This is a genomic window from Lysinibacillus sp. NPDC095746 (assembly GCF_044763535.1).
GTDB lineage: Bacteria > Bacillota > Bacilli > Bacillales_A > Planococcaceae > Lysinibacillus.
The window spans coordinates 1-57,671 of record NZ_JBIWGL010000025.1; the positions used below are offsets into that span (position 1 = coordinate 1).

The window sequence follows — 57,671 nt, forward strand, 5'->3', positions numbered from 1 at the left end:
ATCACAAACTCAAGCAGCATAATTTTTAAAAACGTAAATTTTCTTAATAGGAGCAGTCTAAGCTCTTGAAAAAAGTGATTTATGAAATTGATTCAGATAAAAAATATAGTTATTGGACTGAAATTTTTTCTTTATAGGAACTTTGTATAGATACGAACCGACTTCTTACATAATTTAGTAACATCGATAACATAAAGTATTGTAAAATCAACGGGTCAATCATTCGTTAACTACTATATTTTCGTCTGAGTTGCCTCTCAAATTTTTAACTTCTTTCAACAAATGTTTTGGCAACGAAAGCGAAGCATCAGTTACAAAAGTCAATGCGGAATTAAGTTACTTTTCAGCGGTTGTACAAACATCTGCTATTATGCCAAGGTATAATTGATTAATCATCCCGGTGTTTTAATAAGCAAAAATGGGGTAATATAGATATTTGATAAAAGTAACGAATTGTATTAAAAAAGGAGAAACTATCCGTGGAATTCATAAGCAGTTTTATAAGTCAATATGGATATATTGCTATATTTTTACTTTTATCTTTAGGGATAATTGGCTTACCTGTCCCAGATGAAATCTTGATGACGTTTGTGGGATATATGTGTCAAGAGGGGCATTTAAACTATCTATTGAGTATACTTTTAAGTTTTCTAGGCTCAGCTACTGGTATGATCATTAGCTATTTAATTGGTAATAAATTAGGGAAACCTATAATATTAAAATATGGGAAATGGATTGGTCTCAATAATAAACGGTTTGTTAAAGTTGAACGATGGTTTCATCGTTTTGGACCATGGACAATAATTATCGGATATTATGTTCCAGGTATTAGACATGTTACAAGTTACATGTCTGGAATAACTCAGATGAAATTTAGGACTTATCTTGCTTTCGCTTGTTTTGGCGCTTTGACATGGGTCATTATTTTTATTTCTATAGGTTATTTTCTTGGTATAACTTTATAAAAATGCATAAGAGGTACAAAAACAGCTCGCGTTTTCGAAATGCGAGCTACTTTTGTGTTCTTTGTACGCGAGTGCTTACTAAATGTCACTTCCTTCTGATCCAAACACTACTTGAATAAAAATTTCATCTACCTCATATACTCCACTGATGTAATTGATTACAGAAGGGAGGATACAATGTTCACTCAATTTAAATATTGGAAGCCTTATATTAGCCCATTCGATCCATGTCCACCTATAAGGGTTAAAAGTTTTTCTACACCACCCCAATTGTATATAGGTTTTCAACCACCTGGGCTACCACAATTTCAAACCCCTCAAGAAGCTCTTAGATCCGGCACATTATGGCCTCAATTATTTAGCCCCTATCCAAATCCCCAAAAAGGAGGGATGAAGAATGAGTAAAGAAATGCCACCAGAATTTTATAAGCTACTTGAAGAAATACAAGCAATTGATTTTGTAATAGTGGAATTAAATCTTTATTTAGATACTCATCCTTACGATTATGATGCTATCCAGCAATTTAATGAAAACACTGAAATAAGCATGCGACTTAAGGTTGAATTTGAGCAAAAATTCGGTCCGCTTATGAATTTTGGGAGAAGTTATTCAAATTATCCTTTTAATTGGATAGATACACCTTGGCCATGGCAAGTTTAACTTTATTAGCAAATGTTTGGGTAGCGAAAGCAAGCTATAAATGTTTTGATATTATGCCTAGGTATAATTGATTATGAGTAACTAGGAGGAATTTTTTTGTGGTATTACGAAAAGAAGCTCCAGTATCCAGTAAGGGTGAGTACATGTAACCCAATGTTAGCTAAGTATTTAATTGAGCAGTATGGTGGTGCGGATGGAGAATTAGCAGCGGCACTTCGATATATGAATCAGCGCTATACTATTCCAGATAAAGTGGTTGGTTTGTTGACAGATATAGCTACAGAGGAATTTTCTCATTTGGAAATGATTGCCACGATGGTTTATAAACTTACAAAGGATGCCACTCCAGAGATGCTGAAAGAGGCAGGTCTTGGAGAACATTATGTCAATCATGACAGAGCATTATTTTATCAGAATGCAGCTGGATCACCGTTTACGGCAACTTATATTCAGGCTAAAGGGGATCCGATTGCTGATTTGTACGAGGATATTGCGGCTGAAGAAAAGGCACGAGCGACATATCAGTGGATTATTGATTTATCAGATGACACAGACTTGAATGATAGCTTGAAATTTTTACGCGAACGAGAAATCGTCCATTCTCTACGTTTCAGAGAGGCGGTAGAGATTTTAAAAGACGATAGGGATAGCAAGAAAGTCTTTTAATTGCCTCCATCATTATTTTTTGTAAACGACAGCAAATCGATAGGTACAAGTGTTAGTTTCTTTTCAATGGAAGTTCAAACCGCTACTGACATAGGAGAACTCAGGCCACGTCCTGTGGAAAAAATTGTACAAGGCAAAGCACAATGTCCACTATAGAGGCATTGTTTAACTAGGTGACAATGACAAATGTTTACTGTCCGAAAGCAAGGCGACAGCGGCGATTATGCCGAAGCATAATTGATAAAATATAGCAGGCTGTTTCAGGGGGGAATTACCTTTTGGCGCAGCCTTTTTTCATTTATGCTTTTTCTATTCAATATTTGAAAATACAGTGAGATCCTTTCTATGCCCAATCATAACTAATATATCTTTTTCCTCAATAATCTCATCTGGAGAGGGTAAAATGGTAATATTACCGTCTCGAACTATGGCGATAACACTGACATTATATTTAGCTCGAATGTCTAAATTCCGTAAATTATGGCCAGCCATTTTAGAAGGAATCATAATTTCCTCTATACTGTATTCTTTTGATAATTCAATGTAATTTAGCATATTCGGTGAAAGTAGCTGATTGGCTACACGTTCCCCCATATCCCTCTCAGGGTAAATAACCCATTCAGCACCCACCTTATCTAAAACTTGTCCATGTCTTTTTCCAAGAGCCTTTGCAATTATTTTTTTGATACCTAGCTCCTTTAATAAGGAAACAGTTAAAATACTAGATTGCATATCAATACCTATAGCAACAATGACACAATCGAAATTTCTTATCCCAATGGAGTTAAGAGCTTTTTCTTCTGTCGTATCGGCAACTACTGCATGTGTAACATATTGTTCGGCATCTTCAACTCTTTCCTCGTTAATATCGATTCCTAAAACTTCGTGGCCAGCTTCATACAACTTGCGTGCTACACTAACGCCAAACCTACCAAGACCTATAACAGCATATTGTTTGATAGACATTGTACACATCGCTCCTTTATCATCGTTATCCAATCATAATATTTCCTTTTGGATGACGGAAAGCCTCTTTTTTCCGTCGATTTGTAATGGCAAAAGCAATTGTTAAAGGGCCTAATCTTCCGATAAACATCGTTAATATGATAAGAAGACGGCCACCAATTGATAGCTCGGGCGTTAGCCCCATTGAAAGTCCAGCTGTTCCAAATGCAGAAGTAGCCTCAAATAAATACATCATAAAACTATGACGTTGTTCAATGATACTTAAGACAATGGTAACAAGTACGACAATCATCATCCCACACATTGTGACTGTTAAAGCTTTTAAAATTGTTTCATGAACGATTCTACGTCTAAAAAGCACAACATCTTCTTGCCCTTTTAATTGAGACCACATCGTAGCAACTAAAACAGCAAAAGTCGTTATTTTAATACCACCAGCTGTTGATCCAGAACCGCCTCCGATAAACATTAGCCAAATGATTAAAAATAATGTTGAATGTGTTAAATCACCAATAGGAAGGGTATTAGAGCCAGCAGTTCTTGGTGTAACCGCTTGGTATAATGAACCAAGAATTTTGCCCCATCCAGATAGTTGCCCAAGGGTTTTACTATTTCCGTATTCAAATAAGAAAATTAAAAGTGTCGAGCCGACTGTTAAAATAAGCGTTGTCGTTAATACAATTTTTGTGTGCACTGAAAGTCGTTTCGTTTCACGGTATTCATAAAGTTCATTTATAACAATAAACCCTAAGCCTCCAATCGTAATAAGTGCACAAATAGTTATTACTACGAAAGGATCATCTACGTACTCTGTTAAGCTCTTAAACCCACCCATTAAATCAAATCCTGCATTATTAAAATTCGATATGGCATGGAAAAATCCGAAATAAATGGCCTTACCTACTGGCATATCGAATGAAAAACGAATAGATAAAATGACACCACCTATAAATTCAATCAGTGCGGTAAATAACAGTATCCTTTTAACTAATTTAACTAGACCAGCAATTGTAATGTTATTAAATGCTTCCTTTAACAAAAGCCTTTCTTTTAAAGAGATTTTTTTCCCTAATAGCAAAAATAATAACGTCGCGAACGTCATAAAGCCCAATCCACCAATTTGGATAAGAAACAGAATAACTAATTCCCCAAATATCGAAAATGTATCACCGGTATCTACAACAACGAGTCCTGTTACACAGGTAGCAGAGGTCGCAGTAAATAAAGCCTCTAAAAATGAAAGACCTTTACTATCGACAGTTGCAACGGGGAGCATTAACAAAAATGTTCCGATTGAAATGATGACGGCGAAGCCTAGCACAAGTATTTTTGGAGGATTTAATTTATTTTTAAATGTTTTCATTTTTTCTCCTCATTAAACCTTTCATTTAAATTCTTTCAGTAGGTGTCTAAACATCCGCTGAAAAAGAACGCCACGCCCTGGGCATTTATCTACAAGTTATAGCTTCTGCTCAAAAACATCTGTAGCTGTCGCTTTGCTTTCGCTACAAAAAACATCTGTAGCTGTCGCTTTGCTTTCGCTACAAAAAACATCTGTAGCTGTCGCTTTGCTTTCGCGCACAACTACAAGTCTAAGCTCAAAGCTAATTCTGGGCGCAATTATGCCGAGATATAATGGATCACTTTGTATGTTTATGGTGTCCAAAAGCAAGCTGAAAATTCTTAAGGTAATAAAACCAAAAATTCATCGGATTAATTCGTACACTTTCTATTGACCATTTTTAGACAATACGTTATAATTCTTTAGTACACAGCAAATGGTTATTTGCCTATTTGTGTATTGACGTGTGTTCGGAGGGAGGGAAAGAGAGATGTCAAAAACTGTCGTTCGCAAAAACGAATCGCTTGAAGATGCTCTTCGCCGCTTCAAACGTACTGTATCAAAAAGTGGTACAATTCAAGAAGTTAGAAAGCGCGAGTTCTACGAAAAACCTAGCGTAAAACGTAAAAAGAAATCAGAAGCTGCACGTAAACGTAAGTGGTAATTTAATTTCCCATTAAAAATCCCTACGTTCATAACACGCAATTGTATGATTCACTGAGCAGACAAAGATATACCTGAAATTAATCGCATGTCGGTTAATTTCAGGTATTTTACTTTAAGCACTCAAATTTACGTACATATTGAAGAAGCCGAATGTGATCCCTGAGATTCATTCGGCTTTTATGTTATATTCTGATTGTATAAACGTAAATTAATAATTTACGGTATAATAAAATTATTAGGATTTTTGAAACTTTTCGGTTAGTCAGTCGTATATACAGGAGAGAAGCATGTTAGAAGGGAGGGAAAAAGATGCGGAGACGAAGAATCCTCAGTTATTTAATAGTTATTTGGATGACATTTTTGTTAGCGTTTCCATTAACGTCGGCTTTTGCAAGTAGTAAGGTGTACCACATACCTATTCATAATGAAGTAGAACGAGGACTTCACGCATTTTTAGAACGAGCTTTTAAAGAGGCGGAAGAAAACTATGCAGAGGCGATTATTTTAGACATTCATACGCCCGGCGGTTTCGTGAATGCGGCAGGTGATATTGCTATGCTTATGGATGCAACGGATATACGTACGATTGCGTATATTAACAAAGACGCGCATTCTGCAGGTGCCTTTTTAGCCTTACATGCGGATGAAATCTATATGGTGCCAAATGGAACGATCGGGGCGGCTGCAGTGATTGATTCAGCAGGAAATGCAGCAGACTTAAAGGCTCATAGTGCATGGGTTGCTCAAATGGAGGCAGCTGCAGAATCGAAAAATAATCGTAAGCCGATTTATGCACGAGCGATGGCTGATGCATCTGTTGATTTACCAGATTTTCGAGCAGGAAAAGGGAAATTATTAACTTTATCTGCTTCGGAGGCAGAAAAAGTTGGTTATTCTAATGGAACGGTTTCGAATTTCCAGGATCTTTTAAAAGCTACCCAACTAAATGGTAGTGATATCATTCCAGTTGAACCTACTTTTGCTGAAAAACTTGCTCGATTTATTACGAATCCGATTATAGTTCCGATTTTATTGTCGATTGCAAGCTTGGGACTTGTAGTTGAGCTTTATTCGCCAGGTTTTGGTGTTCCAGGTATAATGGGATTGTCAGCACTTGGATTATTTTTCTTCGGTCATATGGTGGCGGGTTTAGCAGGTTATGAGACATTACTTTTGTTTATTGTAGGCTTAGCGCTTATTATAGCCGAGTTTTTTGTTCCCGGAGGTATTGTTGGTATTTTAGGTGGTGTGTTAATCTTACTAAGTCTAATACTGGCAGGTGCAAACGTGATGCAAATGCTTGTAGCGATTTTCATTGCGCTTGTTGTAGCGATAATAGGAATGGTGATCCTGATGAAATTTTTTGGTAAAAAATTGCATGTTTTAAACAAGCTAGTCTTGACGGATGCGACAACAACGGAAGAGGGCTATGTATCTAACGTGAATCGCACAGAGTTGCTCGGAAAAGTAGGTACAACGGTTACACCGCTTCGTCCGGCAGGTACAATGCTATTTGGTAGTGAACGTATTGACGTAGTATCGGAAGGTGGCTATGTTGATGCTGGGAAACATGTAGAAGTTATTAAAGTAGAGGGCTCACGTATTGTTGTGAGACAAACAGAAAAAGAGATGGAGGAATAGCAAATGGGATTTGATTTAGCTTTAATAGGTCCAATTGCAGGGCTCGTCATATTATTTATTGTTGTCGCGGTATTCTTTACCTTTGTACCAGTGGCTCTGTGGATTTCTGCACTTGCTGCAGGTGTCCGCGTTAGTATTTTCACATTAATCGGTATGCGATTACGTCGTGTAATCCCATCACGAATTGTGAACCCATTAATTAAAGCGCATAAAGCAGGTTTACCTGTGACTATTAATCAATTAGAAAGCCACTATCTAGCAGGTGGTAATGTTGACCGAGTTGTCAATGCGTTAATCGCAGCTCATCGTGCAAATATCGAGTTAACATTTGAACGTTGTGCGGCAATTGATTTAGCGGGGCGTGATGTATTAGAAGCTGTACAAATGTCTGTTAACCCGAAAGTTATTGAAACACCATTTATTGCAGGTGTTGCGATGAACGGGATTGAAGTAAAAGCGAAGGCACGTATTACAGTGCGCGCAAACATTGAACGTTTAGTCGGTGGTGCTGGTGAAGAAACGGTTATTGCCCGTGTAGGTGAGGGGATTGTTTCTACAATTGGTAGCGCCTCTAGTCATACGACAGTTCTTGAAAATCCTGATATGATTTCTCAAACTGTATTAGCAAAAGGCTTAGATTCTGGAACAGCATTTGAAATCTTATCGATCGATATTGCAGACGTTGATATCGGCAAAAACATTGGTGCTGAATTACAAATTGAACAAGCTCAGGCTGATAAAAACATCGCCCAAGCGAAAGCTGAAGAACGTCGTGCAATGGCTGTAGCGAACGAGCAAGAAATGATTGCACGCGTACAAGAGATGAAGGCAAAAGTAGTAGAAGCAGAAGCTGAAGTACCGCAGGCGATGGCCGAAGCTTTACGTTCGGGTAATCTTGGTATTATGGATTATATGAACTACCGCAACATTCAAGCAGATACAGCTATGCGAGACTCTATTTCTAAAGTAAGCTCAGATAAATCAGAAAAAAATGAACCTAACGAATAAAAAACGGAAAGGAGCGGTACTAATAAGTGGAACAATTAATTATATTTGTGATAATTGCCATAGTCAGCTCTATTTTCGGTAAAGCAAGAAAGAAAGAACAAACACCAATGCCTCCTTTTAATAAGGATTCACATGTTGATCCTCCTGTTATAAAAAAAGCAGAGATGACTTCAGAGCAACCTGCTTCTAAGTCCCAGAGCTTTGAGGACTTTGCACGTGAATTTTTAGGTGAATGGAAAAATGAACAACCTAAAGTGGAAGAGCCGAAAAAAATTGTCGAAGAAACAGGGAATAAGGACATTCCTAGCTATGCAGCTCCACCGTTAATCCCAACTGACAAAGTGAGTCGTACTTCGAATCGAGAAAGTATCGGTCGTTTAGCGGCTGGGAAAAAAGCTGCGGGAATAGCTGAATCGCAATCTGCTTTTCAATTACCAACATCAAAAAAATCATTAATGCAGGCTGTTGTAATGGCAGAAGTTTTAGGTCCTCCTAAAGCAAAAAGAAAATAACTAGCATGTCCTCCTTATTCGATGCATATATTGCCGAAGAAGGAGGCATTTTTTATGAGAAAACTATTTCAATTAACGCCACTACTTGAATTATTACAATATGATACATTAAAAATCATTGGCCCATATCGTTTTCTACATGCTGATGCTTCATCATGCTCTTTTATTTATGCAGACTATCATATTACTGTGCGTGGGAAATCAGTGGAAATTAATGCTCTTAAAGAAGAAATGCTTCATCTTTCTGTAGAGGATTTGCAGGAGCTTCATCTGAAAATGACAAAGGATATGGGTGTGAGCGATAATGTGGAATAATCGGCCAATTATCATACGTATAAAGCGCCATGAAAATGTTCATCCTTTTATTCAAGCATTGCATGCACAACATGTGCCATTGAAGCGGATTGTCTTTCGTGAGCAAGAGGTTACTTTTGAAACAACGATGCATTATCTACCAAAGATACGCCGAGTACGTAGTCGATACCGACTGAAAATGGCTATCTATTATGCAGATGAGCTTCAAGTTTTTCGAGCGCAGCTTTGGACTTTACTTGGTCTAGCGTTGATGATAGTAATACCATTGCTATGTGCACAGGTTATTTGGCGTATTGATATTAAAGCGGCAACGCCAGAGTTAGAGGAACGTCTAGGAAAGACCTTTCAAGATACATTTCAACTAGAAACACCCATTTCTAAAAAAGACTTACCCTCAGATGCTGTTATTCGTCAGAAGCTATTAGAAGGGCATCGAGATCTTTCATGGGTGCATATTGAAAAGTATGGTGGACGTGTAACTTTACGGCCTCAGGAATCTCCGAAACAAACTAAACAAACGAATGAGAAACTAGCAACGCATTTAGTAGCAACAAAAAGTGGTGTTATTACGAATTTTAATATTCAAAATGGTGAACGAAAAATTTCAGTCAACGATACTGCTTACGAAGGTGATGTTCTTGTAAGTGGCGTAATTGAAAGTGGCGAAGATCAAGTTTTTGTTGGGGCAAAGGGAGAGGTCTACGCTGATTATTGGCTCGAATGTTCATTTAAAATTCCAACAAAGCTAACGATGGAAACGCTACAACAGAAGCAGTGGCGTGTATTAGTGAAAGGCATTCATCAAGAAAAAGAAAAAGTTGACTATGTGCAAAAGAAAGATATACCAAGCTGGCTCGATCAGTATGTATCAATTGTTGAAGAGCAGTACACTAAAAAAGTGCAAGTGGAGCTTGATGAATCCAAAAAAGATTCACTGCTCTTACCATTACTTCATGAAAAGGTAATACGTTCATTACCTGCGAAAACGGTTATCAAAAAAGAAAACCTTTTACAGGTAAAGTGGGGGAATGGTACAGTTGAAGGGAAAGTTCTATTTTTAGTCAATGAAAACATTGCCAGTCCAATACAAGGCCCACAAGGAGAATGATTATGTCAGAACATTTAACTGTATTACAAGTGGATAATCCAAACGAAGCGGTTATGCTACTCGGAATTTCCGATGCAAATATGAAGTTAATCGAAGAGGCACTACAAGTCCACATTATTACACGTGGTGAACAAATTCAGCTTGCTGGTGAAGAGGATGCAAAGGAACATGCGACTTTCCTTTTACATGCTCTTCTAAAGGTCATTCGTAAAGGAATTAATATTGATCAGCGTGATGTTGCAACTGCTATTGAAATGACACAAAAAGGAACGATTGAATATTTTGCAGAACTTTATGATGAAGAAATTGCACGCACGACGAAAGGAAAGCCTATTCGTGCAAAAACAATCGGTCAACGTGAATACATACAAGCAATCCGCCATAAAGACGTTGTTTTTGGTATCGGTCCTGCTGGTACTGGGAAAACGTATTTAGCGGTAGTCATGGCAACGCAGGCGCTAAAAAATGGGCACGTTAAGCGTATTATTTTAACACGCCCTGCAGTAGAAGCAGGAGAGTCTCTAGGCTTTCTTCCGGGGGATTTGAAGGAAAAGGTAGATCCTTATTTACGACCTCTCTATGACGCTTTAAACGATATTTACGGGACAGAACAAACTCAAAGACTTATTGAACGAGGTACAATCGAAATTGCACCTTTAGCGTATATGCGAGGCCGTACATTAGACGATGCCTTTGTTATTTTAGATGAAGCTCAAAATACGACACATCAGCAAATGAAGATGTTTTTAACGCGACTAGGCTTTGGCTCAAAAATGGTCATTACCGGCGACAAAACACAAATTGACCTCCCGAAAAACACGGAATCTGGGTTAATCGTAGCAGAACGTACACTAAAGTATGTAAAATCAATACATTTCCAAATTTTAGAACAGGGCGATGTTGTACGCCACCCAATCGTAGCAAAAATCATCAAAGCCTACGAAGAACAGCAACTTTAATAGGACCGCTAGTGGTCCTATTAAAGTTTGCACCGAAAGTGGAGTGAAACGGAACGACAGGTGCAACTGAGTTTAGAAAATGTGCAGTGAAAGTAGCGACTGTGTAAAATTTAACAAACATGAAAACACTTGGAAAATGGAAAAATTTGTGACAGCTATACAAATTGTATAGCTGTTTTTTTGCTTTCTTATACATTTTTCGGGAAAAATGTTTTTTGAATTGGTATGATAGTAGATAGATAGAGGAGGTGCCGGATGGAGAAACAATTAAAAAAATTTACAGAACTTATTGGCTTCCGCTACTTTTTAATTGTCGTTCTCATCTTAACAGGAGCCCTACAATTTGCTTTTATGTATGGCAATGTTAAAGGTGTTACATATGATTTTAAACCATTACAATTAGCGCCTGAAACAGTACGGTCTACTAAAACGATAGAAGATACTTATAAAACACAGCAGGAACGAGAAAAAGCAGCAAATGCGGTTGCGCCAGTCTATCAATTTTCTGCTGATGTTGCTAAGCAGCGAGCTGCGATTGTAACGTCTTTATTTGACTATGTTCTTGACGTAAAGGCGGATGTTGAGAGTAGCAAAGAACCTATTCCAATTGCCGACCAAGTATCGAAGCTACGCAAAAAGTTTGAATCCATAGATTCAGAGCAAATGCCGATTATCTTTACCGATTCACAGCTAGAAGGATTGTTAGTACAAAGTGAAGCAGATTTAAAAAGAACAAGTACGCAACTTTCAAAATCTGTGCAGGAATATTTGCAAAAATCTATTCGATCAGAAACTGTATTTGCGGGTCAAAATGATTTTGAGACAAAAATTCGTGGACAACGTGGCTATCCAGATAAAATATTTAATACGGTAGTTTTAATTGGACGGACGAGTATTATCGAAAACGAAACTGTAAACGAAGAACAAACGAAAATTCGAAAGGATCAAGCGAAGGAATCGGTTGAACCAACTCGAATTCTTCAAGGGCAAATCATCGTACAGGAAGGTCAAATTATTGATAATGAGGCATTTCGTCAATTAGAACTTTTAGGTATGGTGAGTAATAAGGCATCGATGAAACCGATTGCAGGGCTGATTATTTTAATACTTTTGGAAATGACGTTTATGTTTGTTTTATTTGAACGTTCGGATACAGATGAGCACAAGAAACGTAATGCCTTGTTGGTGACAGTAATTGTTTATGGTTTATCCATCTTGCTGATGAAATTTATAAGCCTAGTATCTGGTGGCTTCGATGTTACGGTTGCCTTCCTTTTCCCAACAGCTTTGGCAACAATGCTTGTACGGCTCTTAGTGAATGATCGTGCTGCGGTTCTCATTACGGTTATGACAGCAGCATCTGCAGGTGTTATTTTTCAAGAGGGTTATTCATCTGTTATGCAGATGGAAATTACACTGTATATAATTTTTGGAGGCTTTGCGAGTTTATTCTTTTTAGGTAGTATGGAAAAGCGTTCGCATATTCTACATGCTGTAGGTGTTATAGGACTAGTAAATATGTCGTTTATCGCATTTTATTTACTGATGACACAATCTACTTACGGCTTATCAGAGTTATTGTATTACTTTATAGCGGCATTGATATCGGCGCTATTATCAGGTGCTCTTACAATGGGTCTGTTACCATTCTTTGAATCAGCATTTAGTTTATTGTCGTCGTTGCGTTTAATTGAATTATCAAACCCAAACCATCCGTTGCTGAAAAAATTACTAATGGAGGCTCCAGGAACATATCATCATAGTGTAATGGTGGCGAACTTAGCGGAGGCAGCATGTGAGGAAATTGGAGCAGATGGATTACTGGCTCGTGTAGGATGCTATTATCATGATATTGGTAAAACGAAGCGTCCTGCCTTTTTCATCGAGAATCAAATGTCTGGTATTAACCCACATGATTCATTGCCCCCAGAAAAAAGCGCGGAAATTATAATTGCACATACAACTGACGGAGCTGAAATGCTAAAACGTTATAAGATGCCACAGGAAATTATCGATATTGCCTTGCAGCATCACGGATCTAGTCTGTTAAAGTTCTTCTACTTTAAAGCGAAGGAAGAAGGAAAATGTTTAGATGATACAAAGTACAGATATCCAGGTCCGAAGCCACAAACGAAGGAAGCGGCAGTGATTAGCGTTGCAGATAGTGTTGAGGCAGCGGTGCGATCGATGAAGGAACCGAATGCAGAGAAAATTCAAAAGTTGGTACGCGCAATAATTGATGATCGAGTACAAGACAATCAATTTGATGAATGCGATATTTCAATAAAAGAGTTAAAATGTATAGAGCGAGTACTTTGTGAAACGTTGAATGGAATTTTCCACTCACGAATTGAATATCCAAAGGCAGATAAGTAGGAGGATCTATGATTTTAACAATTGATTTTACAGATGAAACAAATGAAGTGGCTGCTGAGCATATGGAGCTTGTTGAAAAGCTTTTGCAGCATGCTGCGAAAATAGAGAATATGGAGCCGGAAACAGAAGTGTCAGTAACGTTTGTTACAAATGATGCGATTCAAGAAATCAACCGAGAATATCGTGACAAGGATCAACCGACAGATGTTATTTCTTTTGCCTTGGAGGAGTTAGGTGAGGGAGAAATAGAAGTAACATTTGAAGGGATGCCCCGTGTGTTAGGAGATATTATTATTTCAACAGATCGTACGAAAGAACAAGCAGAAGAATACGGGCATACTTTTGAGCGGGAATTAGGCTTTTTAGCGGTTCACGGTTTCTTACATCTACTTGGCTATGATCATATGGTGCCAGAAGATGAAAAGGTGATGTTCGGTAAGCAGGATGAGATTTTACAAACTTTCGGCTTAGGACGAGAATAAATGAATGTTCGCAAATTCGTACGCTCATTTGGGTATGCCTTTAAAGGTATCATTACAGCCTGTACCGAGCAAAATTTTAAGTCCCACTTGCTAAGTGCAGGAATAGTTTTGATTGCTGGCTATTTTACGGATTTATCACATATTGAATGGTATATAGTGTTGCTATTAATAGCACTAATGTTAGTACTTGAAATGATTAATACTGCAATAGAACGAGTAGTGGATTTAGCTTCACCTAACATCCATCCGCTTGCAAAGCAGGCTAAAGATCTTGCAGCAGGCGCAGTACTTGTATTTGCGATATTCAGTGCTATAATCGGATTACTCATATTTATACCAAAATGGTTTTGATAGTACAAAAAATCATTAATCGGTCATGAAGTAGTAACAGTTGTGCTGAAGAAATATGATTCATTCAATTACGCCAAGGCGAAATGGATTTGTAGAGGAGAACATAATGACAATTGATATGCATGCATTACTAGAAGAATCAAAAAAAGCGCGTGAAAAGGCTTATGTACCTTATTCAAAATTTAAAGTTGGCGCGGCGATTTTAACGAAAAATGGAGAGGTTATTCATGGTTGCAATATTGAAAATGCTGGCTATAGTATGACCAATTGTGCTGAACGTACAGCCTTTTTCAAAGCTGTGTCAGAAGGTATTTATGATTTTGAGGCGATCGCTATAGTAGCTGATACGGATGGGCCATGTGCGCCATGCGGGGCTTGTCGTCAAGTGATGATGGAATTTTGCAAACCATCTATGCCTGTATATTTAACAAACTTAAAAGGTGATGTCACGGTAACGTCTGTAGGCGAATTACTACCGTTTGCATTCACAACGGAGGATTTAGAGAATGCTGGAAAATAATAATGGCTATAAGTCAGGTTTTATCTCCATAATCGGTCGACCAAATGTAGGGAAATCAACATTTTTAAACCGTGTTATAGGTCAAAAAATTGCGATTATGAGTGATAAACCACAAACAACACGAAATAAAGTACAAGGTGTACTAACAACAAATGATAGCCAAATGATTTTTATAGATACACCAGGAATCCACAAGCCAAAACATAAGCTAGGGGATTTTATGCTTAAGGTTTCTAAAAATACTTTGCGTGAAGTGGATGTTATTATGTTCATGGTAAATGCAGAGCAGAAACTTGGAAAAGGTGACGAATTTATCCTTGAAATGTTGGCGGGTAATCCAACGCCTGTCTTCCTAGTGATTAATAAAATCGATCAAATTCATCCTGATGAATTAATGGGGATTATTGAAAGTTACAAAGAGCGTTATGACTTTGCTGAAATAGTTCCGATTTCTGCATTACAAGGGAATAATGTTGAAAATTTATTAGCAACATTAGCGAAGTATTTACCAGAAGGCCCACAATATTACCCAGCTGATCAAGTAACAGATCATCCTGAGCGTTTTATTATTTCAGAGTTAATTCGTGAAAAAGTGTTACATTTAACGCGTGAAGAAATACCCCATTCCATTGCTGTTGTTATTGATAAAATTCGCCGTGATGAAGAAAATGAAGATAAAATTCGTGTAGCAGCAACAATTATCGTGGAAAGGGATTCTCAAAAAGGGATTGTCATTGGTAAACGTGGAGCGCTATTAAAAGAAGTAGGGATACGTGCAAGAAAAGATATTGAAATGCTTCTTGGTTCAAAAGTGTATTTAGAGCTTTGGGTAAAGGTACAAAAGGATTGGCGAAATAAATCAACACATTTACGTGACTTCGGTTTCCGTGATGATGAATATTAGTAGGAAAAGCTGTTAAGTTCCAAAGCAACTTACCAACATTCCTGTTTATCGCTGTAGTTTTAAATGGAGCTGTCCAATAATTATTGGAGAGCTCTATTTTCACTTCTTTCAGCAAGTGTTTTTTGTAGCGAAAGCAAAGCGACAGCTACAAGTGTTTTTTGTAGCGAAAGCAGAGCTACAGATATTTGGACACCGCTGAAATAGAGGAACGCAGTTTAAGGATGCCATATCTTGTAGCAATATAGCTGTGCGAAAGCGAACGACTGTGCAACACATGACTGAGTGACCAACATCGTGTTGCTGTCGCTACGTTAGCACTAAAGCCTCCGGACGCAATAATGCCGAGGCATAATTGATTGCGAAGCTTGTAGAAAGGAGGAGGATCGATGCTTCATAAATGGGAAGGAATTGTCCTAAAGGTGCGTGCCTATGGGGAATCAAATAAAATTGTAACATTACTAACAAGAGAAGCGGGAAAAGTTGCAACAATGGCTCGTGGAGCGAAGAAGCCTTCCAGTAGACTAGCATCTGTGACACAGCCATTTACGTATGGCATGTTTATGGTACAGCATCATACCGGTATGGGGACATTGCAACAAGGAGAGCATCTAAACTCAATGCGTCATATTCGTGAGGATATAATGGCAACGGCCTATGCAAGTTATATAATGGAGCTTGTCGAACGTGTAGTGGAAGAGGGGAAAACAGAGCCACTTGCATTTGATGTGCTCCTTCAAGCATTACAAGCAATTGAGGAAGGTTACGACCCGGAGGCCATTACATTGTTCGTTGAATGGAAAATGCTACCCTATACAGGTGTACAGCCTATATTACATGCTTGTGCTGCTTGTGGGGCAGTAGACGGTGAATTTGCATTTTCTTTTGTGCAGGGAGGTTTTTTGTGTCATCGTTGTTATCATCATGATCCTTATATCATTCGATTAACACCGACTCAGCTTAAGCTTATCCGAATGTTCTATACTGTACCAATTGACCAAATTGGGAAATTAGAATTAAAAAAGGAAACCAAATATTTTATTAAAAAAATAATTACAACAATTTACGAAGAACAAACAGGAATTCGTTTTAAGACTAAAAAATTTATTGAACAGCTTGAAAGAACGCCTGAATTTCAGTTAAGAACGAGTACCGATCAAGAAAAAAAGCCAGAAGACCATTAATTATGATCTTCTGGCATTTTACCTTTTATATTACAATATATTAATATTCTTCTGGATCTTCCAAGAACTCGTAAGAAGCAGCCCATTTATTAGCGATTTTTAGAAAATCAATATATAGATAAGCAGTTTCACCATTTTTACCTGTTATATGTAAAATAGATGTACCTTCTGCTAATGGTGTAACATTTACTTTCTTATCCTTTATTGTCGCTTTCACAGCAGCTGGCTCAGAATTAAATTTTTCTAAGGCAACATGTGTTGGCTCGAACGATAGATCGCTACTTGAAAACGTTAACTCATCTGTAACTTGATACAAATCAATACTACGCACGAAATCATATGTATTGACATCAGCAGCCATTGTTTGTTGTTGAGTACCGTTAGTGAAAGTAAGCATATATTGACCATTTTTAAAGATAGAAAGTGTAGCAGAATTATTCGTTGATTTAAAATTATATAATTCAGGAGATAAAGCTTGACCATCTGCAGTTTGAATACTTACCTTAGTAGGAACAAATTTTAAATTACTTTCCATCAAGTCTAGCGGTAAGTTTTCTGCATAATCCTCTTCTTTCACTTTTTGAAGCGTTGTTTGTAGCCTTCCGTTTACTTTCTTCACATTTACTAAGTAATAGACCTCGGTAAATTCTTCCGTATCCTCTTTAAAGCCCGTAATAACTAATTTTCCTGTGCCTTCTTTTAGCGGTTTAATTGTAATGGACTCTGTCATATAATCTTCTTCATCTTCAACCCATGTAAAGATGTCCTCTGCAGGGTTAATGCCGCCATAAGAAGCAAAGATATAGTCTTGCTTAAATTGGCTAGCAAAAATTGTGACGTTGCCTTGAGCTTTTTCAGCACGTACAACAAAAAGTGCTAACTGGGAGCGCTTTACATTAGTTTGTGGTCCGAAGGTAGTAGGCGTTGTACCTTTTGTAATGCTATTGGCAAAAAGTGTTTTTATATATGGTTCGTATTCGCTACCTTCGTCGACATCATCGAAAGGAATGTAAATGCCGTTTGTAATTGGTAATTTAAAACCTTTTACAATCATTTTTGACATTTGTCCACGTGTAATATTTTTAGTTGGGTTGAAATAGCCATTAGTTCCGCTAATAATACCTGCATTTGCTAAAGCAGCAATCGCGCCATAATTTGGATCGCCGGGTTTTATATCCTTAAAATTTGGATTTTTTACATGAACGGTATCTAGCTTTAAAATACCAGCTAAAATTTTCGCAGCTTGTGTACGAGTAATTGAATTCTCAGGTTTAAAAGTGCCATCGGGGTAGCCTGATATAATGCCACGTTGAGCTAAGTTAATAATAGCTTGACCTTCTTCAGATGACACATTTTTCACATCGGAGAATACCGATGCAGCATGTGCTGGGGGTGCAATGACAATAGCGCTTGTTGCTAGTGCTGATGCCATTGCGATGTGATAAAAACGATTGCTTTTCAAAAAAATTCCTCCAAAGTACATAAAAAATTTTTATAGCTAGGACCATCCTGTTAAATAGGTTGGAATCTCCATGGATTGTTAAATTATTGTTATTTAACATTTAAGATTAACTATAATACTTTATTTATATCAAAAAGATGAAGATGAGAATAGAGGGAATTATATGATGTTAAAAATTAACATGGATAAAATGCTTGTTCATCAACAAATATTAGATATCATTTCCTTATCGATTGGGACGTATTTTAGGTGAGATAAATCCTAATGTAAAATCATGGAGGGAAGTGTTTGTGGGATTTTTACTAGTAGTATTAGGACGAAATGAGTGATTTTTTTGCAATTTACAGAAAATATTATTTGTGATATAAAATATGCTTTTAGTTCTATTGTGTAGGATTTTATATCTTTTTCATGGTTGTTAATAGCTGTTGTTAAAAGAATAAATTAGATATAAATTACTGAATTTTGAATAGTTTTTAACATAAACATAGTAGTAACGATTCATTTGTATACCATAAACTAGTTGAAAAGGCATTTTAATCTATGATATTGTAAAAATAGATGATCTTTAACTTCTTTCAGCGTATGTCCAAACATCCGTTGAAAGAAGTTAAAGCCTCCAAAACGCAATTGTGCCGAGGCATAATTGATGAACAACGCAGTCTATCGAAGAAGGAGGGAGTCACATAATGCTTAGATATTGCATATGTGGCAGAAAATATGCTAAGAAAAGTGACGTTAAGTATTGATGAAGTTGAAGCCAATGATATTTTAGCTGAAGATATTTTTTCTGATTATCGTTTACTCGCTAAAAAAGATTTAGTTTTAACGGAACGAATTATTGCTTTACTTAAGCTTAGAAAAGTAGACGAACTATCTGTATATTTACCAACTAATTCAGTCCGAATTGTTCATGATTTAAGTATGCAGCGTACAAAGGATTGCTGGGATATATTTGCACCACTTCTCGATAAGAAGGATGACGTAGAGGAGTATAAAGATAAGGTGAATAACCTTTTTATGACTACATTAGAGAATGTTGTGCATGAATTGCGCTATGGTCAAATTTTAAAAAGTACCCAAGATACTACTTATGTACAAAGTGTTTTTGCGCAAATTTTAGAAAAAAAACATCGCTATGAATTACTTATGCGCTTAAAGGAATGGGATGAGTATTCCTTTGTTCATTCATTTGATGTTTTCGTTTTAGGTACTATCTTTGCACGTTATTTAGGTTTAACGGATATTGTAACGCTAGCAAGGGGCTATTTGTTCCATGATATTGGGAAGGTGTTTATCCCGCAAGAAATATTAAATTTAAAACGAAAATTATCAGAAGATGAGTTTGATATTGTTAAAACTCATACGACTAAAGGTTATGAGTTGCTCATAGAAAATGGGGAAGAGGATATTGCCTATTTAGCACGTGATCATCATGAACGCTTTGCCGGTAAAGGTTATCCGAATCAGCTTTGTGAGGACGATATGCGTGAGGGAGTTCAATTACTGCAAATTATAGATGTTTATTCAGCTATGACATCAAAGCGTGTATATCATTCGGGATATGCTGCAACAGATGCATTAGCTGTTTTATATCGTGATCGACATTTATATAACGAGAAATTTATGCACAAATTTGTAGAGTGCTTAGGGATTTATCCTGTTAACTCGGTCGTTCAATTATCTGATAATCGAAGTGCACAAGTAGAACTTGTCTATGATTTATTCCCAACGTTGCCTAAAGTTAAGTTGTTGGATGAACAAAAGTCAATGATTTTACCTTTAAATTATAATGTGAAAATTGCGAAAATGATTGATTATCGTGCGAACAGCTTTGAAGAAATTTTTAATTTATTTATAGAACAATTAATTCGTTGTGACGAAAATGGCTTAAGAGTCTACTTTAATAAATTAATAGATCATTTACATCCTAAAGAAATTATTTTAAAAATATTTTTACCTGCCTATCGAATTCTACGTTTATTAACAAGGGAAATTCAAACAGATGTGAAAAAATACAGGAACTCTATTACTATATTAAAGAAACTGTTAGAAGAGCAATTACATATATTGTATATGGATTATCAGCATGAGAAAACAACAATATTAGTTGTGGAAACTTCACTACGTGAAAATTTCTTTATTAAACTTGTGCAAAGTATTTTGTATATTGATAAAATTGTGCCGTTCTTTATTAATCCAGATGATGACCTGAGCATTACGCAATTAATGGAACATTGTAACGTAAATGTAGCGTACTTTATTGGGGAAGAATTGACAGTTGATAAGAGAGTTCGCACGATGCGAGAAGGAACATTCCTTTTTTATTCGCTTGTAGATATTGAGGAACTACTTATTAGCTTAGTAGGCATGAATATGAAAAGGTTTTCATTTGAGGAGAAGATGCAAGAGCGCTTGTTTTCATTATTAAAGACATAAGGAAAAGGGAGTCGCTTAAAAAATGCGACTCCCTCTTTATACTGATGAATTTTAGAATTGAAGATGTTTTTCGATGTATGCTTTCACATCTGTAATTGGCATACGAACTTGATCCATTGAATCGCGATGACGCACTGTAACTTGACCATCCTCTTTTGAGTCAAAATCGTAAGTGATACAGAATGGTGTACCAATTTCATCTTGACGACGGTAACGTTTACCGATTGATTGTGACTCGTCAAAGTCAACTGGGAACGATTTACGAAGCTCTGCCCAAACATCTGTAGCTTCATCCGAAAGCTTTTTAGAAAGTGGTAGAACTGCAGCTTTAAATGGTGCTAGAGCAGGGTGGAAGCGTAAAACTGTACGCTTATCATCGCCTTCAAGCTCTTCCTCGTCATAAGCATCGCAAAGGAATGCTAATGTTACACGGTCTGCACCTAAAGAAGGCTCGATACAATATGGAACATAACGTTCGTTTGATACTGGGTCAATGTAAGTGAAATCTTCACCAGAATGCTCCATATGCTGTTTTAAATCGAAATCTGTGCGATCCGCTACGCCCCATAGTTCGCCCCAACCGAATGGGAATTTAAATTCAATGTCAGTTGTAGCATTTGAGTAGTGAGACAATTCGTCTTCTTCATGATCACGAAGACGCATAGAATCTTCCTTCATGCCTAAATTTAATAACCAATTTTTACAAAATTCTTTCCAATATGCGTGCCATTCAAGGTCCTCGCCAGGCTTACAGAAAAATTCAAGTTCCATTTGTTCAAATTCACGTGTGCGGAAAGTGAAGTTACCTGGTGTAATTTCGTTACGGAATGATTTACCGATTTGTGCAATACCGAATGGTGTACGTTTACGCATTGAACGTTGTACGTTTTTAAAGTTCACGAAAATACCTTGTGCTGTTTCTGGGCGTAAATAAATTTCATTAGTAGAAGATTCTGTTACACCTTGGAATGTTTTAAACATTAAATTAAATTGACGAATATCTGTAAAATCAGCTTTACCACAATCCGGGCACACTACGTCATACTTCATCATCGTTTCTTTCATTTGATCAAATGTCATACCATCGACAATGATTTCATCGCCTTTTGCTAGCGCAGCGTCCTCGATGATTTTGTCAGCACGATGGCGCGCTTTACATGCTTTACAATCAATCATTGGGTCATTAAAGTTGCCAACGTGACCAGAAGCAACCCAAGCTTTTGGGTTCATTAAAATTGCAGCATCTATTCCAACATTGTGCTCTGATTCTTGGACAAACTTTTGCCACCACGCTTTTTTAACATTGTTTTTTAATTCAACACCTAGTGGACCGTAATCCCAAGTGTTTGCTAAGCCTCCGTAGATTTCAGAACCAGGGAAGACAAAGCCGCGATGCTTCGCTAAAGATACGATTGTTTCCATTGATTTGTTTGCCATAAAAAATAGCCTCCTTCATAGTTTTCACAGAGTGAACATTGATTTTGTTTTAGCGAATTTATGCAATTCGCTAGAGATTTTTTTAATTTAGGTAGGACTAAATTAAAAATAGCACCCGTCTCCGGGCACAATGAATGCCCAGGGACGAGTGCTAAAACCCGCGGTTCCACCCTGATTGTTTTAAACGCGTTGTTTAAAACCTCTTTTCAAAAAAGTTAGCTCAAGGAGTGCCTTTTCTCTGTTACTATGTAGACTTTCACCATCTTCTACTCGCTTTAAAGTGGAACAGATACTTTTTTCCTATCATCGCCTATAAAACGCAAATCGCTCGAAAATACATTTAGAGCAAGCGTATGTGTCAATATTGTAGCATGTAGTTCTTTTCTTCGCAATAATTATTAAAATAGTATATAATAATTAGAGCATAAGTATAACACTATTAGATTTGAGGCGGTGAGTCCAATCGAACTCAATAAACGTCAGGAAGACATTTTACAAATTGTGAAAGAAAACGGCCCAATCACAGGCGAACATATTGCAGAACGTCTCAATCTGACAAGAGCAACTTTAAGACCAGATTTAGCAATACTCACAATGGCGGGCTTTTTAGATGCTAGACCTCGTGTTGGCTATTTCTATTCAGGTAAAAAAGCATCCGTTACATTAACGGATAGTATTAACAATTTAAAAGTGAAAGATTTCCATTCAGGGCCAGTTGTTGTACCGGAAACAATGACTGTTTACGATGCGATTTGCTTCATGTTTTCAGAGGATGTTGGCACACTCTTTGTCGTAGATAAAAATGAGTTTTTAACAGGGGTACTTTCTCGAAAAGATTTACTACGAACAAGTATAGGCACGCAGGATTTAAACAAAATTCCTGTACATATAATTATGACACGAATGCCAAATATTTCGTACTGTGAGAGAGCAGATTCTTTAGTTGTTGCAGCGAATAAACTAATAGAACGAGAAGTTGATTCGCTACCAGTAGTAGAGCCACAAGAAGGTGGTTTGAAAATCGTTGGTCGTCTTACAAAAACAACGATTACACGAGCTTTCTTATCACTGGCACAGAATGACTAAATAGTTGAAGGAGAGCAACATGAAAAGACTACGGGTTTTTGTTGTATCTGATTCAGTCGGTGAAACTGGTGATCAAGTAGCGAAAGCGGTTATTAGCCAGTTTCGTCCTAGTTTGGAAAACACAGTAATTCGCCGTTTTCCTCATATACAATCAGAGGAGCTCATTCGGAAAATTGTATGCCTTGCAGCGAAACAGAATGCATTTATTGTATACACGCTTGTTCGCCAGGAGATGCGATCGTTATTACATGAACTGTGTGAGCATGAAAATGTCTATGCTGTCGACATCTTAGGGCCTGCTTTAAAAACAATGACAACATTTGTGGAAGAATTCCCATTAGAAGCACCAGGAATTGTTCACCAGCTAGATGATGATTATTTTAAAAAAATAGAGGCTATTGAATTTGCAGTAAAATATGATGATGGTAGAGATCCACGTGGTCTTTTACAGGCTGATATTGTGTTAGTCGGTGTTTCACGTACCTCTAAAACACCGTTATCACAATATTTAGCACATAAACGCTATAAGGTGGCGAACGTACCTTTAGTACCAGAAGTGGAGCCACCAGAAGAACTATTACAAATTGATCCGAAAAAATGTTTTGGTTTAATTATTTCTCCTGATAAATTAAACTCAATTAGAAAAGAGAGACTAATGTCTCTTGGATTGAATGATGATGCTATCTATGCGCAGCATAATCGAATATTAGAAGAAATCCAACATTTTGAAAAAATTGTCGCTACAATCGGTTGTAAGGTTATTGATGTGACAAATAAAGCTGTTGAGGAAACAGCGAACGTCATTATTGAGCATATCTCGAACTGTAAATAAGAAACGTATGATATAAACCACCTCATGTATAGAGGCGGTTTTTTTGAGTCGGTTTTGAAAATAGTATAGATAAAAACTAATTTTTGTTTTATAATAATAAAATTGTGGTAAAAATATTTATTAAGAGAAAAATCCTATTTTTTTGTCGAGAAATAAAGGATTTTTAAATCGGATAGCGAATTGTGTTTTAGAACGTAATTTAAAAGATGGTGATAAGATTTGGCAGGGAAGATTCCTGAAGAAGTGATTGAACAGATTCGCTCACAATCGGAGATTGTTGATGTCATAAGCGAATACATGCAGCTTACAAAGCGTGGGCGCAATTGGTTTGGGCTCTGTCCATTTCATGGAGAACAAACGCCATCTTTTTCTGTGTCATCAGACAAACAAATTTTCCATTGCTTTGGTTGTGGTGCAGGCGGTAATGCTATTACTTTTGTTATGGATATAGAAGGTATTTCTTTTCCTGACGCTGTCGTGAAACTTGGTGAACGTGTTGGCATACAGTTAGATATTGGGCCAAGTTTACCTGAAGTAACGAAAAAGGTATCTAAAGCGGAAGAAAGGATGAAAGAAGCTCACGCTTTTGCAGCAGATTTTTTTCATCATTTACTGTTAAATACTGAAGATGGTGAAGAACCTTTAAATTATTTGCTAGAAAGAGGATTTACAAGGGAACTTATAGAATCTAATAGCATTGGATGGTCTCTCCCAAGCTTTGATGCATTAACGATATTGCTTGAAAGAAAAGGTTATAACTTACAAGAAATCGCGGAAAGCGGTTTAGTAATCAAGCGTGAAGGGGAAGAACGCTATTTTGATCGTTTTAGAGGGCGTATTATGTTTCCCATTCGTGATGAGAACGGAAAGATTATAGCATTCTCAGGGCGAATCCTTTCATCTACTGGTGAAGAGGCAAAATATTTAAATAGTCCAGAATCACCAATTTTTCAAAAGAGTGAAGTGCTATATAACCTAGATAAAGCACGAACCTCGATTAGAAAAAATCGTCAAGTAGTATTGATGGAAGGGTTTATGGATGTTTTAGCAGCAACCTCTGTGGGTGTAACGAATGCTGTAGCAACAATGGGCACTTCGCTTACGAATCAGCATATCACAAAGCTAAAGCGCTTAGTAGAGCAGATTACGATTTGCTATGACGGTGATAATGCTGGGTTTGATGCGGCGAAAAGAGCAGCACAGTTACTTCAAACGGAACGTATGAAAGTCAATATTGCGGTGTTACCAGATAAGCTAGATCCCGATGAATACATTCGTAGTTTAGGTGGACAAGCCTTTAAAGAACAAATTTTGGAAAACCCTCATGCGTATATTGCTTTTATGATGATGCATGCTAGACGAAATAAGAACTTTCAGTTTGAAAATGATACGCTTCAATATATTCAAGAAGTTCTTGAACAACTGGTAGGTAGATCATCACCAGTTGAACGAGATTTGTATATAAGACAGCTATCGAAAGAAACAAACATCTCGGAAGAAGCGATTTATGCTCAATTCCGAAAGCTAGAGGCCAATCAGGTTCGTTCTGCAAAAGTAGAAATGCCTGTTCAAACGCCTTCGATGCCGGTCACTCAGCAACATAAGCCTATGGACGCAGCTGAACGTGCCGAACGTTTATTACTGGCTCATATGCTTCATAATATAGATGTAGTGGACAGGGTATTACGTAGTGAGCAAAAAGATCCATTTGTACGAGATGCTTATATGGCAGTTTTTGTTCGCTTAGTAGGATTTTATGAGGAATATGGTCATCCAGATTATCAGCGTTTTGTTGAGATATTAGATGACGCTGAATTACGCAAGATTGTAATGGAAGCGGCATTAGCGGAAAGAGATCCCGACCAAGCAGATGCAGAGGTCACAGACTCCATACGTCAGCTGCAAAAATATAGAATTGAGCAAGAAATTCAACAAAAGATGCATGAGTCAAAGGAAGCGGAGAAGATGCATGAGTATGCGCGTGCACTTGAAATCGCCCAACAGATTATTCATTTAAGAAAATCGTTATCGGCGATTTAACCCGATTCGGTTGTTTAGAAGGAGGAAGGTTTATGGCGGACAAGTCAGAACGTTCAAAAGAGGTAGAAGTAGAAATTACATTAGATGAAGCAAAAAAAATACTACAAGAAAAAGCAAAAACAGAAGGTGAAATTTCTATGAAGGAAATTTCAGAGAAATTAGCGCCTTATGAATTGGAGAACGAAGAGATTTTCCACTTTGCTGAGGATCTTGAAAAGGCTAAAGACATTCAAATCATTGGAAAAGAAGAGTTTGAAGAAGAGAGCTTAATGAAAGAAGAAGCAAACGAAGAGACTTTTGATTTAAATGATTTGAGTGTACCACCAGGTGTTAAAATAAATGACCCTGTACGTATGTATTTAAAAGAAATTGGTCGAGTTGATTTACTTTCTGCCGAGCAAGAAATTGCCTTAGCTGAGCGTATTGAGCAAGGTGACGAAGAAGCACGTAAACGCCTAGCTGAAGCGAACTTACGTCTTGTTGTATCGATTGCAAAGCGTTATGTCGGCCGTGGAATGCTATTCCTTGATTTAATTCAAGAGGGGAATATGGGTCTTATCAAAGCTGTTGAGAAATTTGACTACCGTAAAGGTTTTAAATTCTCTACTTATGCAACATGGTGGATTCGCCAAGCGATTACACGTGCAATTGCGGACCAAGCACGTACAATTCGAATTCCAGTGCATATGGTAGAAACCATTAATAAATTAATTCGTGTACAACGCCAATTACTACAAGACTTAGGTCGCGAGCCATCTCCAGAAGAAATTGGTGAGGAGATGGATTTAACACCTGAAAAAGTACGTGAAATTTTAAAAATTGCACAGGAACCAGTATCTCTTGAAACACCAATTGGAGAAGAAGATGATTCACATTTAGGAGACTTTATTGAGGATTCAGAAGCTCAATCTCCATCTGACCATGCAGCTTATGAATTGTTAAAAGAGCAATTAGAGGATGTGCTAGATACATTAACTGACCGTGAAGAAAATGTCCTTCGCTTACGTTTCGGTTTAGATGATGGTCGCACACGTACATTAGAAGAGGTAGGGAAGGTATTTGGTGTAACACGTGAACGTATTCGCCAAATTGAAGCGAAGGCTCTTAGAAAGCTACGTCACCCTTCTCGCAGCAAACGTTTAAAAGACTTCTTAGAATAAAGATAAAAAGTTGGGCTATCTAATTAGTAATGACTAATTGGATTGCCCTTTTTTTAGGCTACTATTATATTCGCATGAAATAGGAGAATACGTGTGAACGTGAAGTAAATACCCGCGCAAAATTTTCATCATTTTCCCTAGAACCTACTAAACATAGTAAATATTTTTTCGATAAATGTTATAGCGAGTAATTAGAATGAGTCAATCCTGATTATTTTTGCTACTTTATACAGATGTGTTATTAACAGTTTTAAGATAAAATTGGAATAACAACCATTATTAAGCAATGTTTGGAGTAAACACTATGACAAATCCTCGAAAAAAAATAATTTTGAATGAGATTTTGTTTTGGAAGCAAAATAAGCTATTACCAGAGCATTACTGTGATTTTTTAGCGGCTCTATATGCAGAGGGGTCAGATATAGAGGAGTTAGAACCAGTACATCATAAACAGGCTATATTCCCTTCAGAAAAGAGAAGGCTGCTACTTATAATTGCAGGTATATGTATTGCAATGATTACGTTGCTGTCTATTTATTTTACAATATCGTCCTTAATGATAATTTTAACGGTTGTCGTTGGCATAGCTGCAGTGATATTATTTTTGACGGCATTTCGAATGGCAAGAAAAAATGATCTTCTAGCCCCTGTTTTTCATTTGTTAGGTGCTATTTTATTATTTAGTATGTCTATTCGAATTTACACTACATATTTTAATGGCAATAATAGTGCATTGTTTTGCTTGATTGCAGCAAACTGTGGGGTTTGGCTTTGGTCAGGTTTAAAAATGAAGCTACTTTATTTTACGGTCTCAGGTGTCCTAGGTTTACTGGCATTGATTAGCTACTATATCATAAACGTATGATAGGAACTCATTTTGTAAAATAGTTTCGCTGACAAAGACAAGAATCTGTTTGCTTTCCAATAGCTAACGGATTCTTTTTTGTTTTAAAATTGTGTCTGTAATTGAGCTTACACTATGTTGATGAAGACTATAATCGTATAGCTTATTTAGCGAATGGATGATTACATAAAGAAATTTTGATTTTCTTAGTATATGACAGTGCAAAGAGAGGAAAGATAACAACGTGGAAGGAAGTCGTTCAGAAGATAATGGATAGTCCAAATATTGGGGATTTCAAGACATATTTTATCCAATAGTTACAGAAATGTCGAAATTGTTACAAACAAAGGAAAACTTAGCGAATAGGCTTTTCGTTTTATGGTTAATGAAGTACAATATTAGATGTTGACTGATTCTATATTATCATAGAAGTAGATTTACAATGAGGAGGGGAAACATATGAAAAACAATCCAGTCGTTCCTTACATCTTAATTTTAGCATTTGGTATTGGTCTTATTTTCTTTATGTCTTTAATGGGCGCAGAGAACAAAAAGGAAATCACTGCTGAAAAAGAGGGTGGTGGCGAAAAAACAGAAGCTACTGATGACTCTGCATTAGTACAATCTTGTGTTAGTTGTCATGGTACTGACTTAACTGGTGGTATGGGTCCAAATCTACACGGCAAAGATGAAGCTCGTATCGTAGATGTTTTAACAAACGGAATCCCAGGAACTCCAATGACGCCTGGTATGAAAAACGAAGCGGAAGCGAAAGCAATCGCTAAGTACATTTCAACTCTAAAATAGTCTAAAAAAGTAGCTGTACTGAAAGCGTTTAATCGTAATCAGTACAGCTACAATTTATTTATTTCCATTTCAGTTAATGAAAAATGGAGTTGCTCAAAATTTGAGTCAACTCCATTTGTTTTTTTTCACGACATCATACATACTAAGAAAGAACACTATTTAAGACAGGCGGTAAAAATAAATGAACGCACAAAAATTATCAAAGCGATTAGAAACAGTAGCAAAATATGTACCCTCTGGTGCAGTTGTAGCCGATATTGGTAGCGACCATGCATATTTGCCATGCTACTTAATTCATAAAGGTATTGCTTCTTACGCAATAGCAGGGGAAGTTGTGAAAGGACCATTTGAATCAGCAGTTGGACAAGTGCAAAAAGAAGGCTTAACAGAAAAAATTACAGTACGGCTCGCGAATGGCTTAGCGGCTGTCGAAGAAGCTGACCATGTAGATACAGTTACGATTGCCGGAATGGGTGGACCTCTTATTGTTTCCATTTTGGAGAAGCATCCTGAAAAATTGCAAGGGGTAACAAGGCTTATTTTGCAACCAAATATTCATGCTAAAGTGATTCGCGAATGGGCATTAGCAAATAATTGGGCAATCCAGGACGAAGAAATTTTAGAGGAAGACGAAAAAATTTATGAAATTCTTGTTTTGCAAAGAAGCACAATGACGTTATCGGAACCGGAAATTTTATTTGGTCCGAAATTAATGCAACGAAAATCACCATCATTTATAAAAAAATGGTCACGTGAAAAAGAAAATTGGCAGCGTGTATTAAAGTCCATTGAAGGGGCAGATCAAACACCTGAAATTGAAGAAAAACGTGCAGAGTTAGTAGCTCTACTCAATTTAGTGGAAGGGGTTCTATGAGATGAAAACAGTTAACGGTCAGGAAATTATACAATTGTTCGAATCATGGTCACCTAAAAAACTAGCATGTATGGAAAATGACCCAATTGGTCTTGCGATCGGTACATTAAATAAACCTGTTAGTAAAGTATTGGTCACATTAGATGTTAATGAAGCAGTAGCTGAGGAAGCTATTGCACAAGGATGTGAGCTAATAATAGCGCATCATCCACCGATTTTTAGACGACTTTCAAATATTCGTACGGACAATCCAGCTGGGCGTTTATATGAAAAGCTACTAAAAAATGATATTGCCGTTTATGCTGCACATACGAATTTAGATGTAGCTGAAGGCGGTGTTAACGATTTACTAGCGGATGCTTTACAGCTTGAAAACCGTTCTATTTTAGAAGAAACATATGCGGAAAATATGTTGAAGCTAGCAGTTTTTATACCGACTACAAATGCCAATGATTTACGTGAGGCATTAGCAAAAGCAGGAGCAGGTCGTATTGGAGATTATGAAGCGTGTAGCTATACTACATTAGGAGAAGGGCGTTTCCGTGCACTAGAAGGTGCAAATCCACATGTAGGTTCTATTGGTGAATTACATGTTGAAGAAGAAGTGAAAGTAGAAGTTGTATTTCCGGAATCTATAAAAAATCGTGTATTAAAGGCAATGTTAGACGCACATCCATATGAAGAACCAGCTTATGATATCATTCGCTTAGACCAGCAAACGAATGTAATGGGCTTAGGACGAGTTGGTTATTTACCACAAGAAATGACCCTTCAAGCATTTACGCAATTCGTCAAACAGCAGCTAGACGTACCCGCTGTCCGCGTTGTTGGTGATTTGCAGTCGAAGGTGAAAAAAGTTGCGCTTGTCGGTGGCGACGGCAATAAATATATCTATTCTGCGAAGCGTGCTGGGGCAGATGTATTTTTAACAGGAGATATGTATTTCCATACTGCACAGGATGCTCAAGCAATTGGTCTACAAATCGTAGACCCAGGACATCATGTGGAGAAAGTGATGATTGCAGGAGTAGCTAACAAGATGGCAAGAATGTGTGAGGATAAAAAATACTCTGTTGAATTTGTACAATCTACTATTCATACAGAACCTTTTTTATTCGTGTAAGAGAGGGGAATATCTATGGCGAATGAAAGACCTGCCGGCAATAAGGCCGGCAAGTTATGGATGATGGTTGGTTTGCTGATTGCTGTGTTTGGGGTAGGATTGACATTGATGACGAATACGATGAATGCCAAAAAAATTGATACTATGACAGAGCAATGTGAAAAAGGCGGGGGAGAAGCCATCGTCTCAAAGGAAAAGAATTTTCTATCAACAAACTATTCATTTAAATGTAAACAGTAAGAATAACAAGGCTGAATTATTGTATTTAATATAATTCAGTCTTTTTGTGTTGTTGCAAAACTATTGTGTCAAAAAATTAAGGTGTCTTATTAAATAAAGTATGATTTCCGTTCCAGCTGGGCGCGGGCGTCCAATGAGCCGCTTCACCCGCGTTGCTCGTGCTAGGGTCTCATCTGTGACGCTGAATCCCAAGGGTCGCCCAGAGTTCACTCCAATCAGCCACTTCACATAGTGTGTATTTTCAAGCGTGACACTCTAATTTATAGGAATAAAAAATGGGTGAAATTTATAAAAGTTCTACGCTTGTTGGAGTAGCCGGGAAAGTAAGTCCTCCTTATTTACACATTTTTCACCGAAGTTTCCTTGACTAATTTATTTTTCAACACTATTTAAAGGCCATAGTTAATAAAATTCAGTCTTTTTGTGTATGCATAGATTAATTTCTGAGTGTTATGATAGGTGAGTATATTGGAATGAGAGGAGAGCTTTGAATTGTTTATTCGTTTAACAAAAGAACAACAGGAAACAATAATCGCTGATATTCAACGTTTTTTCTATAATAATCGAGATGAGGACATTACAGAATTTGAAGCAGAAAGAATATTAGACTTTATAAAGGAAAATATTGCTCCCCATATTTATAATGCGGCTATCTCGGATGCAAAATATGTTATAGAAAGACAATATGCATCGATTGAGGATGAACTTGCAGCATTAGAAAGACCGATTAAAATAAAATAAATTAATCCGAATTAAATAACTGGAAATTTTCATAAATATATGATATTTTTACCTTGGATTAAAGATAATTCAATTCGAAGTAAAAAAAATGGTTCATTAACCTTGTACAACATGGCTAAGAGAACCGTTTTTAGAAAATGAATCGATTCGGTCACAATTAGAGGGATGAATGAAGGAGGAACAACATGTTGAAAATAGGGGTAATTTTAGGGAGTACGCGTGAAGGTCGTTTAAGTCCACAAGTGGGCGAATGGGTAAAGGAAGTCGCTGGAAAACGCGGTGATGCGGAATATGAAATTATTGATATTGCGGATTATAAACTACCACTTCTAGGCGAACCAGGTGGAGATGCTTCAGGAGCAGCTACATGGTCACAAAAAGTTGCTGCATGTGATGGCTTTGTTTTTATAGTTGGAGAGTATAACCATTCTATTACTGGGGCCTTAAAAAATGCATTAGACTACTTACGCGTGGAATGGAATAATAAGGCTGCAGGTATTGTTTCTTACGGTTCTGTTGGTGGAGCAAGAGCTGCTGAACATTTACGTGGAATTCTTGGTGAATTATTAGTCGCAGATGTCCGCGTCCATCCTGCTTTATCTTTATTTACAGATTTCGAAAACGGCACAGTATTTAAACCAAAGGATGTGCAAGCAGATTCAGTAAATCAAATGCTAGATCAACTTATCCAGTGGGCAACAGCTTTAAAAACAATTCGATAGGGCTTAGATAGATTAAGGCAGTATGTACAGTAAAAAGTGCATATTGCTTTTTTTATGCTTTATGGGCCACAATCTATTGGACTAACAGAGGAAGCGATACATCCTGAATTACCGATAGTCTATGGAAGTACAGGAATTTGGACATTGCTAGTACCTATAAAAAATTTATCTTACTTAGAAAAAATGACTCCGCAAACTACAGATTTTCCGGATGTCCTTGAAGAAATGCCAAAAGCATCCGTGCATTCTTTTTGCTTAGAGGTATTTGATAAGTATGCAGATATGCACGCACGACATTTTTCATCACCTTATTCTGGAACAATTGAAGATATAACTACAGGTACAGCCTCTGGTGTTATGGGAGCATATTTTGCAACGTATATGGATCGACAAGCACAATTGCCGAAAACACTAATTATTGAACAAGGGCAGGAACTCGGGAAGGATGGCCGTGTGCATGTACATGTAAAAAATGATGAGGGCAAATTGGCTATTTCTATTTCAGGAACCGCTGTATATGTGAAGGAGCTAAATGTGCAAATATAAAAAAGAGGCCGCTTAAAAACTTTTACTTAAGAAGCGGCCCCTTTTTGAATGCCATCCATTCGATTAATGTTTTATTTCTTCAATGACTTTTTCTTTTAAATCTGCATCCATAGAGGAAAGTTTAACGTTATTAGTGAGACGTTCTTGTAACTCTCTTTCTGTCATAATACCGCGTTCCTCTAGAATTTGAACAAGTAAATCTAGCGTCATTAAATTTTTAATGTCTGCTGCTTTTGTATTCATGTTAAATGCCTCCAAATGTATAGTATTTCTACCTCTTTAGTGTACTCCTTTTATAGAAGAGCTGCGTAAAATGGTCAAAACAAAGCGAATTTATTTCGTGTCCCGGAAGATATTGATTGATTCTAGCAGTAGTAAAAGGCATAAAAGAGCTAGCTTTTATGGGAAATCCCCGACAAGTGAAAAAAAACTCCTAATATTAGGAGTTTTTTTGTTCATCATCTATTTAAACCGTATGTATAATAGTCACCTAATTACTCATAGAGAATAATGCCTGATACAGAGTTGCTAGCAAAGCAACAAAGAGAGTATCGTCAGAGTTAAACAGTTTAAAAGCTATACCAGTACGCACAAGCTCAGTTTCTATATTACTAGCGCTTGCTATTTTTTCATCATTACAATATAAATAGGCGGTTGAAGTAAAATCCTTTTCAAAGCGAAAAGCGAGTCCATCCATTGTAAAAGAGTAGGAAGATTCAAGTAATTGAACCGTCTTCCGTTGTATCGGTAAAATGGATCCATCTGGCATAATAAGCTGATGGCTAACACCCTTTGTTAATAGTGTAGATTGCACTTGAAAAAGTGGTGCCCCTAACGTAGTGCGTGATTCATAGCGATGTGGTAATGACTGTTGTGCAGCAACTAGCATAACAGCATTGATTACTTTTCCAACGGATGAACGTTCCACCTTTTGTAGCACACAAACAGTCTCATGTTGTTCATTCACAATAGGAATATTTGAAAAGCTTTCGAAAGCTTTTGGGTAGGTAAGGGTAAATGTAGTCATAAAAAAGCCTCCAATCTACTTACTATACGGAGAAGCTTTACTCTAGGTTTCATCTTCAATAAAAATTTTGATAGTTAAAGAGGTCCATTCAGACGGTTTAAAGGTCCATCATTTTTATTAACTACATGGTAATTAAAAGATACTAATTTTGCAAATAGCAGTAAATGATCAAAAGTTTATAAATCAGGTCGGTTAGATTACAGCGGAATGGAATAAGTTCACGTATAAGTACGACACTAATAACAATATCAAATACATTGAACAAAAAGACTATAATACTTTAAATCAATTAACACAAGAAACGTATGATGATATGCAAATGGATTACACATATGATCAGGTTGGTAATCGTCTTTCAAAAACGGTGAGTAAAGCAGGTACTTACCAATATAATGGAGCCAATTAATTAGTTTATGTGAATAATCAACAGTCGTATAAGCTGATGATGATGGAAATTTAATAAGTGATGGTGTATATTCGTATGAATGGAATGCGTTTGATCAGCTAACGAAAGTAAAAAATAATGCTGGCATTGTCATCACGGAATATCTCTATAAAAAGGTTTATTTTAATATAAGGGGGATTAAGACAATGATAGAAGACCTACTATCAGGATTAGTGCCACAAGGAAGTAATGCATTAGATACCCAGAAAATTGATAAACATATTAATTATTTATTAAGTGAAAATTGGTTTAAAGAACTATATGAAAACGAAAAGTATAGACATTTATTATATACGAATCGAAAAGTTAGATCCTATTTAGAAAGTAAAAGAAGAGTAGACAAACTAATAGTGAATGATAAAAAAAGAAAAAAATTAATAGAATTAATGGCGAATCAATTGAAAAATTAGAATAATAGAGGTATCGAAAAGTTAGATTGACTTTTTATGCAAGCAACAAATGGTGTACATTTGATTTTAAAAATGAAATATGGAGTTTAACACTGAAAAGGCTGGCCGATAATGTGAATTTCTTCACTACCGGACAGCCTTTCATTTTAATGTTGAGTTGTGACTTCTCCTGCAAGTGCACGTTTTTCTTGCTCTGGATCGAATTCTTTTTCCATTTTTGAAACGACAACTGTTGCTACACCATTACCAATTAAGTTTGTAACGGCGCGAGCCTCTGACATAAAGCGGTCGACCCCGATTAAAAGGGCAATTCCTTCTACTGGAATCATTGGGAAGGCTGCTAATGTTGCTGCGAGTGTAATAAAGCCAGAGCCTGTTACACCGGCTGCACCTTTAGATGTTAGCATTAAAATAGCTAGTAATGTAATTTGATGCCAAACATCTAAATCCACTCCATAAGCTTGTGCGATAAAAATAGCCGCCATAGATAAGTAGATGGACGTACCATCTAAGTTAAAGGAGTACCCCGTTGGAATAACAAGCCCAACGACTTGTTTAGAGCAACCATAGTTTTCTAATTTACGCATCATCGAAGGTAGGGCAGATTCTGATGATGATGTTCCAATAACGATAAAAATTTCATCTTTAATATATTTAATAAACTTAAAGATACTGAATCCAAAGTAACGTGTAATAAGACCAATGATGACTACGATAAAGATAAACATTGTAATATAAACGGAAAGCATTAAAAATCCTAAGTTTCCTAGTGATTTAAGACCGAAGTTTCCGATTGTGTAGCTCATAGCGCCAAATGCACCAATCGGGGAAACTTTCATGACCATATTAACAATTTTAAAGAATATATCTGCAACTTGTTCGAAAAATTTAATAACTGGTTTAGCGGGTTCACCAATAGCTGCAGCAGCTATGCCGAATAAAACAGCGGAGAATAAAACAGGTAATAACTCGCCATTTGCAAGTGCACCGACAACATTATCAGGTATAATTTGCATGATAAATGCACCAATACCATGCTCTGTAGCGGCTGCTGCCTCTGTATATTGGGAAACATCTGCACCGTTCGCAGCAGCTGTATTAAAGCCTTTACCAGGTTTTACGATATTGACAACGATTAAACCGATCGCTAATGCGAAAGTAGAGACAATTTCAAAATAAATTAATGCCTTCCCGCCAATTTTACCAACCTTTTTTACATCGCCCATACTACCAATTCCAATAACAACTGTTAAGAAAATGATAGGAGCTATTAACATCTTAATTAATTTAATAAAAATATCTGCTAATATTTTCAACTTCGCTCCGAATTCAGGGAACGTAGCACCTACAATAATACCTAGCACAATAGCAATCAGGACTTGTACTGTTAAGTTTTTAAAATTTATACGCATAAAGTTCTCCCCTAACACTGTTTATGAATATTATGTGAACGCTTTCATGAGGTTATCTTAGCTGAAATTTTCCGACAATAGTTTTTATGACCGTAAAGTTTCTATTGTTCATTTTGTTCAATTTTAGTTGGGAGATCAGTAAAACTAGTGATATCAAGGGTTTTAAGCTGTTTTATAGTAGTTTTGCAGTTTTAGAAACTATTATAATACACAAGAAAAAATCCCCACGCTAGTGAGGATTTTATCATTAATGAACAAAAGTATGAATCGCACAGTAATACTTTAAGGAGAAACAATTTTTTCAATTTCTGATAAAACATCATTTTCTTGTACATTGTTTCTATAAAAATCATAAACAGGCGCTAGTTTGTCCTTAAAGCGTTGGCGTTCCTTATTACTCATCGTATAGATTTCAAAGTTTTCCTGCTGCTTAAGTTTTTGCAAATCTTCTTCGTTCATTTCTACTGCTTGTTCAAATTGCCAGTCTGTTGTTTCTTTCATAGCCTCCATTATCTGTTGTTGGATATCTGAAGGTAAGGATCTCCAAAATTTGTCATTCATTAAAACAGCGTATCCTAAAATGCCGTGCTTAGTTAATGTCATATGTTTCTGCACTTTATAGAAACCTTTAGAATAAATATTTGACGCTGTATTTTCCTGAGCATTAATCGTATTCGATTCTAAATCAGTAAAAACCTCGCTAAAAGAAGTCGGGATTGGTGTAGCCCCAACTACCTCGAATTGCTTTTCAAGGGTTTTACTTGGCATTGTACGGACACGTAAGCCTTTTAAATCCTCAAATGTATGGATAGGGTGATCGACAGAGGTTAAATGTTTAAAGCCATTATGCCAAAAGCCCAGTCCTTTAATATGAAAAGGCTTAAGCTCATTTAACAATTGTTCACCGATCGAACCTGTCAGTACCTCATGTACTTCATCATCCGTATTAAAAAGGTATGGTAAATCAAGAACCTGCCAAATTGGTATATAGGATGTCATCTTTGAGAAAGTAGGGATAATCATTTCTACTTGTCCATTTTGCAAAGCCTGAAACTCGTTTTCATCATTAAACAAGGAGGAGTTTGGGTAAACGTGTACCTTCACCTTGCCATTTGTTTTTTTCTCAACAAGCTCGGCGAATTTACTTGCCGCCTGTCCTTTTGGTGTATTCTCAGCAACAACATGACTTAAATGAATCGTAATTTGCGTATTCAAACCTTTTTGCTCATCGTCATAGGGAAGAGGCTTGGCGAATAGTAAGCCTTGTTGAACACCAAACGCTATCGTTAACAATAAAACGGTTGCAATTGTACCAATAATAAATTTTTTCATCTATTACACCTAATTTATTCGTATTTTCTGATGTTTTTGTTATTCTAACATATGGAGTAAGTTAAAATATAGTAAGAGGGAGGCGTACATCTTGAAATTTCAAAAAATATCGATGAAGAGAAAAATTATGTCTCTGACTTTTTTTATTCTCATGCTCTCCTTTAGTATAGGTGGAACATTTTTGCTAGGGTTCGTCATGACTGTGCAAAAGGATAAGCTTGGAGATCAGGCTTTACTCGTGGCAAAAACAGTATCACAGCTTCCCGAGCTAAAAACTTACATATCAAATAAAAATTTTAACGAGGCTACGCAACACATAAATCCTGTAGTGGAGGAAATACGTGATATAAATGGCGCACAATATATTGTTGTACTAGATATGCAAAGGCGTAAGTACTCACATCCAAATATAGAGGAGATTGGGCAAATCTCGGAGTCAGGAGATCTAAACGCTGCGTTTTCTGAGCATTATTATACATCCATTGCACATGGTGAACATGGAGATATGGTACGAGCATTTGTCCCAATCATGAGTAAAGAAGGTAAACAAATAGGCGTAGTAGTAGTAGGCTATAGTGTTTTAACTGTGGCAGAGTTGCTACAATCTATTCAAACAGAATTAATGATTACTATTTTATTATCTCTGTTCTTTAGTGCATGGGGGGCTCATACATTAGGGCTTCATATGAAAAAGCAAATGTTTGGGTTAGAGCCTCACGAAATTGCTAAAATGTATGTAGAAAGAACCGAAACATTTAACGCGATGCATGAAGGGATCATTGCTATTGATAATGATTTGACAATTACAATATTTAATGAAAAAGCATGTGATATTTTGGGGGTTCACAAAAAACCTTCAACATTAATAGGGAAGAAAATTTTTGACGTGTTACCTGATACACGATTACCGGAAATATTGGAGTTAGATCAACCCATTTTTAATCGAGAGCTTTATATTAATGAAAACAATATTATGAGTAATCGTATACCAATACAAGTTAATGGAAAAACGGTTGGGGCTGTAGCCATGTTTAAGGATCGTACAGAAGTGAAAAAACTTGCAGAGGAACTAACGGGTGTTAAGGCATTTGTACAAGCATTACGCGTACAAACACATGAGCATAAAAATAAATTGCACACAATTGCTGGTCTATTACAACTTGGACATCATGAACAAGCACTTTCTTACTTAACACAAGTAAAAGAAGAACACGATGAAATTACAAACTTTTTAAATGAACGGATTAAAAATGAAAATATTTCCGGGCTATTGCTTAGTAAAATTTCCTATGCAAAAGAACAGGGAATTCTACTGGAGATTGATAGGGAAAGCCGTTTGACAACATTTCCTAATAATTTAGATCATCATGATTTCGTTATTTTATTTGGTAACTTAATCGAAAATGCTTTTGATGCATTAAGGGATGTACAAATTGAAGAAAAAATAATTCATGTTTCTGTTGATGAAGATGAGGACGTGCTGGCAATATTAGTAACGGATAATGGTATAGGCATGACGAATGAAGTCAAGGCACATATTTTTGATAATGGCTATTCGACAAAAGAGAATAAAGGTCGAGGCATTGGACTTTTTTTAATACAAGAAATTGTACAAAAAGGAAAGGGAGAAATCGAAGTCATAAGTGAACCGAATAAAGGAACAAGCTTTTTAATAACTTTTTACCATACTTAATAGGCTCATTGACAAATGCTGGACGTCTCATGATGTCCCTAAGAAAGCGCTTGGTTGTATGGAAGGTCAATTCTATGAGTAATGAGTTGAAATAGCAGTGAGAATTTCTATGGGAACAGTGTGGCGCTCTCATAGATAGCTTCCTTAAGTAAAAATTTGCACATATAGAGATAGAACAAAGTGTATGGAGGACTAACAGTGACGCAAACAAAGGTTTTATTAATAGAGGACGATCCAATGGTGCGAGAGGTTAATCGCCAATTTATTGAAAAGATAGTTGGATTTGAAGTAATTGGACAAGCCTCAAATGGAGTTGAAGGAATTGCGCAAATTCAAAAACTTAAACCAGAATTAGTATTTATGGATATTTTCATGCCAGAGCAAGATGGCGTGACAAGTTTACGAAAAATTCGTGAACTCAAGTTACCGGTAGATGTAATTACGGTAACAGCTGCTAATGATATGGAAACTGTAAAACAGGTCCTACATCTTGGCGTCTTTGATTATATTATGAAACCTTTTTCATTTGAACGAGTGCAAGGAACGCTTGAAAATTATTTGCGCTTCAAAAAGCAAATGCAATCGGAGCGTGAAATAACACAAGGAGAGCTGGATGAGTTATTCCATTATCACGGGGGACATAATGAAGCTCAGCAATCAAACGTCTTACGGTCAGAAAAAAGTTTACCTAAAGGTTTTAATCGCGCAACGCTAGAGAAAGTGGTGCACTATTTGCACTCTGTAGAAGGAGCATCAGCAGAAGAAGTAGCCAGTGGTGTAGGTATTGCGCGTGTAACTGCAAGAAGATACTTAGATTATTTAGAGAAGCAAGAGGAAATTACGATGGATGTGCATTATGGTGGTATTGGTCGTCCAGTCAATTATTATTTTAGTAAATAATGAGAAATCCTGATTGTCAACATAGACAATCAGGATTTTTTTCTACTATAGATCGTCTAGACTAAAGCGCTACTTCCTCGAGGTCGTTTCGATTGTCGTGCAAACTGGTGAGCGTTTACTGTTGCTTCTGGCTCTCCAGTGCTTGTCGGATGTAAACGAGCGCTTTAGCGCATTGTTCTTAGTAAGGCATAATTTTATCAACAGGCTTTGGCGATTTAATTTTAGGTAAAATTTTATTTAATGTAACTGTACGCTCAATGATATGTGTTGATTCATCATTTTCATCGAAATGCTCAAGGAATGAAATAACCTCTTTTACAATGGGTGTTGGCGTAGAAGCACCTGCTGTAACAGCGACAGAATTAATTCCTTTTAACCATTCAACTTTTAGCTCAGAAACGTCAGCAATTCGATAAGATGGCGTCCCTGCTATTTCAACTGAAACTTGCGTTAAACGATTCGAGTTATTGGATTTTGGGTCACCAACAACAATAAGTAAATCTGCCTCCCCAGCTTGCTGAGCAACTGCCTCTTGGCGGACCTGGGTTGCCAAACAAATTTCCTTATGCACTTCAATATGTGGGAATTTCTCTTTTAAACTATCCATTAAATGAGCGACATCCCATTGACTCATCGTCGTTTGATTTGTTACTAGTAATTTATCATTCGTTAAATTTAATGCATCAATATCAGTAGATGATTGCACTAAATGTACATGATCAGGTGCAACCCCAATTGCTCCCTCCGGCTCGGGATGGCCTTTTTTACCGATATAGATAATATCATAGCCATTTGCTGATTTTTCACGAATTAAATCATGTGTAACCGTTACGTCAGGACATGTAGCATCAATGGATACTAAGCCTTTTCGCTTTGCAATTTCACGAATTTCAGGTGAAACACCATGAGCTGTGAAAATTACAGTGCCAGTTTCAACTTGTTCAATAATTTCTAAACGATTCTCGCCATCTAATGTGATGATGCCATCTGCTTCAAAGGCATCCGTGACATGTTTATTATGCACAATCATACCTAAAATGTAGATAGGTCTTGGTAATGTTTTATCGAGTGCGGCGTTTCGAGCGATGACCATCGCATCAACAACACCGTAGCAATAGCCACGTGGATTAATTTTTAATACTTGCATGGTTGTGACTCCTTTCAAGCTTACCTATCTACATTATAACGGACAGGGACGGCGAATACAAAGAAACCTTATCTACATAGGCGGCTGGAATATACGGGGCTTTGATGGAATTGGTTCAGCAGGAGTAAATGATCCATTTTGTCGAGACGCTTTTCGACTTTTAGTAGAACCTGATCCGCTAGCCGCTGCTTCAGCTGCTACTGCTCCAGCCCCTGCGGCAGCTCCTGCAGCAGGAAGACCTTGAAATCCTTTATACAATTTTAAAAGTGACGGAATATTTTTTACCATTGGCATTGCTTGCTGAATGTAAGGTGTATATGTTTTCGCGGAGTTAAATAAATTATTCGCCTGCTGCAAAAATGAACCGATTTTTGAAGGTTCCTGCATTGGCATTTGTCCTCCAAATGAACCTATTCCACTGGACATAGGAAAGCCACCGGGAATTCGTGGCTGATTTGGGAAGCCTCCAGGCGGGAAAAAGGACTGCGGTGGCATTTGTGGAGGTGTTGGCATTTGCATTGGCATTTGCATCGGCATTTGCATTGGCATTTGCATGGGCATTCTCATGCCACCAGGATACATCGGGAACTGTGGTCTAAATACCATAACGATCTCCTTTCGATAGTGATTTAACATTGATGACATACTTGATTATAAATATGATATGCAGATGGGTAAGCTAGCGTTCGACACGCACAAATAAATAACTAGATCCGTTGTAAATGTATTCACTGTATCCTGTAATGTTTACTTATTTCATCTGTTGTAATAAATGGTGAAAAATTCTTGAAAACTACACATTTTTTCATTTTTCCGGTCGATAAGAAAGGTATAATGTTTTGTTGGTAAATATTACGTTACAAAAATAATGATTTTGAAGTTAGTTTGGTAAATATGTTACATTAATGTAAATAAATTGTTAAAATATTTTCTATCAGACTAAACTATTAGAGGTTAAAAATAGGAGGTATTTTGTGTCAATTAAAGTAAGAAGTATGGTGTCGTTTGGCCTTATCGTAGTATTAGTTTTAATTATGGGGGTATTTCAGCAACAAAATGCTAAATCTCAACTGGAACAAGTACATTTGATGAAAGAAAAAACACTTCAAACGACGTTATTAGCAGATGAGATGAAGCTAGCAGTTGTACAGGTTCAGCAGTATTTGACTGATATTAGTGCCACAAGAGCACTCGATAATTTAGATGATGGATTTGAGCAAGCAGAAAAATATAGCAAAATCTTTTATAAAGATTTGGAACAAGTGAAAAAAATGCATCAGGAAGACCAGGAAAGATTAGATGCGATTAAAATAGCGTTTGATGAGTATTATAGTACGGGTCAGAAAATGGCTCATCGTTACATTCAAGACGGGCCTGAGCAAGGGAATAAAATGATGCTTGAATTTGATACTACTTCAGTTGAGATTAATGACAAAGTAGATTTGTTTCAACAAGAAAACATTACAGACATGCAAAATTCTTTAGCACATGTGGATAAGCTTATTAATAATAATAAACAGTGGTTCTTATGGATGTTCTGCATTATTTTATTGATTTGTGTAGTAGTTGGGATTATATTTGTACGTTCCATCGTTGTCCCTGTAAATAAGCTAACTTCTGCAGCAAGGGTCATTGCTAAAGGTGATTTATGTCAAAAGGATATCGAAGTTAAAACGAAGGATGAAATTAAAGATTTGGCTGATTCTTTTAATTTGATGAAGTCTAATTTACATTCACTAATACATAGCATGACGGCAAATGTTGAGCATACATCATCAGCGGCTGAAGAACTAGCAGCAAGTACAGAAGAAATTTCAAATTCCTCACATGATATTGCAAACCTTGTAGAGAGAATGGCGATTAGTGATACCCAAGCGGCTGTTACAGGTCGTGAAAGTTCGATAGCAATGGATGAAACCGCTCAAGGTGTTCAACGTATTGCTGAGGCTACTCAAATGCTTCATTCTAAAGCAGTAGACACACAATCTATTGCAAATGATGGTGAAAAAACGTTGCATATTGCAGAAAACCAAATGTCAATTATCCAACAATCTTCAAATACAACAAATGAACGTATTAAGAAGCTAAGTACGCAATCAGCTGAAATTGTTAATATTACGAAAGTAATTACTGACATTACTGAGCAAACAAATCTTTTAGCATTAAATGCTGCGATTGAGGCGGCTCGTGCAGGAGAACATGGTAAAGGCTTCGCGGTCGTAGCAGATGAAGTGCGTAAATTAGCAGAGCAATCCAAAGCTTCTGCCAATCAAATAGTAGATGTAATAGCACTTATTCAGCAAGAAACAATAGAAGTAGAAAATGCCGTAAATGTAACAGTATTGAATGTAGACGAAGGTGTCACATTTATTCAGAATGCCCAAAATGCCTTCGATGGGATTTTAAAGGCGATTAGTGATATGACATCTCAAATCGAGGATGTATCTGCTTCTACGCAACAAATTTCTGCGAGTACTGAAGAAGTGGCAGCATCGGTCAATGAAATGTCCTCTTCTTCCAAGCATGCTGCACAACAGTCTGAAACAATAGCAGCGACAATAGAAGAGCAAACTGCGACTATTCAAGAAATTAACGCTGTTGCTAAGGCATTAAGTGAAGAAGCGGTGTCCGTGAAGGAAGAAATCAATAAATTTAAAATATAAGGATCATTACCAAAATGTGTAGTTTATTTCCGTTCAACTGAACGCTTTGCTTTCGCGCAGAGCAAAGCTTCCTGAGGGTGTCCAATGAGCCGCTATCACTTGCGTTGGACGTACTAGGTTCTCGAGTCAACAGATGTTGAAAGCTTAGCGGCAGCAGTAACAACACGATGTTGGTCGCGAAGGCGTTATCACAAGATGTGATAACGCCTTCGTACTGATCCTCAAGGAGTTCAGCCCAGCCTTCACTATACACTGTAACAAATGTCATCACTAACTTTTGGTGATGAAACATTTAAAGTACGTTTCTAATACTTAAGCTTTAGAAGAAAGCACTTCATGTCTAAAAGCTCACAAAAAAGCGAGGTAGTTCCCAATGGAATTTTCCATTTGGAATTACCTCGCTATATTTTATTTATTTAGTACTAAAATCTTCCAGTTTGGTAGGAGGGACACAAACGTTAGAGGAACAACTCTTCTGTAATGAGCATGATGCGCATTTGCCCTTTTTCTGCTTCTTAATGCTCTTATATAAAGTAATACCAGCATAGCCAAATATAATACTACCGATTAAGATATTAATTAATAAAGTCATCTTCTACACCTCACATCAATAAATTCCCAATACCATAAATCATAAGCGCAATGAGATAAGCTACAACAAATGGATAAATGGTTGCAAATAAAGTCCATTTCACAGACTGTGTTTCCCTTTTTATTGCGCCTACTGTTGCTAAACAAGGCATATAAAGTAAAACAAAGGCCAAGAATGTATAAGCACTTAAAGCAGTAAAATGAGTTGTCATTGTAGCGGATAATACACCTTCACTTACGCCATAAATAATCGCCATTGTCGAAACAATTACTTCTTTTGCCAGGAATCCAGCAATAAGGGATGCACCGGCTTGCCATGTTCCAAAGCCAAGAGGGATAAACAGCACACCAAAAGCGCCCCCAATAATTGCTAAAAAGCTGTCATCCATATTGACATTAGCACCATGTGGTCCAAGATAAGAAAGGAGCCAAATAATAACGGAGCCAGCAAAGATAATAGTACCAGCTTTGCGGAAAAAGCCTTTCCCTTTTTCCCAAGTGGAACGCCAAAGTGTTTTAAGTTGTGGTACATGGTAGGCTGGTAACTCAACGAAAAATACGGAAGTTTCATTTTTTAAAATCGTCATTGATAATATTTTTGTTACAATAAGCGCTATGACAATACCCATAACATATAGCGAGAATACTACTAATGATTGATGTGCAGAAAAGAATGCAGCACCGAACAAAGCATACACAGGTAGCCTTGCTGAGCAGCTCATAAACGGCGCAACAAGAATTGTTAATAGTCGTTCTCTCGGCTGTTCAATTGTTCTTGCAGCCATTACACCTGGAACATTGCATCCAAAGCTTACAATCATCGGAATGAAGGCTTTCCCGTTTAAACCGAAAAATTCCATAAGGCGATCCATTACAACAGCAATTCTCGCCATATACCCTGAATCTTCTAATAGTGAAATAAAGAAAAATAGGACAAAGATTTGCGGAATGAAAACTAAAACACCGCCAACACCTGCAATGATACCATCACATATTAAATGAACAATAAAAGGAGCTGCACCAATAGCTTCTAAGCCATAAGTAACAGCATCTGAAAGAGGGCCACTTACAAAGCCATCCAGGAAATCCGAAAGAGGGGTACCAATCCATGCAAACGTTGCTTGAAACATTAAAAACATAAGCGCTAGGAAAATCGGAACACCTAAAATTGGATGTGTTAGAATTTTATCAACTTTCTCTGACCATTGAGTTTCACTTTTCTCTTGTATAATTACTTCGCTATTGATGGTAGAAATATATAAATCCCGTTTTTTAGCAATCGCTTTATTTACTGGTTCTCCTATTTGCTTCTCTAAAGCATCTCGCATAGTAGCTAGCTTTTCAAAGTATTCCTTGTCTTGCAAATAAGCGTCAACAGCGTCATTTCCCATTAAAAATTGAATCGTACACCATCTTCTTTGTTCTTCAGGAACATGCTGTAACAATGCTTCAATTTTTGAGATGCCTTTTTCAATTACGTCATCATAGGCTAATGTAAAACGTTGTTGAGTACGATCAGAGGCTTGAATAGCAGCATAAATACCTTCGACACCTTTACCTGTACGAGCACTTATTGGAACAACAGGTACTCCTAAAGAACTTTGTAATTTCTCGACATCAATTGAGATGCCTTTCTTTTTCGCTACGTCTATCATATTTAAACAGATGAAAACAGGCTTTCTAAGTTCAAGTATATCTACTGTTAATTGCATATTTCGTTCGAAATTTGAGGCATCGATAATATTTAAAATTCCATCTACCTGATCCTCCAGTAAAAAGGAAGTAACAACACTTTCATCCTTTGAAATAGGGTTAAGCGTATAGACACCAGGTAAATCAATTATTTCTTTTTGTAATTTTTTTACTTGTCCTACTTTTTTTTCAACGGTTACGCCACTCCAATTGCCAACATATTCATATGAATTTGTCAACGTATTGAACAATGATGTTTTACCGATATTCGGGTTTCCTATTAAAGCTAATCTACTCATACTTGTTCGACCTTTATATCCATTAAATCTTTTTTTCTAAGCCCGATTTTCTGTCCTTGACATTCTAATATACAAGCTCCAGAAAACCATCCTTTTTGGATCATACAAACCTGACAGCCTTCTTTAATACCAAAAGCGTTTAATCGTTTACATAAAAGAGTGTCAATTTGCTGTAGATCTTTCACTTTAACTTTTTCACCCAATTGAACAGCGTGAAGGTTCATAAGATCTACCTACTTTCTTGTCAGTGATAATCATTATCAAATAAATAGTATCATTTTTTATCCAGTCAATCAATAATAAGTTTGCCGTCTAAAGTAATATTGGAATAGCTATACCTTATGTTTCATCGTGACAACGAAGCATTCTGTACCCAACGCGGACATGTGTTTGGATGAACTTTGGATTAGCTGGATTATCCTCTATTTTCTTTCGAAGAGTAGCCATAAAAACTCTTAAACTTGGAACATCCGATTGAAGTGCGTTATGCCAAACTTCCTTTAAAATAAAATTATGGGTTAAAACTTTGCCGACATGCTTTGATAAAATAACTAAGAGCTTATATTCAATAGGCGTCAAATGTACTTCTTTGTCATGTACAAACACTGTATTTGCCGCGTAGTTTATTTGTAAATGGCCATTTACAAAGATAGAGGGTTCATTTTCTAGCTGATGCTCAAATGACATTCTTCTCAACGCTACTCGAATTCGGGCTAATAGCTCTTCAACACTGAAAGGCTTTGTAACATAATCGTCTGCACCGGCATCTAAAGCATTGATTTTATCGTGCTCTTCGCCGCGTGCACTAACTACGATAATAGGTGTTTGAGTCCAGCTTCTTATTTTCGTAATAAGCTCTACACCGTCTATGTCTGGTAGTCCTAAATCCAAAATAATAACGTCTGGATTCATGGCAAGAGCCTTTTGTAAAGCACTATTACCATCTCTAGCAATGTCAAATTCATATTGCTGAGTAGTTAATGTCATTTTAATTAAATTGCCAATGGCTATATCATCTTCTACTACTAGAATTCGTTTATTCATCGAAATTCATTACTCCTTTTTAGTTCATCACCATAAACGTGTCGTTGATTTCAATGCCGACTCGTGCTTTTTGGGGCATTCGCTTTAGGATAGCCTTTTGGCACTATGTTCTACTCCAATCAACTTATACAAACGCTTAATAAATATTATCGCTAACCTTTGGTAAAGGGCTTTTTTTCAGTGAAAAATTAAAAATTGTTCCTTTTGGTTCATTATCCGAAACTGTTATTTCACTTCCGTGTAATTTTAATATAGTTTGACATAGCGCTAGGCCTAAACCTAAGCCTCTTCGACTATCGCTCCGCTGTACTTTTCCGGTAGTAAATGGCTCAAAAAGGTTGTTTTTTATAGAATCGTCAATGCCAGGGCCATTATCTGCAATGCTAAAGTGTACGAAACGTTCAGATTCTTTGACCTTTAAAGTAATAACACTGCCTGAAGGTGTATAGGTCAATGCATTATCAATAATATTAATTAGAACTTGAATAATCAGTCGTGCATCCATTACAGCAAATGAAAATTCTGGTTCAATTTGATAGGATATTTCATGTGTATTGTTTAGACGAACGACATGCGTTAGTGCTTCTTGAATAATATCTTCTACAAGTTCCAATTGCATCTCCATTGCAAATTGTCCATCTTCTAACTTAGACACAGCAAGTAAGTTTTCAACCATTTGTACTAGCCATTTCGAATTTTTATAAATATCCTCATATATTTTGCTTTTTTCATCCTCTCGAATTTGAGATGCACTAGATAGTAATATATCTGCATTACCGGAAATAGCAGTTAACGGTGTTCTTAAATCATGAGAAACTGCGCGCAAAAGGTTTGCTCGCATTTGCTCCATTTCAGCTTCTCTAGCTACTTCTGCATTGAGTTTTTGTAAATACCATTTATCAAGTGCGAATGAAAAATCATTCATAATGGCATGCAAAATATTACGCTCAAATGCAGGTAATGGTGATTGCTTTGACAGTGCAATACCGATAACGCCTTTAACGCTCCCGTTTGAAATAACCGGTAAATAGTAGGCATTCACTTCAGGAAATATGTCAGTGGAGACGCCTGCGACATGCTTATTATTGATAACCCAGCTTACTACACCATGCTCATTCGGATTGCCAAAGAGGGATGCTATCTTCTTATTTTCAATACTAGATATGCTCTCGGTACGGAAAAAAATAGAGTTCACAATTAAGTTATTTTCTATCTCAAAAAATTGTACTGGTTTTTCTACTAATTTAACGATTTGTGACATGCCTTCAATAATAATTTCTTCTATTGACTTAGCATGTTGAAGTCTACGATTTGTATCAAGGAGCACCTCCATTCGATAAGATTTACGAACAGCTACAATGGTTTGCTCCTTTATTTTTTTCGTTAAGCTACTCGTAATCACTCCTGAAAGGAACATGATTACAAAGGTCATCGGATAGTCACGATGATAGGCGTTAAATGAAAATCGTGGTTCTGTAAAAAAATAATTAAAAAGTAGTACTGCTAGGATGGAGCTAATAATGCTCATCATCCATCCCGATGACCAAATGGCAAGAATTAAAACACCTAAAATGTAGATAGTGATAATGTTTGAGTCGCTAACACCAATTGTGTAAAAATATAGCCCAACAACTGATACTATGCCAAATACTACAGCCATTTTTAATAAGTCATGCCATTCAAATGACAGCTTATTTTTTACAGTAGGGAAGTAGAATTGTTCGTTTTCCTGATCAGGGACTATATGTATGGCTAAATTCGGCACAAATTCGTTGAGTCGATCGCTAATTTTGGTGTTTGGTCGCCACCATTTTTTTCTCATGCTAGTTCTACCAATGACTAATTTCGTAACACCACTAATTTGTGCATAGTTAGCAAGGGCGACAGCTACATCATCTTCCTGAACAATTACGACATGGCCACCAAGCTGTTCAACAAGCTTTATATGCTGCTGAAGTCGTTCAGAATTTACGTTACTCCTGTCGTGCTCCTGTACGTTTTGAACGTAAAGAGCTGTAAATTTCCCATGTAATGCCTGTGCTAATCGGGCAGTAGTTCGAATAACTTTGGCATTCGTAGGAGAACTACTAATACCCACAAGTAAATGTTCTTCGATTTGTACAGGATGCTTTATAGATTCGTCGCTGTTTACTTGCTTATAGTTAATCGTATCTGCAGCTCTCCGTAATGCAATTTCTCGAAGTGCTACTAAATTTTGTTTGCGAAAAAAAGATTGCAACGCTTTTTCAGCTTGTTGTTTTACATAAATTTTGCCTTCTTGTAGGCGTTGAATTAACTCATCTGGTTCAATATCGACAATTTTTATTTGTGCAGCATGATCAATTAAATAATCGGGAATACGCTCTTGAACCTTTATTCCGGTTATTTCTTCTACTAAATCATGTAGGCTTTCTATATGTTGAATATTTACGGTTGTATAGACATGAATGCCCTTTGCCAGTAATTCCTCCACATCCCCAAAACGTTTCTTATGACGCATCGTTAGAACATTGCTATGTGCCAATTCATCAATAATGACAATTTCCGGTTTGCGCTTTAGTACTTCATCAATATCTAATTCCTGAAAAGGTTTCCCTTTATAAATTATTTTTTTCGTAGGAATTTGCTCAAGTCCTTCGAGTAAAGCTAACGTATCTGGACGAGGATGTGGTTCTACATAGCCAACTACCACATCTTTACCAAGTTTTTTTGCTTGATGTGCTGCATCTAGCATTGCATAAGTTTTACCTACTCCAGCAGCATAACCGAGAAAGATCTTTAACTTCCCTATAAATTGTTCTTCCTGTTGAAGCCTCGCTAAAAACGTCTCTGGAGTTGGACGTGTATTTTCCATCCTCTTTCACCTCAATTGTATTATAGCGTTATCTTCCATTAAGAAAGTATTAAGATTTTCCCTCTTTATAGTTTCTTAATAGAAAAAGAGATTTCCTAACACTACATTAATTTGAAAGTCAGTATGATGAGAGCATCCAAATAAAGGAGGGTGCACGATTGATGGACTTTTATATGATTGGCTTACTCATCATAAGCTTTGCGAGTCTATATGCATTAACAGCTTGGTGCTTCAGGTTAGTCGGTGAAAAGTAAGGAGGAATAAAAAATGTGGATTGTTATGGGGATTGTACTTGTATTCCTTTTCGGTTATCTAGGGCATGCATTACTTTATCCTGAAAATTATTAATAGGCTTGTAGGAGGTATTGCGGTATGTGGCAAATCGCCATCGTATTAATTATTTCTTTACCAATCGTTATTTTAACCGGTCATTATTTATTTCGGGTGACGATGCAACAAAAAACATGGCTTGATCCAATAATGGACAAATTTGATGGATTTATTTATAAAATATGTGGCATTAAGCAAGTTGATATGACTGGTAAACAGTATGTACTTTCATTAATTTTGTCGAACGCCTTTATGGTGTTTATTGGATACTTTCTTTTACGAATTCAAGCTATGTTGTTTTTAAACCCAAATGATATTGACAATATGGAAGCAACACTGTCATTTAATACCATAATTTCATTTATGACGAATACCAACCTTCAGCACTATAGTGGCGAATCAGGATTAAGTTATTTATCACAAATGCTAATCATTATTTTTATGATGTTTACATCTGCAGCTACTGGTTATGCAGCATGTATGGCGTTCTGCCGTCGTCTTGTTGCTAAAACCGACACGATTGGTAATTTCTTTGTCGATTTTGTGCGTATTATCACACGTGTGTTAATGCCTATAGCTATTGTTGTGGCCATTATTTTAGTCTCTCAAGGTACACCACAAACCTTGAGTGCGAATAAAACTGTACAAACAATAGAAGGTAAATTACAAGATATTGCACTTGGACCTGTAGCTTCTCTTGAATCTATCAAGCATGTTGGAACAAATGGTGGTGGCTTCAATGGGGCGAATTCAACAACACCTTTTGAAAATCCAACGGTCATTTCTAATATTGTGGAGATGCTTTCTATGATGCTATTACCAGGTGCTTGTGTAGTTGCCTTTAGTTTAATGGTTGCAAATGGAAAAAGGAAAACGATCTTTGGAAAGCAAGGGCTCGCCATTTTTGTGGCAATGAGTGCGCTGTTCCTAGTTGGATTGGTGACAGTGTATGTTGCGGAGAGAGCGGGTAATCCAATCATTCATGAGCTCGGAATGGCACAGGACCTCGGAAGTATGGAAGGAAAAGAGATGCGCTTTGGGGTAGCACAATCTGCGTTATTTACGACAGTGACCACTGCTTTTACAACGGGATCTGTCAACAATATGCATGATACATTAACGCCGCTTGGTGGTCTTGTACCGATGTTTAATATGATGCTAAATGTTGTGTTTGGAGGCAAGGGAGTCGGCCTGATGAACATGATGATGTATGTGTTATTAACAATTTTTATCGCCTGTTTGATGATTGGTCGAACACCTCAGTTTTTAGGTAAGAAAATTACAGAGAAGGAAATGAAGCTAATCGCACTTTGTATTCTCATCCATCCTGCTATTATTTTGCTATTTTCAGCGCTTGCAGTACTAACACCGTCAGGAGTAGCAGCCATAACGAATCCTGGTGCACATGGGTTATCTCAAGTTCTTTATGAATTTGCATCTGCCTCAGCAAATAATGGCTCAGGTTTTGAAGGGTTAGCTGATAACTCAACATTTTGGAATGTGACGACAGGGCTTGCTATGTTCTTCGGACGTTATTTGACGATCATTATTCAACTAGCTATAGCGTCCCTACTAGCGAAAAAAATGATTCACAGTGACTCGGTAGGGACATTGAGAACAGATAATACTATTTTCACATTTTTACTTGTTGCTATCGTTTTAATGATTGGTGCTCTTACATTTTTACCGGCATTAGCACTTGGGCCAATTACGGAGCACTTACAACTTTATCTTCATTCAGCTTAAGACTCCGCCTCTGAATGTGGTGAGATGAATGCGGATGTGGTTCCTTTTAAATTACTACTGAAATAGAGGAACGCAGTCTAAGAACGCCACGTCCTGTGGCAATTTATCTGTGCGAAAGCGAAGCGACAGCAACACACGACTGAGTGACCAACATCATGTTGGCCTAAACCTTCGGCGGATGTCACGGATTTTGAAAGGAATGAATTGTACGGGCACAATTCAAAATCCGGACGCATTGTTTATCTGCGCGAAAGCGAAGCGTCAGCGGCAATTACGCCAAGGCGAAATTGAGTTTTAATAAGGAGAGACACCTATGGAAACAGCTAGAAAAGGTTTGCTTACGGGCAATATGCTAAAAAGCTCGATTATAGACGCTTTAAAAAAATTTAGTCCATTATATATGCTGAAAAATCCTGTTATGTTTGTAGTAGAAGTAGGGTTTATGTTTGTGCTGCTATTAACCCTCTTTCCGAATATGTTTGGTAGCGAAGTAGTAGAACATGCTCGATTGTATAATGCGATCGTCGCTAGCATTCTTTTTGTAACTATTCTATTTGCAAACTTTGCCGAGTCGATTGCTGAAGGGCGAGGAAAGGCACAAGTTCAAACGTTAAAAAACACAAAAACAGTTACACAGGCTCGTGTTTTACTTAGTGATGGCTCTGAAATACTTAAACAGGCGCATGAACTAAAAAAGGGCGATATTGTTTTAGTTCAGGCAGGTGAGGTTATTCCAAATGATGGAGAAGTTATGGAAGGCATTGCGACAGTAGATGAATCGGCGATAACAGGTGAATCTGCGCCTGTTGTAAAGGAGCGGGGGGGAGATTTTTCATCAGTTACAGGTGGTACGACGGTTACAAGTGATTGGTTGATAATCGAAATTACTTCGATGCCTGGTGAATCATTTTTAGATAAAATGATCACACTCATCGAAGGAGCCAGTCGTAAAAAAACGCCAAATGAAATAGCACTCAATACACTTTTAGTAAGTTTGACGATTATTTTCTTATTAGTTGTTGTGACGCTCTATCCAATGACAACTTATTTACATGTACCGATTTCCATCGCAACATTAATTGCCCTTACAGTTTGTTTAATTCCTACAACCATTGGTGGATTATTGTCGGCAATCGGTATTGCAGGAATGGATAGAGTTACTCAGTTTAATGTGATTGCGATGTCTGGAAGAGCCGTAGAGGCGTGTGGAGATGTAGATACATTAATTTTGGATAAAACTGGAACTATTACTTATGGAAATCGCATGGCAGCAGAATTTCTCCCAGTAATAGGGGTGGAAAGTAAAGATTTAATGCAAGCTGCATGGCTTAGTTCTTTAACAGATGATACACCTGAAGGAAAGTCTATTTTGTCACTTGCTTGTGAATTAGGCGTGAATATAGACGGTGAAGAAGACATTATCAAGACAAGTGAACATATTCCCTTTACCGCACAAACTCGTATGAGTGGTTTGGATAGGAAGGATGGCACAAAAATTCGAAAAGGAGCCTATGATACGATAAAAAATGAGAGCCTAAAAGCAGGTCATAGCATTCCTCCAAACTTGGAACAGCTGATTCAACAAGTATCTTCTGTTGGTGGGACACCACTCGTAGTAGCGTTAAACGATAAAATTTTAGGTGTCATTTACTTAAAGGATGTCGTAAAGGCCGGACTCAAGGAACGCTTTGAAAAGCTTCGAACGATGGGGATTAAAACGATCATGTGTACAGGAGATAATCCTTTAACCGCAGCGGCTATCGCAAAGGAAGCGGGGGTGGACAGCTTTATAGCAGAAAGTAAGCCAGAAGATAAAATTCAAGTTATTAAAAATGAGCAGGCACAAGGGAAAGTAGTGGCGATGACTGGTGACGGGACGAACGATGCACCGGCATTAGCACAAGCTAACGTAGGTCTTGCCATGAATTCGGGAACGAACGCTGCAAAGGAAGCTGCGAACATGGTCGATTTAGATTCAAATCCAACTAAAATTATTGAAGTTGTAGAAATAGGGAAACAGTTGCTCATGACGCGGGGGGCATTAACGACTTTCAGTATTGCAAATGATATTGCAAAGTATTTTGCTATTATTCCAGCTATGCTAATGGTCGCGGTACCAGAGATGGGGACATTAAACATTATGAATCTCAATTCACCATCTAGTGCGATTATTTCTGCTTTAATTTTTAACGCAGTGATTATACCACTATTAATACCTATTGCGATGAAGGGTGTAAAGTATGAGCCGATGAGTGCTACAAAGTTATTAAATAAAAACTTACTTGTTTATGGCGTAGGTGGAATTATTGCTCCCTTTATGGGCATTAAATTGATTGATTTACTAGTTGGGCCACTATTCCAGATGTTTGGTTTATAGGAGGAAGGACATGCGGAAATTATTTGAGAATTCCAAGCAAGCATTTTTAATCTCAATGACAATGTTTGTTTTATGTGGTTTTATATACCCATTTGCAGTAACTGCATTAGCTCAAGGGTTATATCATCATAAAGCAAATGGTAGCTTAATAGAAGCGGATGGTGAAGCCGTTGGTTCAGCATTAATCGGTCAAGCTTTTACTGCACCGCAATATTTCTGGGGGCGTGTCTCATCTGTTAACTATAATGTCTATACGAAAGAGGATACGATACCAGATGAAAATGGCCAGGTGAACTATAGTGGTGTTAGCTCTGGAACATTTAACTATGCACCATCCAACCCAGCGTTAAAGAAACGGATAGAAGCAGATATCGAGAAGTTTTTACTAGCAAACCCATCGGTAAAACGACAAGACATACCTGCTGATTTAATGACCGCTTCAGGCTCAGGTTTGGATCCGCATATTAGTGTGAAGGCTGCAGAAATACAAGTCGACCGAATTGCCCAAGCAAGTGGGCTTGCGAAGGATGACATTGAAGAAATTATAGAAGAAAATACAGAAAAACGTACGTTAGGGACTTTTGGAGAAAATAAGGTGAACTACCTAATGGCCAATCTAGATATTATGAAAAAAATGGAGAAAAAAGAGGGTTAACAAAATTAAAAACAGGTAGAGAAAAGTTTCTTCGTTTTCTCTACCTGTCTCTCTGTATATTAAGCTTGTGAATTTACAAGGATTTTAATATGGTTTTTTTCTTTCATTAGTGCCTCGAAGCCTTCTGTCACGACTTCATCAAGAGCAATTCGTTTCGTTACAAGTTTTTCAGCAGGGAAGTAACCTTGTTTCATTAATTCCATCACGGCTGGGAAAATATCGCGATATGCAATGATACCTTTTACAGAACGCTCTGTCAGTACGATATTGTTTGGCAGAATAGAAGCTGCAGTTTCCCAAATTGACACGATAATTGTTTCTCCTTCAAATGTTGTAGAATCAATAGCTTGCTGTAATACTACAGGAACACCTGTTACTTCAAATGCAACATCTACGCCACCATTTGTTAATTCATGGAGACGAGCAACTGCATCCTCATCTTTAGGATTGATAACTGCCGTAGCGCCAAGCTCTAATGCTTTAGCAGCACGCTCGGCAGAAAGCTCCACCGCATAAATTTCGGCTGCTCCAGCTGCACGTAGTGCTTCGATTACAAGAAGACCGATTGGCCCAGTACCAAAGACAGCTGCTGTATCGCCAGCTTTTAGTTTACTTTGACGAACTGCATGTAATGCTACTGCCGCTGGTTCAACAAGTGCACCTTGTTCATAGGAAAGACCCTCAGGCATTTTGTGTACCATTTTTTCATCTACCATTGTATATTCAGAGAAACCACCTCCACCGCCAGAAAGACCGTGGAACCCTAAGTGTTTACAAATATTGTATTTCCCTTTTTTGCAAGCTGCACATTCGCCACATGCAAGAATAGGTTCTACAACTACAGGATCTCCAACTTGAACTTTTGTCACATGTTCTCCAATTTCTACTACTTCACCAGAGAACTCATGTCCCATAACAATTGGCGCAATATCTTTACTTACATAGTGAGGTTGTTCCACTGGTATGAATATCGGACCGGCTGCGTACTCATGTAAATCACTGCCACAAATCCCTGTCCAATGTACTTTAATTTTTACTTTTCCAGGTGAAATTACTGGTTCTTCAATGTTTTCTACACGGATGTCTTTTGCTTTATACCATCTTGCTGCTTTCATAATAAGTCAACCTCCTCAGTATCTTACATTTTTATCGTAACATATGGTAATTCCCCAAGGCATTGGTTAACAATAAATTGACATAAAAAATACTAATTCTTGGCTGTTTCCAACAGCATTATAGTGCTTTGAACATAAAATTATAGGTTGAGTCACTTCGAGTGGATGTTCTCACGGGCTTGATTTCAATTCCAGCGTCATAAGTACGAGTAACTAACAGCAGCAAAATAGTATTAAAGCTATGTTAAACATATTAATAAACGTGATTAAATTATAATGGAAGCAAACTATAGAAGTTTCGCGAAATGGGAATGTCGAGGTCTTACGATAAAATTACGACAATGTAATCAGAACGTAGCGTTTGTCACAGGTCTTAGCGCTTTTTTTATTGCATATTTACTGCATTTCGAGTAACTTTGATAAGGGCTTCGCTACAGCTATGATAAAAATATAAATTTATGTTCATGCTTAGATAATAGGACGTTAATATACCTAAAAGTTGAATCATGATACAATGGGAAAGATGTTAGGAGGAACGAATTATGTCAAAATATACTGATTATAATTTTCAGCCATTTTTGCAGGACGCAATTGCAAGACTTGGCTTTACAGAACCAACGCCGATTCAAAAGGAAATCATTCCGCTACTATTAAAAGGAAAAAGTGCAATCGGACAAGCACACACAGGGACAGGAAAAACACATAGTTTTTTAATTCCGATTGTACAACGAATTAATGCTGACAAGCAGGAAGTACAAGCTGTTATTACTTCACCTACACGTGAGCTTGCGCAGCAGATTTTTGATGCGTTAAATCAATTAATAGAAGGAACAACTATTCAAGCGAAACTATTTATTGGAGGTACGGACAAACAACGCTCCATTGATAAGTTAAAAACACAACCACAAATTGTTGTCGGGACGCCAGGACGTATTCGTGATCTCGTTGCAGCGCAAGCGTTAT

Annotated in this window: 54 protein-coding genes (1 of these 54 running past the window's edge); 38 read left to right on the forward strand and 16 right to left on the reverse strand. The window is 37.1% G+C overall.

Annotated features, from left to right (window positions below; translation table 11 throughout):
- Nucleotides 1-479 precede the first annotated feature (479 nt).
- The 4 genes from ACIQ7N_RS17410 (at nt 480) to ACIQ7N_RS17425 (ending at nt 2,292) form a co-directional block, all read left to right on the forward strand.
- Nucleotides 480-965, forward strand: a complete 486-nt coding sequence (locus ACIQ7N_RS17410) for a DedA family protein (protein ID WP_402934333.1) — start codon at nt 480-482, stop codon at nt 963-965.
- 177 nt (nt 966-1,142) lie between these two features.
- The gene (locus tag ACIQ7N_RS17415; RefSeq protein WP_132356834.1) at nt 1,143-1,370 is read left to right on the forward strand and encodes a spore coat associated protein CotJA; all 228 of its coding nucleotides are present in this window, start codon (nt 1,143-1,145) and stop codon (nt 1,368-1,370) included.
- A complete protein-coding gene (locus ACIQ7N_RS17420; protein ID WP_132356833.1) occupies nt 1,363-1,626 on the forward strand; it encodes a spore coat protein CotJB in 264 nt (87 codons plus the stop codon). The genes ACIQ7N_RS17415 and ACIQ7N_RS17420 overlap by 8 nt, the downstream gene beginning before the upstream one ends.
- Nucleotides 1,627-1,722: 96 nt before the next feature.
- Nucleotides 1,723-2,292 (forward strand): manganese catalase family protein, encoded by a 570-nt coding sequence (locus tag ACIQ7N_RS17425; RefSeq protein ID WP_142509870.1) that lies wholly within the window; start codon nt 1,723-1,725, stop codon nt 2,290-2,292.
- A 309-nt stretch (nt 2,293-2,601) separates the two neighbouring features.
- On the opposite strand, the gene ACIQ7N_RS17430 is transcribed toward ACIQ7N_RS17425, so the two are convergent.
- Complete coding sequence (locus ACIQ7N_RS17430; protein ID WP_402934338.1) at nt 2,602-3,258, reverse strand: potassium channel family protein; 657 nt, start codon at nt 3,256-3,258, stop codon at nt 2,602-2,604.
- A 25-nt stretch (nt 3,259-3,283) separates the two neighbouring features.
- Nucleotides 3,284-4,621, reverse strand: coding sequence for a TrkH family potassium uptake protein (locus tag ACIQ7N_RS17435; RefSeq protein WP_402934340.1), 1,338 nt, complete (start codon nt 4,619-4,621; stop codon nt 3,284-3,286).
- Nucleotides 4,622-5,090: 469 nt separating this feature from the next.
- Here ACIQ7N_RS17435 and rpsU point away from each other — a divergent pair, with 469 nt between their 5' ends.
- The 13 genes from rpsU (at nt 5,091) to recO (ending at nt 16,623) form a co-directional block, all read left to right on the forward strand.
- Nucleotides 5,091-5,264 carry a 30S ribosomal protein S21 gene (gene rpsU, locus ACIQ7N_RS17440; protein ID WP_004227078.1) on the forward strand — a complete coding sequence of 58 codons (174 nt, stop codon included), beginning with the start codon at nt 5,091-5,093 and terminating at the stop codon, nt 5,262-5,264.
- A 311-nt stretch (nt 5,265-5,575) separates the two neighbouring features.
- On the forward strand, nt 5,576-6,907 hold the full coding sequence (locus tag ACIQ7N_RS17445; RefSeq protein ID WP_402934342.1) for an NfeD family protein: 1,332 nt from the start codon (nt 5,576-5,578) through the stop codon (nt 6,905-6,907).
- A 3-nt stretch (nt 6,908-6,910) separates the two neighbouring features.
- Nucleotides 6,911-7,915, forward strand: a complete 1,005-nt coding sequence (gene floA, locus ACIQ7N_RS17450) for a flotillin-like protein FloA (protein ID WP_402934344.1) — start codon at nt 6,911-6,913, stop codon at nt 7,913-7,915.
- Nucleotides 7,916-7,941: 26 nt separating this feature from the next.
- Nucleotides 7,942-8,427 (forward strand): hypothetical protein, encoded by a 486-nt coding sequence (locus ACIQ7N_RS17455; RefSeq protein WP_402934346.1) that lies wholly within the window; start codon nt 7,942-7,944, stop codon nt 8,425-8,427.
- 54 nt (nt 8,428-8,481) lie between these two features.
- Nucleotides 8,482-8,742, forward strand: coding sequence for a hypothetical protein (locus ACIQ7N_RS17460; RefSeq protein ID WP_049663771.1), 261 nt, complete (start codon nt 8,482-8,484; stop codon nt 8,740-8,742).
- The gene (locus ACIQ7N_RS17465) at nt 8,732-9,850 is read left to right on the forward strand and encodes a sporulation protein YqfD (RefSeq protein ID WP_402934349.1); all 1,119 of its coding nucleotides are present in this window, start codon (nt 8,732-8,734) and stop codon (nt 9,848-9,850) included. Before ACIQ7N_RS17460 ends, ACIQ7N_RS17465 begins: the two co-directional genes overlap by 11 nt.
- A 2-nt stretch (nt 9,851-9,852) precedes the next feature.
- Complete coding sequence (locus ACIQ7N_RS17470; protein ID WP_248716559.1) at nt 9,853-10,809, forward strand: PhoH family protein; 957 nt, start codon at nt 9,853-9,855, stop codon at nt 10,807-10,809.
- 255 nt (nt 10,810-11,064) lie between these two features.
- Nucleotides 11,065-13,185 (forward strand): HD family phosphohydrolase, encoded by a 2,121-nt coding sequence (locus tag ACIQ7N_RS17475; RefSeq protein WP_402934352.1) that lies wholly within the window; start codon nt 11,065-11,067, stop codon nt 13,183-13,185.
- Nucleotides 13,186-13,193: 8 nt separating this feature from the next.
- Nucleotides 13,194-13,667, forward strand: coding sequence for an rRNA maturation RNase YbeY (gene ybeY / locus ACIQ7N_RS17480; RefSeq protein WP_132356823.1), 474 nt, complete (start codon nt 13,194-13,196; stop codon nt 13,665-13,667).
- Complete coding sequence (locus tag ACIQ7N_RS17485; protein WP_132356822.1) at nt 13,668-14,018, forward strand: diacylglycerol kinase family protein; 351 nt, start codon at nt 13,668-13,670, stop codon at nt 14,016-14,018.
- A gap of 106 nt (nt 14,019-14,124) precedes the next feature.
- A complete protein-coding gene (locus ACIQ7N_RS17490; protein ID WP_142509859.1) occupies nt 14,125-14,538 on the forward strand; it encodes a cytidine deaminase in 414 nt (137 codons plus the stop codon).
- A complete protein-coding gene (gene era, locus ACIQ7N_RS17495; RefSeq protein ID WP_132356820.1) occupies nt 14,525-15,442 on the forward strand; it encodes a GTPase Era in 918 nt (305 codons plus the stop codon). Before ACIQ7N_RS17490 ends, era begins: the two co-directional genes overlap by 14 nt.
- A gap of 386 nt (nt 15,443-15,828) precedes the next feature.
- The gene (gene recO, locus ACIQ7N_RS17500) at nt 15,829-16,623 is read left to right on the forward strand and encodes a DNA repair protein RecO (protein WP_248716555.1); all 795 of its coding nucleotides are present in this window, start codon (nt 15,829-15,831) and stop codon (nt 16,621-16,623) included.
- Nucleotides 16,624-16,663: 40 nt separating this feature from the next.
- Here recO and ACIQ7N_RS17505 read toward each other — a convergent pair whose 3' ends face one another.
- Complete coding sequence (locus tag ACIQ7N_RS17505) at nt 16,664-18,085, reverse strand: S-layer homology domain-containing protein (RefSeq protein ID WP_402934357.1); 1,422 nt, start codon at nt 18,083-18,085, stop codon at nt 16,664-16,666.
- 720 nt (nt 18,086-18,805) lie between these two features.
- Between ACIQ7N_RS17505 and ACIQ7N_RS17510 the strand changes: the two genes are divergently transcribed.
- Nucleotides 18,806-20,524, forward strand: a complete 1,719-nt coding sequence (locus tag ACIQ7N_RS17510; RefSeq protein ID WP_402934359.1) for an HD-GYP domain-containing protein — start codon at nt 18,806-18,808, stop codon at nt 20,522-20,524.
- Nucleotides 20,525-20,575: 51 nt separating this feature from the next.
- Here the strand turns inward: ACIQ7N_RS17510 and ACIQ7N_RS17515 are convergent, their stop codons facing one another.
- Nucleotides 20,576-21,961 carry a glycine--tRNA ligase gene (locus ACIQ7N_RS17515; RefSeq protein WP_402934361.1) on the reverse strand — a complete coding sequence of 462 codons (1,386 nt, stop codon included), beginning with the start codon at nt 21,959-21,961 and terminating at the stop codon, nt 20,576-20,578.
- Nucleotides 21,962-22,414: 453 nt separating this feature from the next.
- Here ACIQ7N_RS17515 and ccpN point away from each other — a divergent pair, with 453 nt between their 5' ends.
- The 12 genes from ccpN to ACIQ7N_RS17575 all read left to right on the forward strand — a co-directional run bounded on the left by ccpN (nt 22,415) and on the right by ACIQ7N_RS17575 (nt 32,976).
- Nucleotides 22,415-23,047 (forward strand): transcriptional regulator CcpN, encoded by a 633-nt coding sequence (gene ccpN / locus ACIQ7N_RS17520; protein WP_248716552.1) that lies wholly within the window; start codon nt 22,415-22,417, stop codon nt 23,045-23,047.
- Nucleotides 23,048-23,066: 19 nt separating this feature from the next.
- Nucleotides 23,067-23,879 (forward strand): pyruvate, water dikinase regulatory protein, encoded by an 813-nt coding sequence (locus ACIQ7N_RS17525; protein ID WP_248716551.1) that lies wholly within the window; start codon nt 23,067-23,069, stop codon nt 23,877-23,879.
- A gap of 219 nt (nt 23,880-24,098) precedes the next feature.
- Nucleotides 24,099-25,919: a DNA primase gene (dnaG, locus tag ACIQ7N_RS17530; RefSeq protein WP_132356814.1), complete on the forward strand. Its 1,821-nt coding sequence runs from the start codon at nt 24,099-24,101 to the stop codon at nt 25,917-25,919.
- A gap of 32 nt (nt 25,920-25,951) precedes the next feature.
- Nucleotides 25,952-27,079, forward strand: a complete 1,128-nt coding sequence (gene rpoD, locus ACIQ7N_RS17535) for an RNA polymerase sigma factor RpoD (protein WP_049663796.1) — start codon at nt 25,952-25,954, stop codon at nt 27,077-27,079.
- Between the two features lie 304 nt (nt 27,080-27,383).
- Nucleotides 27,384-27,944, forward strand: a complete 561-nt coding sequence (locus ACIQ7N_RS17540) for a hypothetical protein (protein ID WP_132356813.1) — start codon at nt 27,384-27,386, stop codon at nt 27,942-27,944.
- Between the two features lie 438 nt (nt 27,945-28,382).
- The gene (locus ACIQ7N_RS17545; RefSeq protein ID WP_132356812.1) at nt 28,383-28,730 is read left to right on the forward strand and encodes a c-type cytochrome; all 348 of its coding nucleotides are present in this window, start codon (nt 28,383-28,385) and stop codon (nt 28,728-28,730) included.
- 181 nt (nt 28,731-28,911) lie between these two features.
- A complete protein-coding gene (locus ACIQ7N_RS17550; RefSeq protein WP_274067786.1) occupies nt 28,912-29,604 on the forward strand; it encodes a tRNA (adenine(22)-N(1))-methyltransferase in 693 nt (230 codons plus the stop codon).
- 1 nt (nt 29,605) lies between these two features.
- Nucleotides 29,606-30,727 carry a Nif3-like dinuclear metal center hexameric protein gene (locus ACIQ7N_RS17555; protein WP_402934367.1) on the forward strand — a complete coding sequence of 374 codons (1,122 nt, stop codon included), beginning with the start codon at nt 29,606-29,608 and terminating at the stop codon, nt 30,725-30,727.
- A gap of 15 nt (nt 30,728-30,742) precedes the next feature.
- Nucleotides 30,743-30,967 carry a hypothetical protein gene (locus ACIQ7N_RS17560; protein ID WP_402934370.1) on the forward strand — a complete coding sequence of 75 codons (225 nt, stop codon included), beginning with the start codon at nt 30,743-30,745 and terminating at the stop codon, nt 30,965-30,967.
- Nucleotides 30,968-31,459: 492 nt separating this feature from the next.
- Nucleotides 31,460-31,708, forward strand: coding sequence for a DUF2164 domain-containing protein (locus ACIQ7N_RS17565; RefSeq protein ID WP_402934373.1), 249 nt, complete (start codon nt 31,460-31,462; stop codon nt 31,706-31,708).
- Between the two features lie 185 nt (nt 31,709-31,893).
- A complete protein-coding gene (locus tag ACIQ7N_RS17570; RefSeq protein ID WP_402934376.1) occupies nt 31,894-32,430 on the forward strand; it encodes an NADPH-dependent FMN reductase in 537 nt (178 codons plus the stop codon).
- Nucleotides 32,431-32,466: 36 nt separating this feature from the next.
- Entirely contained in the window at nt 32,467-32,976 is a 510-nt protein-coding gene (locus ACIQ7N_RS17575; protein WP_402934379.1) for a PhzF family phenazine biosynthesis isomerase, read from the forward strand.
- Nucleotides 32,977-33,039: 63 nt separating this feature from the next.
- On the opposite strand, the gene ACIQ7N_RS17580 is transcribed toward ACIQ7N_RS17575, so the two are convergent.
- On the reverse strand, nt 33,040-33,219 hold the full coding sequence (locus tag ACIQ7N_RS17580; RefSeq protein ID WP_402934382.1) for a hypothetical protein: 180 nt from the start codon (nt 33,217-33,219) through the stop codon (nt 33,040-33,042).
- 247 nt (nt 33,220-33,466) lie between these two features.
- Nucleotides 33,467-34,003 (reverse strand): tubby C-terminal domain-like protein, encoded by a 537-nt coding sequence (locus tag ACIQ7N_RS17585; RefSeq protein WP_402934385.1) that lies wholly within the window; start codon nt 34,001-34,003, stop codon nt 33,467-33,469.
- 591 nt (nt 34,004-34,594) lie between these two features.
- Here ACIQ7N_RS17585 and ACIQ7N_RS17595 point away from each other — a divergent pair.
- Nucleotides 34,595-34,858 (forward strand): hypothetical protein, encoded by a 264-nt coding sequence (locus tag ACIQ7N_RS17595; RefSeq protein ID WP_402934388.1) that lies wholly within the window; start codon nt 34,595-34,597, stop codon nt 34,856-34,858.
- A gap of 146 nt (nt 34,859-35,004) precedes the next feature.
- On the opposite strand, the gene ACIQ7N_RS17600 is transcribed toward ACIQ7N_RS17595, so the two are convergent.
- The gene (locus ACIQ7N_RS17600; protein ID WP_274067792.1) at nt 35,005-36,270 is read right to left on the reverse strand and encodes a dicarboxylate/amino acid:cation symporter; all 1,266 of its coding nucleotides are present in this window, start codon (nt 36,268-36,270) and stop codon (nt 35,005-35,007) included.
- A gap of 282 nt (nt 36,271-36,552) precedes the next feature.
- On the reverse strand, nt 36,553-37,602 hold the full coding sequence (locus tag ACIQ7N_RS17605; protein WP_402934392.1) for a TRAP transporter substrate-binding protein: 1,050 nt from the start codon (nt 37,600-37,602) through the stop codon (nt 36,553-36,555).
- A 112-nt stretch (nt 37,603-37,714) separates the two neighbouring features.
- Between ACIQ7N_RS17605 and ACIQ7N_RS17610 the strand changes: the two genes are divergently transcribed.
- The gene (locus ACIQ7N_RS17610) at nt 37,715-39,295 is read left to right on the forward strand and encodes an ATP-binding protein (protein WP_483869819.1); all 1,581 of its coding nucleotides are present in this window, start codon (nt 37,715-37,717) and stop codon (nt 39,293-39,295) included.
- Nucleotides 39,296-39,493: 198 nt separating this feature from the next.
- Nucleotides 39,494-40,195, forward strand: coding sequence for a response regulator (locus ACIQ7N_RS17615; protein WP_132356800.1), 702 nt, complete (start codon nt 39,494-39,496; stop codon nt 40,193-40,195).
- Between the two features lie 178 nt (nt 40,196-40,373).
- On the opposite strand, the gene ACIQ7N_RS17620 is transcribed toward ACIQ7N_RS17615, so the two are convergent.
- The gene (locus tag ACIQ7N_RS17620) at nt 40,374-41,342 is read right to left on the reverse strand and encodes a 4-hydroxy-3-methylbut-2-enyl diphosphate reductase (protein WP_402934395.1); all 969 of its coding nucleotides are present in this window, start codon (nt 41,340-41,342) and stop codon (nt 40,374-40,376) included.
- Nucleotides 41,343-41,414: 72 nt separating this feature from the next.
- Nucleotides 41,415-41,948 (reverse strand): 4-hydroxy-3-methylbut-2-enyl diphosphate reductase, encoded by a 534-nt coding sequence (locus tag ACIQ7N_RS17625; protein ID WP_323653509.1) that lies wholly within the window; start codon nt 41,946-41,948, stop codon nt 41,415-41,417.
- 368 nt (nt 41,949-42,316) lie between these two features.
- Here ACIQ7N_RS17625 and ACIQ7N_RS17630 point away from each other — a divergent pair, with 368 nt between their 5' ends.
- The gene (locus ACIQ7N_RS17630; RefSeq protein WP_402934399.1) at nt 42,317-44,005 is read left to right on the forward strand and encodes a methyl-accepting chemotaxis protein; all 1,689 of its coding nucleotides are present in this window, start codon (nt 42,317-42,319) and stop codon (nt 44,003-44,005) included.
- Between the two features lie 412 nt (nt 44,006-44,417).
- Here the strand turns inward: ACIQ7N_RS17630 and ACIQ7N_RS17635 are convergent, their stop codons facing one another.
- From ACIQ7N_RS17635 to ACIQ7N_RS17655, 5 genes are all read right to left on the reverse strand, one after another.
- Nucleotides 44,418-44,597 (reverse strand): FeoB-associated Cys-rich membrane protein, encoded by a 180-nt coding sequence (locus tag ACIQ7N_RS17635; RefSeq protein WP_402934402.1) that lies wholly within the window; start codon nt 44,595-44,597, stop codon nt 44,418-44,420.
- Between the two features lie 10 nt (nt 44,598-44,607).
- Nucleotides 44,608-46,587 carry a ferrous iron transport protein B gene (feoB, locus tag ACIQ7N_RS17640; RefSeq protein ID WP_402934405.1) on the reverse strand — a complete coding sequence of 660 codons (1,980 nt, stop codon included), beginning with the start codon at nt 46,585-46,587 and terminating at the stop codon, nt 44,608-44,610.
- On the reverse strand, nt 46,584-46,811 hold the full coding sequence (locus ACIQ7N_RS17645) for a FeoA family protein (protein WP_142509835.1): 228 nt from the start codon (nt 46,809-46,811) through the stop codon (nt 46,584-46,586). The genes feoB and ACIQ7N_RS17645 overlap by 4 nt, the downstream gene beginning before the upstream one ends.
- Nucleotides 46,812-46,926: 115 nt before the next feature.
- Complete coding sequence (locus tag ACIQ7N_RS17650; RefSeq protein ID WP_274067798.1) at nt 46,927-47,631, reverse strand: response regulator transcription factor; 705 nt, start codon at nt 47,629-47,631, stop codon at nt 46,927-46,929.
- Between the two features lie 136 nt (nt 47,632-47,767).
- Nucleotides 47,768-50,485 carry an ATP-binding protein gene (locus ACIQ7N_RS17655; protein WP_402934408.1) on the reverse strand — a complete coding sequence of 906 codons (2,718 nt, stop codon included), beginning with the start codon at nt 50,483-50,485 and terminating at the stop codon, nt 47,768-47,770.
- 372 nt (nt 50,486-50,857) lie between these two features.
- On the opposite strand from ACIQ7N_RS17655, the gene kdpA reads away from it, so the two are divergent.
- The 3 genes from kdpA to kdpC all read left to right on the forward strand — a co-directional run bounded on the left by kdpA (nt 50,858) and on the right by kdpC (nt 55,593).
- On the forward strand, nt 50,858-52,561 hold the full coding sequence (gene kdpA / locus ACIQ7N_RS17660) for a potassium-transporting ATPase subunit KdpA (protein WP_402934411.1): 1,704 nt from the start codon (nt 50,858-50,860) through the stop codon (nt 52,559-52,561).
- A gap of 313 nt (nt 52,562-52,874) precedes the next feature.
- A complete protein-coding gene (gene kdpB / locus ACIQ7N_RS17665; RefSeq protein WP_402934414.1) occupies nt 52,875-54,938 on the forward strand; it encodes a potassium-transporting ATPase subunit KdpB in 2,064 nt (687 codons plus the stop codon).
- A 10-nt stretch (nt 54,939-54,948) separates the two neighbouring features.
- Complete coding sequence (gene kdpC / locus ACIQ7N_RS17670; RefSeq protein WP_402934416.1) at nt 54,949-55,593, forward strand: potassium-transporting ATPase subunit KdpC; 645 nt, start codon at nt 54,949-54,951, stop codon at nt 55,591-55,593.
- A 59-nt stretch (nt 55,594-55,652) separates the two neighbouring features.
- Here kdpC and ACIQ7N_RS17675 read toward each other — a convergent pair whose 3' ends face one another.
- On the reverse strand, nt 55,653-56,708 hold the full coding sequence (locus tag ACIQ7N_RS17675; protein WP_248716525.1) for a 2,3-butanediol dehydrogenase: 1,056 nt from the start codon (nt 56,706-56,708) through the stop codon (nt 55,653-55,655).
- Between the two features lie 542 nt (nt 56,709-57,250).
- Between ACIQ7N_RS17675 and ACIQ7N_RS17680 the strand changes: the two genes are divergently transcribed.
- A protein-coding gene (locus ACIQ7N_RS17680) for a DEAD/DEAH box helicase (RefSeq protein WP_132356787.1) crosses the window boundary here: on the forward strand, nt 57,251-57,671 show its 5' portion. 881 nt of this gene lie beyond the right edge of the window; 421 of the gene's 1,302 nt are visible here — the first part of the coding sequence; it begins with the start codon at nt 57,251-57,253; the stop codon falls past the right edge of the window.

Coding starts and splice junctions, on each gene's coding strand:
- kdpA (WP_402934411.1), top strand. CDS start 50,858: ATGTGGCAAATCGCCATCGTATTAATTATTTCTTTACCAATCGTTATT.
- ybeY (WP_132356823.1), top strand. CDS start 13,194: ATGATTTTAACAATTGATTTTACAGATGAAACAAATGAAGTGGCTGCT.
- ACIQ7N_RS17445 (WP_402934342.1), top strand. CDS start 5,576: ATGCGGAGACGAAGAATCCTCAGTTATTTAATAGTTATTTGGATGACA.
- ACIQ7N_RS17545 (WP_132356812.1), top strand. CDS start 28,383: ATGAAAAACAATCCAGTCGTTCCTTACATCTTAATTTTAGCATTTGGT.
- ACIQ7N_RS17515 (WP_402934361.1), bottom strand. CDS start 21,961: ATGGCAAACAAATCAATGGAAACAATCGTATCTTTAGCGAAGCATCGC.
- ACIQ7N_RS17620 (WP_402934395.1), bottom strand. CDS start 41,342: ATGCAAGTATTAAAAATTAATCCACGTGGCTATTGCTACGGTGTTGTT.
- kdpB (WP_402934414.1), top strand. CDS start 52,875: ATGGAAACAGCTAGAAAAGGTTTGCTTACGGGCAATATGCTAAAAAGC.
- ACIQ7N_RS17600 (WP_274067792.1), bottom strand. CDS start 36,270: ATGCGTATAAATTTTAAAAACTTAACAGTACAAGTCCTGATTGCTATT.
- ACIQ7N_RS17490 (WP_142509859.1), top strand. CDS start 14,125: ATGACAATTGATATGCATGCATTACTAGAAGAATCAAAAAAAGCGCGT.
- rpsU (WP_004227078.1), top strand. CDS start 5,091: ATGTCAAAAACTGTCGTTCGCAAAAACGAATCGCTTGAAGATGCTCTT.
- ACIQ7N_RS17585 (WP_402934385.1), bottom strand. CDS start 34,003: ATGACTACATTTACCCTTACCTACCCAAAAGCTTTCGAAAGCTTTTCA.
- ACIQ7N_RS17460 (WP_049663771.1), top strand. CDS start 8,482: ATGAGAAAACTATTTCAATTAACGCCACTACTTGAATTATTACAATAT.
- ACIQ7N_RS17650 (WP_274067798.1), bottom strand. CDS start 47,631: ATGAATAAACGAATTCTAGTAGTAGAAGATGATATAGCCATTGGCAAT.
- ACIQ7N_RS17635 (WP_402934402.1), bottom strand. CDS start 44,597: ATGACTTTATTAATTAATATCTTAATCGGTAGTATTATATTTGGCTAT.
- ACIQ7N_RS17675 (WP_248716525.1), bottom strand. CDS start 56,708: ATGAAAGCAGCAAGATGGTATAAAGCAAAAGACATCCGTGTAGAAAAC.
- ACIQ7N_RS17595 (WP_402934388.1), top strand. CDS start 34,595: ATGATAGAAGACCTACTATCAGGATTAGTGCCACAAGGAAGTAATGCA.
- recO (WP_248716555.1), top strand. CDS start 15,829: ATGCTTCATAAATGGGAAGGAATTGTCCTAAAGGTGCGTGCCTATGGG.
- ACIQ7N_RS17485 (WP_132356822.1), top strand. CDS start 13,668: ATGAATGTTCGCAAATTCGTACGCTCATTTGGGTATGCCTTTAAAGGT.
- ACIQ7N_RS17580 (WP_402934382.1), bottom strand. CDS start 33,219: ATGAATACAAAAGCAGCAGACATTAAAAATTTAATGACGCTAGATTTA.
- ACIQ7N_RS17475 (WP_402934352.1), top strand. CDS start 11,065: ATGGAGAAACAATTAAAAAAATTTACAGAACTTATTGGCTTCCGCTAC.
- rpoD (WP_049663796.1), top strand. CDS start 25,952: ATGGCGGACAAGTCAGAACGTTCAAAAGAGGTAGAAGTAGAAATTACA.
- ACIQ7N_RS17525 (WP_248716551.1), top strand. CDS start 23,067: ATGAAAAGACTACGGGTTTTTGTTGTATCTGATTCAGTCGGTGAAACT.
- ACIQ7N_RS17430 (WP_402934338.1), bottom strand. CDS start 3,258: ATGTCTATCAAACAATATGCTGTTATAGGTCTTGGTAGGTTTGGCGTT.
- ACIQ7N_RS17555 (WP_402934367.1), top strand. CDS start 29,606: ATGAAAACAGTTAACGGTCAGGAAATTATACAATTGTTCGAATCATGG.
- feoB (WP_402934405.1), bottom strand. CDS start 46,587: ATGAGTAGATTAGCTTTAATAGGAAACCCGAATATCGGTAAAACATCA.
- floA (WP_402934344.1), top strand. CDS start 6,911: ATGGGATTTGATTTAGCTTTAATAGGTCCAATTGCAGGGCTCGTCATA.
- ACIQ7N_RS17420 (WP_132356833.1), top strand. CDS start 1,363: ATGAGTAAAGAAATGCCACCAGAATTTTATAAGCTACTTGAAGAAATA.
- ACIQ7N_RS17550 (WP_274067786.1), top strand. CDS start 28,912: ATGAACGCACAAAAATTATCAAAGCGATTAGAAACAGTAGCAAAATAT.
- ACIQ7N_RS17610 (WP_483869819.1), top strand. CDS start 37,715: ATGAAGAGAAAAATTATGTCTCTGACTTTTTTTATTCTCATGCTCTCC.
- ACIQ7N_RS17625 (WP_323653509.1), bottom strand. CDS start 41,948: ATGGTATTTAGACCACAGTTCCCGATGTATCCTGGTGGCATGAGAATG.
- ACIQ7N_RS17655 (WP_402934408.1), bottom strand. CDS start 50,485: ATGGAAAATACACGTCCAACTCCAGAGACGTTTTTAGCGAGGCTTCAA.
- ACIQ7N_RS17435 (WP_402934340.1), bottom strand. CDS start 4,621: ATGAAAACATTTAAAAATAAATTAAATCCTCCAAAAATACTTGTGCTA.
- ACIQ7N_RS17560 (WP_402934370.1), top strand. CDS start 30,743: ATGGCGAATGAAAGACCTGCCGGCAATAAGGCCGGCAAGTTATGGATG.
- ACIQ7N_RS17540 (WP_132356813.1), top strand. CDS start 27,384: ATGACAAATCCTCGAAAAAAAATAATTTTGAATGAGATTTTGTTTTGG.
- ACIQ7N_RS17465 (WP_402934349.1), top strand. CDS start 8,732: ATGTGGAATAATCGGCCAATTATCATACGTATAAAGCGCCATGAAAAT.
- ACIQ7N_RS17645 (WP_142509835.1), bottom strand. CDS start 46,811: ATGAACCTTCACGCTGTTCAATTGGGTGAAAAAGTTAAAGTGAAAGAT.
- ACIQ7N_RS17570 (WP_402934376.1), top strand. CDS start 31,894: ATGTTGAAAATAGGGGTAATTTTAGGGAGTACGCGTGAAGGTCGTTTA.
- ACIQ7N_RS17415 (WP_132356834.1), top strand. CDS start 1,143: ATGTTCACTCAATTTAAATATTGGAAGCCTTATATTAGCCCATTCGAT.
- ACIQ7N_RS17605 (WP_402934392.1), bottom strand. CDS start 37,602: ATGAAAAAATTTATTATTGGTACAATTGCAACCGTTTTATTGTTAACG.
- kdpC (WP_402934416.1), top strand. CDS start 54,949: ATGCGGAAATTATTTGAGAATTCCAAGCAAGCATTTTTAATCTCAATG.
- ACIQ7N_RS17510 (WP_402934359.1), top strand. CDS start 18,806: ATGCTAAGAAAAGTGACGTTAAGTATTGATGAAGTTGAAGCCAATGAT.
- era (WP_132356820.1), top strand. CDS start 14,525: ATGCTGGAAAATAATAATGGCTATAAGTCAGGTTTTATCTCCATAATC.
- ACIQ7N_RS17470 (WP_248716559.1), top strand. CDS start 9,853: ATGTCAGAACATTTAACTGTATTACAAGTGGATAATCCAAACGAAGCG.